Origin of the sequence: Leclercia sp. CFBP8987, assembly GCF_034044995.2 — a bacterium.
Lineage (GTDB): Bacteria > Pseudomonadota > Gammaproteobacteria > Enterobacterales > Enterobacteriaceae > Enterobacter > Enterobacter tamurae.
In genome coordinates, this window is the sequence record NZ_CM188255.1 from 172736 (window position 1) to 230406 (window position 57671).

General features: G+C 55.7%; 46 protein-coding genes, 6 tRNA genes, 3 rRNA genes, 1 other RNA gene and 1 riboswitch (1 of these 57 cut by a window edge). Of the genes, 35 read left to right on the forward strand and 21 right to left on the reverse strand.

Annotation, left to right across the window (positions count from 1 at the left end; all coding sequences use genetic code 11):
- The 6 genes from ghrB to SOM40_RS00855 form a co-directional block, all read right to left on the reverse strand.
- Positions 1-103, reverse strand: the start of a protein-coding gene (gene ghrB, locus SOM40_RS00830) for a glyoxylate/hydroxypyruvate reductase GhrB (RefSeq protein WP_262662339.1). 872 nt of this gene lie to the left of the window's left edge; 103 of the gene's 975 nt are visible here — the first part of the coding sequence; it begins with the start codon at positions 101-103; its stop codon lies off the left edge, out of view.
- Between the two features lie 27 nt (positions 104-130).
- Positions 131-1411, reverse strand: a complete 1281-nt coding sequence (locus SOM40_RS00835) for an MFS transporter (protein ID WP_106995502.1) — start codon at positions 1409-1411, stop codon at positions 131-133.
- A 108-nt stretch (positions 1412-1519) separates the two neighbouring features.
- On the reverse strand, positions 1520-2458 hold the full coding sequence (locus SOM40_RS00840) for a sugar kinase (RefSeq protein WP_225759831.1): 939 nt from the start codon (positions 2456-2458) through the stop codon (positions 1520-1522).
- A gap of 4 nt (positions 2459-2462) precedes the next feature.
- Positions 2463-3212 (reverse strand): sugar phosphate isomerase/epimerase family protein, encoded by a 750-nt coding sequence (locus SOM40_RS00845; RefSeq protein ID WP_320530860.1) that lies wholly within the window; start codon positions 3210-3212, stop codon positions 2463-2465.
- Positions 3213-3313: 101 nt separating this feature from the next.
- Positions 3314-4330 (reverse strand): LacI family DNA-binding transcriptional regulator, encoded by a 1017-nt coding sequence (locus SOM40_RS00850; RefSeq protein ID WP_166181217.1) that lies wholly within the window; start codon positions 4328-4330, stop codon positions 3314-3316.
- A gap of 169 nt (positions 4331-4499) precedes the next feature.
- Positions 4500-5162 carry an OmpA family lipoprotein gene (locus SOM40_RS00855; protein WP_106995506.1) on the reverse strand — a complete coding sequence of 221 codons (663 nt, stop codon included), beginning with the start codon at positions 5160-5162 and terminating at the stop codon, positions 4500-4502.
- Positions 5163-5378: 216 nt separating this feature from the next.
- Here SOM40_RS00855 and SOM40_RS00860 point away from each other — a divergent pair, with 216 nt between their 5' ends.
- The gene (locus SOM40_RS00860; protein ID WP_320530870.1) at positions 5379-7658 is read left to right on the forward strand and encodes a molybdopterin guanine dinucleotide-containing S/N-oxide reductase; all 2280 of its coding nucleotides are present in this window, start codon (positions 5379-5381) and stop codon (positions 7656-7658) included.
- Here SOM40_RS00860 and SOM40_RS00865 read toward each other — a convergent pair.
- Together SOM40_RS00865 and tag are read right to left on the reverse strand one after the other, a co-directional pair.
- Positions 7621-8067, reverse strand: coding sequence for an N-acetyltransferase (locus SOM40_RS00865; RefSeq protein ID WP_106995508.1), 447 nt, complete (start codon positions 8065-8067; stop codon positions 7621-7623). The two genes, SOM40_RS00860 and SOM40_RS00865, sit on opposite strands and share 38 nt — an antisense overlap.
- The gene (gene tag, locus SOM40_RS00870; RefSeq protein WP_106995509.1) at positions 8045-8626 is read right to left on the reverse strand and encodes a DNA-3-methyladenine glycosylase I; all 582 of its coding nucleotides are present in this window, start codon (positions 8624-8626) and stop codon (positions 8045-8047) included. The genes SOM40_RS00865 and tag overlap by 23 nt, the downstream gene beginning before the upstream one ends.
- Before the next feature lie 180 nt (positions 8627-8806).
- On the opposite strand from tag, the gene SOM40_RS00875 reads away from it, so the two are divergent.
- From SOM40_RS00875 to dppF, 10 genes are all read left to right on the forward strand, one after another.
- Positions 8807-9508 (forward strand): autotransporter domain-containing protein, encoded by a 702-nt coding sequence (locus SOM40_RS00875; protein ID WP_106995510.1) that lies wholly within the window; start codon positions 8807-8809, stop codon positions 9506-9508.
- A 205-nt stretch (positions 9509-9713) separates the two neighbouring features.
- Positions 9714-10916 carry an L-lactate MFS transporter gene (locus SOM40_RS00880; RefSeq protein WP_320530861.1) on the forward strand — a complete coding sequence of 401 codons (1203 nt, stop codon included), beginning with the start codon at positions 9714-9716 and terminating at the stop codon, positions 10914-10916.
- 265 nt (positions 10917-11181) lie between these two features.
- The gene (eptB, locus tag SOM40_RS00885; RefSeq protein ID WP_312998569.1) at positions 11182-12873 is read left to right on the forward strand and encodes a kdo(2)-lipid A phosphoethanolamine 7''-transferase; all 1692 of its coding nucleotides are present in this window, start codon (positions 11182-11184) and stop codon (positions 12871-12873) included.
- Between the two features lie 91 nt (positions 12874-12964).
- Positions 12965-13041, forward strand: a tRNA-Pro gene (locus tag SOM40_RS00890).
- A gap of 34 nt (positions 13042-13075) precedes the next feature.
- A non-coding RNA gene (locus SOM40_RS00895) (RtT sRNA) lies at positions 13076-13207 on the forward strand.
- A 646-nt stretch (positions 13208-13853) separates the two neighbouring features.
- Entirely contained in the window at positions 13854-15461 is a 1608-nt protein-coding gene (gene dppA / locus SOM40_RS00900; RefSeq protein ID WP_106995514.1) for a dipeptide ABC transporter periplasmic-binding protein DppA, read from the forward strand.
- A 177-nt stretch (positions 15462-15638) separates the two neighbouring features.
- Complete coding sequence (gene dppB, locus SOM40_RS00905; protein WP_166181221.1) at positions 15639-16658, forward strand: dipeptide ABC transporter permease DppB; 1020 nt, start codon at positions 15639-15641, stop codon at positions 16656-16658.
- 9 nt (positions 16659-16667) lie between these two features.
- On the forward strand, positions 16668-17570 hold the full coding sequence (gene dppC / locus SOM40_RS00910) for a dipeptide ABC transporter permease DppC (protein ID WP_106995516.1): 903 nt from the start codon (positions 16668-16670) through the stop codon (positions 17568-17570).
- Positions 17571-17580: 10 nt separating this feature from the next.
- Positions 17581-18564, forward strand: coding sequence for a dipeptide ABC transporter ATP-binding protein (gene dppD, locus SOM40_RS00915; RefSeq protein WP_106995517.1), 984 nt, complete (start codon positions 17581-17583; stop codon positions 18562-18564).
- Entirely contained in the window at positions 18561-19574 is a 1014-nt protein-coding gene (dppF, locus tag SOM40_RS00920) for a dipeptide ABC transporter ATP-binding subunit DppF (RefSeq protein WP_106995518.1), read from the forward strand. The genes dppD and dppF overlap by 4 nt, the downstream gene beginning before the upstream one ends.
- A 52-nt stretch (positions 19575-19626) precedes the next feature.
- On the opposite strand, the gene coaA is transcribed toward dppF, so the two are convergent.
- On the reverse strand, positions 19627-20577 hold the full coding sequence (gene coaA / locus SOM40_RS00925; protein WP_106995519.1) for a type I pantothenate kinase: 951 nt from the start codon (positions 20575-20577) through the stop codon (positions 19627-19629).
- A gap of 336 nt (positions 20578-20913) precedes the next feature.
- On the opposite strand from coaA, the gene SOM40_RS00930 reads away from it, so the two are divergent.
- From SOM40_RS00930 to rpoC, 13 genes are all read left to right on the forward strand, one after another.
- Positions 20914-20989: transfer RNA gene (locus SOM40_RS00930), tRNA-Thr, on the forward strand.
- Positions 20990-20997: 8 nt separating this feature from the next.
- A tRNA-Tyr gene (locus SOM40_RS00935) sits at positions 20998-21082 on the forward strand.
- Positions 21083-21199: 117 nt separating this feature from the next.
- Positions 21200-21274 (forward strand) — tRNA-Gly (locus tag SOM40_RS00940).
- Between the two features lie 6 nt (positions 21275-21280).
- Positions 21281-21356 (forward strand) — tRNA-Thr (locus SOM40_RS00945).
- Between the two features lie 118 nt (positions 21357-21474).
- Positions 21475-22659, forward strand: a complete 1185-nt coding sequence (gene tuf, locus SOM40_RS00950; RefSeq protein WP_166181223.1) for an elongation factor Tu — start codon at positions 21475-21477, stop codon at positions 22657-22659.
- A 231-nt stretch (positions 22660-22890) separates the two neighbouring features.
- Positions 22891-23274 carry a preprotein translocase subunit SecE gene (gene secE / locus SOM40_RS00955; RefSeq protein WP_003862342.1) on the forward strand — a complete coding sequence of 128 codons (384 nt, stop codon included), beginning with the start codon at positions 22891-22893 and terminating at the stop codon, positions 23272-23274.
- Between the two features lies 1 nt (position 23275).
- Positions 23276-23821, forward strand: a complete 546-nt coding sequence (nusG, locus tag SOM40_RS00960) for a transcription termination/antitermination protein NusG (protein WP_106996043.1) — start codon at positions 23276-23278, stop codon at positions 23819-23821.
- Positions 23822-23977: 156 nt separating this feature from the next.
- Positions 23978-24406: a 50S ribosomal protein L11 gene (gene rplK, locus SOM40_RS00965; protein WP_032615878.1), complete on the forward strand. Its 429-nt coding sequence runs from the start codon at positions 23978-23980 to the stop codon at positions 24404-24406.
- 3 nt (positions 24407-24409) lie between these two features.
- Positions 24410-25114, forward strand: coding sequence for a 50S ribosomal protein L1 (gene rplA / locus SOM40_RS00970; protein WP_006176745.1), 705 nt, complete (start codon positions 24410-24412; stop codon positions 25112-25114).
- 291 nt (positions 25115-25405) lie between these two features.
- On the forward strand, positions 25406-25903 hold the full coding sequence (rplJ, locus tag SOM40_RS00975; RefSeq protein ID WP_004109731.1) for a 50S ribosomal protein L10: 498 nt from the start codon (positions 25406-25408) through the stop codon (positions 25901-25903).
- Positions 25904-25969: 66 nt separating this feature from the next.
- Positions 25970-26335: a 50S ribosomal protein L7/L12 gene (gene rplL, locus SOM40_RS00980; protein ID WP_106996044.1), complete on the forward strand. Its 366-nt coding sequence runs from the start codon at positions 25970-25972 to the stop codon at positions 26333-26335.
- Positions 26336-26652: 317 nt separating this feature from the next.
- Positions 26653-30681: a DNA-directed RNA polymerase subunit beta gene (gene rpoB, locus SOM40_RS00985; RefSeq protein WP_106996045.1), complete on the forward strand. Its 4029-nt coding sequence runs from the start codon at positions 26653-26655 to the stop codon at positions 30679-30681.
- Positions 30682-30757: 76 nt separating this feature from the next.
- Entirely contained in the window at positions 30758-34981 is a 4224-nt protein-coding gene (gene rpoC, locus SOM40_RS00990; RefSeq protein ID WP_106996046.1) for a DNA-directed RNA polymerase subunit beta', read from the forward strand.
- A gap of 157 nt (positions 34982-35138) precedes the next feature.
- Here rpoC and SOM40_RS00995 read toward each other — a convergent pair whose 3' ends face one another.
- From SOM40_RS00995 to rsd, 9 genes are all read right to left on the reverse strand, one after another.
- Complete coding sequence (locus SOM40_RS00995; protein WP_032615888.1) at positions 35139-35456, reverse strand: PTS lactose/cellobiose transporter subunit IIA; 318 nt, start codon at positions 35454-35456, stop codon at positions 35139-35141.
- Positions 35457-35459: 3 nt separating this feature from the next.
- Positions 35460-35765, reverse strand: coding sequence for a PTS sugar transporter subunit IIB (locus SOM40_RS01000; RefSeq protein WP_039028885.1), 306 nt, complete (start codon positions 35763-35765; stop codon positions 35460-35462).
- Between the two features lie 291 nt (positions 35766-36056).
- Positions 36057-37190 (reverse strand): 2-iminoacetate synthase ThiH, encoded by a 1134-nt coding sequence (gene thiH / locus SOM40_RS01005; RefSeq protein WP_320530862.1) that lies wholly within the window; start codon positions 37188-37190, stop codon positions 36057-36059.
- The gene (gene thiG / locus SOM40_RS01010; protein WP_225759824.1) at positions 37187-37957 is read right to left on the reverse strand and encodes a thiazole synthase; all 771 of its coding nucleotides are present in this window, start codon (positions 37955-37957) and stop codon (positions 37187-37189) included. Before thiG ends, thiH begins: the two co-directional genes overlap by 4 nt.
- Position 37958: 1 nt before the next feature.
- Positions 37959-38159 carry a sulfur carrier protein ThiS gene (thiS, locus tag SOM40_RS01015; RefSeq protein WP_225759823.1) on the reverse strand — a complete coding sequence of 67 codons (201 nt, stop codon included), beginning with the start codon at positions 38157-38159 and terminating at the stop codon, positions 37959-37961.
- The gene (locus SOM40_RS01020; protein WP_320530863.1) at positions 38143-38898 is read right to left on the reverse strand and encodes a HesA/MoeB/ThiF family protein; all 756 of its coding nucleotides are present in this window, start codon (positions 38896-38898) and stop codon (positions 38143-38145) included. Before SOM40_RS01020 ends, thiS begins: the two co-directional genes overlap by 17 nt.
- Positions 38891-39526, reverse strand: a complete 636-nt coding sequence (thiE, locus tag SOM40_RS01025) for a thiamine phosphate synthase (RefSeq protein WP_225759821.1) — start codon at positions 39524-39526, stop codon at positions 38891-38893. The genes SOM40_RS01020 and thiE overlap by 8 nt, the downstream gene beginning before the upstream one ends.
- Positions 39526-41421, reverse strand: a complete 1896-nt coding sequence (gene thiC, locus SOM40_RS01030) for a phosphomethylpyrimidine synthase ThiC (protein WP_320530864.1) — start codon at positions 41419-41421, stop codon at positions 39526-39528. Before thiC ends, thiE begins: the two co-directional genes overlap by 1 nt.
- 76 nt (positions 41422-41497) lie before the next feature.
- Positions 41498-41606, reverse strand: a riboswitch (TPP riboswitch).
- Positions 41607-41659: 53 nt separating this feature from the next.
- Positions 41660-42157, reverse strand: a complete 498-nt coding sequence (rsd, locus tag SOM40_RS01035) for a sigma D regulator (RefSeq protein WP_225759819.1) — start codon at positions 42155-42157, stop codon at positions 41660-41662.
- A 95-nt stretch (positions 42158-42252) separates the two neighbouring features.
- Here rsd and nudC point away from each other — a divergent pair, with 95 nt between their 5' ends.
- The 6 genes from nudC to SOM40_RS01065 all read left to right on the forward strand — a co-directional run bounded on the left by nudC (position 42253) and on the right by SOM40_RS01065 (position 46609).
- Positions 42253-43026 carry an NAD(+) diphosphatase gene (gene nudC, locus SOM40_RS01040; RefSeq protein ID WP_262662369.1) on the forward strand — a complete coding sequence of 258 codons (774 nt, stop codon included), beginning with the start codon at positions 42253-42255 and terminating at the stop codon, positions 43024-43026.
- A 42-nt stretch (positions 43027-43068) separates the two neighbouring features.
- Positions 43069-44133: a uroporphyrinogen decarboxylase gene (hemE, locus tag SOM40_RS01045; protein WP_166181244.1), complete on the forward strand. Its 1065-nt coding sequence runs from the start codon at positions 43069-43071 to the stop codon at positions 44131-44133.
- A gap of 9 nt (positions 44134-44142) precedes the next feature.
- Positions 44143-44814 (forward strand): deoxyribonuclease V, encoded by a 672-nt coding sequence (gene nfi, locus SOM40_RS01050; protein WP_106996057.1) that lies wholly within the window; start codon positions 44143-44145, stop codon positions 44812-44814.
- A 41-nt stretch (positions 44815-44855) separates the two neighbouring features.
- A complete protein-coding gene (locus tag SOM40_RS01055) occupies positions 44856-45446 on the forward strand; it encodes a YjaG family protein (RefSeq protein ID WP_106996058.1) in 591 nt (196 codons plus the stop codon).
- 186 nt (positions 45447-45632) lie between these two features.
- Complete coding sequence (gene hupA, locus SOM40_RS01060; protein ID WP_032615913.1) at positions 45633-45905, forward strand: nucleoid-associated protein HU-alpha; 273 nt, start codon at positions 45633-45635, stop codon at positions 45903-45905.
- A gap of 11 nt (positions 45906-45916) precedes the next feature.
- Complete coding sequence (locus SOM40_RS01065) at positions 45917-46609, forward strand: DUF1481 domain-containing protein (RefSeq protein ID WP_106996059.1); 693 nt, start codon at positions 45917-45919, stop codon at positions 46607-46609.
- 58 nt (positions 46610-46667) lie between these two features.
- Here the strand turns inward: SOM40_RS01065 and purD are convergent, their stop codons facing one another.
- Both purD and purH read right to left on the reverse strand, forming a co-directional pair.
- Positions 46668-47960 carry a phosphoribosylamine--glycine ligase gene (gene purD / locus SOM40_RS01070; RefSeq protein ID WP_320530865.1) on the reverse strand — a complete coding sequence of 431 codons (1293 nt, stop codon included), beginning with the start codon at positions 47958-47960 and terminating at the stop codon, positions 46668-46670.
- Between the two features lie 15 nt (positions 47961-47975).
- Positions 47976-49565 (reverse strand): bifunctional phosphoribosylaminoimidazolecarboxamide formyltransferase/IMP cyclohydrolase, encoded by a 1590-nt coding sequence (gene purH, locus SOM40_RS01075; RefSeq protein WP_312189212.1) that lies wholly within the window; start codon positions 49563-49565, stop codon positions 47976-47978.
- Between the two features lie 560 nt (positions 49566-50125).
- Here purH and SOM40_RS01080 point away from each other — a divergent pair.
- From SOM40_RS01080 to rrf, 4 genes are all read left to right on the forward strand, one after another.
- Positions 50126-51667: ribosomal RNA gene (locus tag SOM40_RS01080) — 16S ribosomal RNA — on the forward strand.
- A gap of 86 nt (positions 51668-51753) precedes the next feature.
- Positions 51754-51829 (forward strand) — tRNA-Glu (locus tag SOM40_RS01085).
- Positions 51830-52039: 210 nt separating this feature from the next.
- Positions 52040-54946, forward strand: a 23S ribosomal RNA gene (locus tag SOM40_RS01090).
- Positions 54947-55041: 95 nt separating this feature from the next.
- Positions 55042-55157 (forward strand): 5S ribosomal RNA (gene rrf / locus SOM40_RS01095).
- Together the 16S, 23S and 5S rRNA genes with 1 tRNA gene alongside form the textbook arrangement of a ribosomal RNA operon.
- Positions 55158-55325: 168 nt before the next feature.
- On the opposite strand, the gene SOM40_RS01100 is transcribed toward rrf, so the two are convergent.
- Entirely contained in the window at positions 55326-56477 is a 1152-nt protein-coding gene (locus SOM40_RS01100) for an integrase core domain-containing protein (RefSeq protein ID WP_320529792.1), read from the reverse strand.
- Positions 56478-56692: 215 nt separating this feature from the next.
- On the opposite strand from SOM40_RS01100, the gene metA reads away from it, so the two are divergent.
- Positions 56693-57622, forward strand: a complete 930-nt coding sequence (gene metA / locus SOM40_RS01105; RefSeq protein ID WP_106993899.1) for a homoserine O-acetyltransferase MetA — start codon at positions 56693-56695, stop codon at positions 57620-57622.
- The last annotated feature ends 49 nt before the right edge of the window (positions 57623-57671 follow it).

Sequence of the window (57671 nt, forward strand, 5' to 3'; positions counted from 1 at the left end):
TCTCCGGGCTCAGGTTGTTGACCCGGGTAACGGTGAAATGATCTTCAAGGCGCTGCTGTAACGCATCAGGCAGGGCTTTATACAAAATGACGGACGGCTTCATGCTAATCTCCGTTGATGTTAAAAGGGTTCAGGCGTGGCGTGCGCCGACGGGAAGGTTCTGATTATTAGCAGGCTTAACAATTAAAGTAAGCCACACCGAGGCAAAAAGCGCCACCCCCATAAAGATGTACGAGGCCGACGGGCTGCCGGTTGCGCCATTGAGATATCCCACGAACCACGAACCAAAGAACGAGCCCAGCGCACCCATGCTGTTGATCAGCGCCATCGCGCCGCCCGCCACGTTACGCGGCAGCATTTCCGGGATGATGGCAAAGAACGGACCATACGGGGCGTACATTGCCGCACCGGCGATCACCAGCAGGGTATAGGAAACCCAGAAGTGGTTGGCGCCAACCGCCCACGAGCCGATAAAGGCGCAGGCAGCAATTAACAGCAGCGGCCAGACGAACAGCTTACGGTTTTGCAGTTTATCCGACGCCCAGGAGACCACGATCATCGCGATGGTTGCTGCCAGATACGGCACGGATGACAGCCAGCCCACTTCGACCATACCGAGGTTATCGCCCGCGCTACGAATGATGGACGGCAGCCACAGGACAAAACCGTAAACCCCGATGCTCCAGGTGAAGTACTGCATGCACAGCAGCACCACGTTGCGTGACCGGAAGGCTTCGCCGTAGTTACGCACCGCTTTCAGCCCCTGCTGCTCTTTATCCAGCTGCGCCTGCAGGGCCGCTTTTTCATCTTCCGACAGCCATTTGGCCTGCGCCGGTTTGTCTTTCACCAGCACCCACCAGCAGAAGGCCCAGATCACCGCCGGAACGCCCTCAATAATGAACATCTCGCGCCAGCCGAAGGACTGGATCAGGTACCCGGAGACCACCGACATCCACAGCACCGTGACCGGGTTACCGAGAATAAGGAAGGTATTGGCGCGCGAGCGTTCGGATTTGGTAAACCAGTTGCTGATGTAGATCAGCATCGCGGGCATTACCGCCGCTTCCACTACGCCGAGGATAAAGCGAATGGCCGCCAGCGCCGGGATGTTATTCACCATCCCGGTCAGGGAGGCACAGGCGCCCCACAGGATCAGGCAGATGAAGATCAGTTTGCGCACGCTGCGGCGTTCGGCGTAGATCGCGCCGGGGATCTGGAAGAAGAAATAGCCGAGGAAGAACAGGGCACCCAGCAGCGAGGAGACGCCTTTGGTGATCCCCAAATCTTCGGTGATGCCAGCGGCGGACGCGAAGCTGAAGTTCGCGCGATCGAGATACGCCAGGCTGTACGTGATGAACACGACAGGCATGATGTACCACCAGCGTTTTACTGCATTTGTTGCATTGTTCATGGGCTTGCCTCTGTGGTTGAGGAAATGACCGCCGCTGTCTGTAGGGTACAGGGTGGTCTGTTTGTTTATTCCCTCTCCCCTCTGGGGAGAGGGGCAGGGTGAGGGGATTTACTCCCCTAACTGTTGCCGGGTCGGTAATCCTTCGCTGTCGCCCTGAACCTGGATCGCCAGCGAGCCGATGATATTGCCGCGGGTGATGGCCTGCTGCAGGGTTTTCCCCTCCAGCAGGGCGCTGACCACGCCGACGGCAAAACCGTCTCCCGCCCCAACGGTATCGACGACGTTTTCGACCCTGACCGCCGCCACGGCACCTTGCTCACCGTCGGCGGTTTTAAACCAGGCGCCGTCGGCCCCGGTCTTCAGGATCACCGCCTTCACGCCGCGGTTCAGGTAAAAATCAGCGATCCCTTCCGGCGTTTTTTCTCCGGTCAGGATCTGGCCCTCTTTCACACCGGGTAATACCCAGTCGGCCTGGAAGGCGAGGTGGTTGAGCTTCTCCACCATCTCCGCTTCGCTTTTCCACAGCACCGGGCGCAGGTTCGGATCGAAGGAGATCGTCTTGCCTGCGGCTTTCATTGCGCCTGCGGCATGATCGAGCAGGGCGTATGAGCTGGCGGACAACGCCGCCGCCACGCCGCTCAGGTGCAGATGCCGTGCTGCGGTAAACCAGATTGGATTGAAATCCTCTACCGACAGGTGACTGGCCGCCGAGCCTTTACGGAAGTACTCCACAATGGGATCGGTTCCATCAGTGACTTTCGATTTGAGCTGAAAGCCTGTCGGATAACGGCCATCCAGGGTCACGCCTGCGGTCTCGATCCCCTCATTTTTCAGGGTATCGAGCACAAACTGGCCGAAGCTGTCATTGCCGACGCGGCTCACCCAGCCCACCTTCAGGCCAAGGCGCGCCAGGCCGGTGGCGACGTTCAGTTCTGCCCCAGCAACGCGCTTGATAAAGTGGTCGACGGCGCTGAGTTCGCCGGTCTTCGTGGCGACAAACATGGCCATGGCTTCGCCAATGGTGATGACATCCAGAGCGTGTGGCATGTCGTTACTCCTCGCGCAGCAAATTAACGTAGTGACGGGTGACCGCCGTCAGGTCTGGCCCTTCCAGCGGAAACTCGATTCCGCGTGGAGCGTCGGCAGGAAGCTGATCCAGCAGCGCCTGCCAGCGGGCGCTGTCGTTGTCCGGCGGCACGGCGCGATACTGTTGCTGATGGGGAACGGCGGCTTTGACGTGGATATAGCTCACCGCAGGCGCCAGATGCTTTGCGGCCTCCTCCGGGGATTCACCCACCCACAGCCAGTTGCCCATATCAAAGGTCAGGGTGACCGGAAGGTTCATCACCCGGCAGGCTGCCTTGAAACGCTGCATCGGCGCCAGCTGCCCGCAGCGCGTCTGGTCGTTTTCCACCACCAGCGTCATGCCGGTTTCATCGAGCATGGCGCGCAGCGCATTGAGCTGCTGCTTATCGCTGAAATGGCCGAGGGAGACCTTAAGCCACAGGGCATTAAGCGTCGCGGCTTCGGCAAGGTAGCGGGGCAGCATGGGATTGAGATTGCCGTCCGGGGTAAAGAGGGCATCGGGGGCGGAGTAGCAGGCCAGCAGGCCGAGCAGTTCAATGGACCCGGCCAGCGTGGGTAAAGACGCCAGTTCGGCGTCGCTGAATAACTCCCGGCGGATCTCGACCCCGTCGGCACCCGCACCGGCGATCACGTGCAGCATGGCGCGCTGGCCACCTGCTTCACGTACCTTGTCAGCGCCATACGCGGCGGTGACAACAATAATTTTTCTGCCCATTGGCGGACTCCATCACGTAGCTGATACTCTTTACGCTAGATGGAACCGGTTCCAAAGAAAAGTTCAGGATGCTGGATTTATGATCGCCATCACGAAGGGGGTTAACGTGACGTGGAACCGCGGACGATCAGCTCGCCGGAGAAGACCTGTTCGCGAACGGCCTCATCCGCGCCGTTAATCCGGCGGACCACTTGCTCGACGGCAGCGAAGCCAATCTGCCAGGTGGGTTGTTTGAGGGTGGTAATGCCGACGCCTGCCAGCTCGGCCCACTCAAGTTCGTCAAAACCCAGCAGGCCGATGTCACTGCCCCAGTGCAGGCCAATGCGCTTCAGCGCTCGGGCAATCTGCAGTGTCAGCGCGCCGTTTGCGGAGATCACCGCCTTGCGCATCCCGCGATGGCGGGTGTGAAACTGGCGCAGGGCGTTGTCCAGCTGCTCAGACTCGTGAAGTGGGATCTCGACGTTTTCAGCGACTACGCCAGCATAGCGGGCGAGAGTGGAGCGAAAGGCGCTCAGGCGTTCGCGGCGGGTATTGACCATCCCCAACGGTTCACTCAGGAACAGGATCGCTTCGAAGCCTTGTTCAATCAGATGTTCGGTGGCGGTGGTCGCAGCCTGAGTGTTATCCAGTCCCACCACATCGCAGGCGAAGTCCGGGATTTTGCGGTCAATCAGCACCATCGGCAGGGCCGACTGCTGCAGGCGGTTCAGCCCCTCCTCGCGCATGCCCACGGCGTTAACCACGATGCCTTCCACCTGATAGCTGCGCAGCAGATCGAGGTAGTGCAGCTCCTGGTCGACTTCGTTATTAGTGTTGCACACCAGCGGGGTAAACCCTTTTTCCCGGCACGCGGCTTCGATGCCGCTGAGGACATTAACGGAGTAGGGGTTGGTGATATCGGCGATGATCAGGCCGATGAGACGGGTTTTGCCGTGTTTCAGACCGCGGGCCATCAGGCTCGGGCGATAGTCGAGGTCGGCGATAGCCTGTTCAATGCGGGCCAGCAGTGCGTCGGACAGCAGGTGTTTTTCGCCGTTGAGATAACGGGAGATGCTGGTTTTACCGGTTTTTGCGGCTTTCGCCACGTCGCTGATGGTGGACCGTGTTGATTTGCTCATCGCTGATTTCCTTGCTATTGGTGCGTACACCTTAGCGCGAAAATGCCCGGTGGCGCTACGCTTACCGGGCCTGGGGTTTGTGCAGCCTGATGCCCTCACCCCGGCCCTCTCCCACGGGGAGAGGGTGCAAACACTAAAAACGGCAACCAGGTTGCCGTTTTGCTTTTACCTACTGGATCGGGCTAAGCGTGATCTCCACGCGGCGGTTCTGCGCTTTACCTTCCGCCGTGCTGTTGCTGGCGATTGGATTGGCCGGGCCCATGCCGCTGGTGCGAATGCGGTTTGCCGCGACGTTCTGGGTGATCAGGGCGCTGGCTACTGCGTCGGCACGCTGCTGGGAGAGACGCATGTTCAGATCCTGGCTACCGGTGCTGTCGGTATAGCCCAGCACGTTCACCGCGGTTTTTTCGTACTCTTTCAGCACCATCGCCACGCCGGTCAGGGTGTTGGCACCTTCAGGTTTCAGCGTCGCGCTGCTGCTGTCGAAGGTCACGTTGTTCGGCATGTTCAGAATGATGTTATCGCCGCTACGGGTGACGCTCACGCCGGTTCCCTTCATCTTGTCGCGCAGCTTCGCTTCCTGCACATCCATGTAATAACCGGCCCCGCCGCCCAGCGCGGCGCCTGCCGCGGCACCAATCAGAGCGCCTTTGCCGCGATCTTTCTTCGAGGAGGAGAGTGCGCCAACGCCTGCGCCGACCAGGGAGCCGATGCCCGCGCCGATGCCCGATTTACCCGCTTCGCGTTCGCCGGTGTAAGGGTTGGTGGTGCAGCCTGAAACAACCAGTGCGCCGCTGACTACGGCGGCAATCATAAGTGCGCTTTTTTTCATCTTCTTTCCTTAAGCTTTTTTATTCTTTGCCACGACGGGCGTGGCGGTTGATTATGACGTGCAGTTACGGAGAAAATTCCGGGGATAACTCTTAAATTTGTGACGAATCATAAACAGCCTCAATGAAGGCTGAGAAAACCTGCAACCGGCAATCCAGGAGCACACGCTGTGACCACTTCTACAAAAACCATTCTGACGGCAGCCCACTGGGGGCCCATGCTGGTCGAAACCGACGGCGACACGGTGATCTCGTCCCGTGGCGCGTTGCCGACGCAGCACCCTAACTCTCTGCAAACCGCAGTGCGCGACCAGGTGCACAGCAAAACCCGCGTGCGCTGGCCGATGGTCCGTAAAGGCTTTCTGGCGTCGCCGGATAACCCACAGGGGGTGCGCGGGCAGGATGAGTTTGTGCGCGTCAGCTGGGATCAGGCGCTGGATCTTATCGACGCGCAGCATAAACGTATTCGTGAGAACTATGGTCCGTCGTCCATTTTTGCCGGGTCGTACGGCTGGCGCTCGAACGGTGTGCTGCACAAGGCCGCGACCCTGCTTCAGCGCTATATGAGCCTGGCGGGCGGCTACACCGGTCATCTGGGGGATTACTCCACCGGTGCGGCGCAGGCCATCATGCCCTATGTGGTGGGCGGCAACGAGGTGTACCAGCAGCAGACCAGCTGGCCGCTGGTGCTGGAGCACAGCGATGTGGTGGTGCTGTGGAGCGCCAACCCGCTCAACACCCTGAAAATTGCCTGGAACGCCAGCGATGAGCAGGGGATCCCGTATTTCGACGCGCTGCGTAAAAGCGGCAAGCGCCTGATCTGTATTGATCCGATGCGCTCCGAAACCATGGATTTCTTTGGTGAAAGCGCCGAATGGATCGCCCCGCATATGGGGACCGATGTGGCAATGATGCTCGGCATCGCCCATACGCTGGTGGAGAACGGCTGGCAGGACGAGGCGTTTCTTGCCCGCTGTACCAGCGGCTATGAAAAATTTGCCGATTACCTGCTCGGCGCAACCGACGGGATCGCCAAAACCGCCGAGTGGGCTGCCGGCATCTGCGGCGTTCCGGCAGACAAAATCCGCGAACTGGCGGCCTTATTCCACAATAACACCACCATGTTGATGTCCGGCTGGGGCATGCAGCGCCAGCAGTTTGGCGAGCAGAAACACTGGATGCTGGTCACCCTCGCAGCGATGCTCGGTCAGATTGGCACCCCGGGCGGCGGCTTTGGTCTTTCATACCACTTTGCCAACGGCGGCAACCCAACGCGGCGCGCGGCGGTACTGGCCTCCATGCAGGGGTCGGTCAAGGGCGGTACGGACGCGGTGGATAAATTCCCGGTCGCCCGGATTGTCGAGGCGCTGGAAAACCCGGGCGGCTTCTATCAGCACAACGGGCTGGATCGCCACTTCCCGGATATTCGCTTCGTCTGGTGGGCGGGTGGCGCCAACTTTACCCATCATCAGGACACTAACCGACTGATCCGCGCCTGGCAAAAGCCGGAGCTGGTGGTCATCTCCGAGTGCTTCTGGACCGCGGCGGCGAAGCATGCCGATATCGTGCTGCCGGCGACCACCTCGTTTGAACGTAATGACATGACCATGACCGGGGATTACAGCAACCAGCATATGGTGCCGATGAAGCGGGTCGTGGCACCACGGGATGAAGCGCGGGATGACCTGGAGGTATTTGCCGAGCTGAGCGAACGCTGGGAGCAGGGCGGGCGCGAGCGGTTTACCGAAGGCAAAACCGATCTCGAGTGGCTGGAGACCTTCTACCAGATCGCCGGGCAGCGCGGCGCGGCACAGGGGGTGACGTTAGCGCCCTTTGCCGAGTTCTGGGAGGCCAATGCGATCGTTGAAATGCCGGAGTCCGAGGAGAACGCGACGTTCGTGCGCTTCGCCGATTTCCGTCGCGATCCCGCGAGCCATCCGCTGAAAACCGAGAGCGGTAAAATTGTGATCCACTCTGAGCGTATCGCCAGCTACAACTATGCCGACTGTCCGCCGCACCCGATGTGGCTGGAGCCGGACGAGTGGCATGGCAATGCCGAGCCGCAGCAGCTGCAGATCCTCTCTGCCCATCCGGCGCACCGTCTGCACAGCCAGCTGAACTACTCTTCCCTGCGTGAGCAATACGCGGTGGCCGGGCGCGAGCCGGTGACGCTGCACCCGGATGACGCGAAGGCGCGCGGCATTGCCGATGGCGACGTGGTCCGCGTCTGGAACCATCGCGGCCAGGTGCTGGCCGGGGCGGTGGTCAGCGACGGCATTAAGCCTGGGGTGATCTGCATTCATCAGGGAGCATGGCCGGATCTGGATGGTGATAATGGCGGAATTTGTAAGAACGGGGCGGTCAACGTGCTGACCAAAGATCTCCCCAGCTCGAAGCTGGGGAACGGCTGTGCGGGGAATACCGCGCTGGCATGGCTGGAAAAATATCAGGGGCCGACGCTTACGCTAACGGCGTTTGATCCGCCTGCCAGCTCATAAGCCAGGTCGGATGTTGGGTATCTTCCTGCCAGGCGCTGTCTTCAATCCGAAAGCCCTGAGCATGGTAGAAATTCACCGCCCGGCTGTTCTTCTGGTAAACCTCCAGACTTAACGACGGGTAGCGCTGCTGCACATGGTGGATCAGCGCATGCCCGATCCCCTGTCCGGCATACGCCGGGTCGACAAACAGCGCGCCGACATAGACTGACTGCATCACGCTGATGAAGCCCCGAAGCTGACCGTCCTCTTCCCACACCCAGGTCTCTGCCGACGGGAGGTAGACCTCTCGCACGACCGCCTCGCTCTCCTGCCAGTACTGCGCGTCGATAAACGGATGGGCGACGGTGGTGCTTTCAAGCCAGAGAGCCAGCAGAGGTTCGAGCTCCTCATTGAGCCATTTGCGGATCATGTTGACCTCCGGGATGACAGTGGCAGACGGTGACGTGATCGTTGACCAGCCCGCAGGCCTGCATAAAGGAGTAACAGATGGTGGTGCCGACGAACTTAAAGCCGCGCTTTTTCAGCGCCTTCGACAGTGCGTCTGAGGCGGGCGTGGAGGTGGGGATCTCTGCCAGCGTCGCCGCCCGGGTCACCTGCGGGGTGTTATCGACAAAAGACCAGACGAAATCGGTAAAGCGCTCGCCGTGCTCTTCCATCGCCAGATAAGCCCGGGCGTTGCCGATAATGGCTTCGATTTTGCCGCGATGGCGAATAATGCCCGCATCCAGCACTAACCTGTCGACATCCTCAGGGGTCATCCCGGCGACCAGAACCGGGTCGAACTGATGAAAGGCCTGGCGATAGTTCTCCCGCTTTTTAAGCACGGTGATCCAGGATAATCCGGCCTGCTGACCCTCAAGGCAGATCATCTCAAACAAATTCTTTCCGTCAGTTTCCGGCACGCCCCACTCTTTATCGTGATAGGCGATGTAGAGCGGATCCTGGCTAACCCAGCCACAACGTTGCATCGGTTCTCTCCCTTATTGCTCATGAAATCGCAAAAATTTCAATCGACCCGGCTTGACGTGTCACCTAAAGAGACAATAGTTAATACAGGCTGATACGCAACATTCTTCATGTCGCCGCGTAGCCTCACTATAAACAATCACAAATATCGCCGAATTCGGCTCTTCTCTGGAGTCGCTTTGATGATTATAAAAAAAATAAGTGGCCGCCATGCCCCGGGCCTGGTGAGTTTCTTAGCCTGTCTGCTGACAGGCAACACAGCAAATGCCTGGCAACAGGAATATATCGTTTCGGATACAAAAAGTAATACCACTGAGCGTTATACATGGGACGACGATCACCAACCGCGTTATGAGGACATTCTCAAAGAGCGGATCCTCTCTTCGCAGAATACGCCCGGTCTGGCGCTGAATTTGCCCGATTCGTCCCCGACGGATGCGACCAGTTCAATGAGCGTGGGGTGGAGTATTCCCGTTGCCCGCCGTTTCACCACCGGACCGGTTGCCGCCTGGCATTACGACGGCTCCACGCCCAATATGGTTAACGAGTTTGGCGACAGCGTGAATACCCAATCGCTGACCGACCCGCTATGGCATGCCAGCGTCAGCACCCTGGGCTGGCGCGTCGATACCCGACTGGGGGATGTGCGGCCCTGGGCGCAAATCAGCTATAACCAGCAGTTCGGTGATAATCAGTGGAAGATGCAGTCCGGCCTGGGGCGGCTGGCACCCTCGACGCAGTACGGCAACTGGATGGATGTCACCGTCGGGGCGGATATGCTGCTCAACCCGTACATGGCGGCCTATGCCTCAATGTCGCAGGCCGAAAACATGACCACCGGAGAAGATTATCTCTATACCCTCGGCGTCAGCGCGAGGTTCTGAATTCAGTGCATGAATGACCTGGTCGGCACCGGGAGTTCGCTTATCCGGGGCAGGTTCAGACGATAGTCCAGGTCATTCATTCCTGATTTTTGGCATTTCATTCCGTCCCGTCTGCATTTCATGCCGTTTTACCCCTGCTCATGTAGGGTTTTGGTTATCGTTGCCAGCAGTGAACTTCCCTTTTTTCTGCTGCAGGACAACTGCCATGAATACCTCAACGTATACCCGCACCCGCTGGCTAACCCTTATCGGCACCATCGTGACCCAGTTTGCTCTGGGTTCAGTCTATACCTGGAGCCTGTTTAACAGCGCCCTCTCCGATAAACTCAATGCTCCGGTTAGCCAGGTGGCCTTCTCCTTTGGCCTGCTGAGCCTGGGTCTGGCCCTCTCATCCTCTATCGCCGGTAAATTACAGGAACGCTTCGGCGTGAAACGCGTCACCATGGCCTCCGGGATTTTGCTGGGAGTCGGCTTCTTCCTGACCGCCCACTCCAGCAACCTGATGATGCTGTGGCTGAGTGCCGGGGTGCTGGTGGGGCTGGCAGATGGCGCAGGCTACCTGTTAACGCTGTCCAACTGCGTGAAGTGGTTCCCGGAGCGTAAAGGGTTGATCTCCGCCTTCGCCATTGGTTCTTATGGTCTCGGCAGCCTGGGCTTCAAATTCATCGACAGCCATCTGCTGGCCACCGTCGGCCTGGAAAAGACCTTCATGATCTGGGGCGCTATCGTGCTGGTGATGATCCTGTTCGGGGCGACGCTGATGAAAGATGCCCCACAGCAGGAAGTGAAATCCGTTAACGGCGTGGTGGAGAACGACTTCACTCTGGCCCAGTCCATGCGTAAACCGCAGTACTGGATGCTGGCGGTGATGTTCCTGACCGCCTGCATGAGTGGTCTGTATGTGATTGGTGTGGCGAAAGATATCGCCCAGGGGATGGTGAAGCTGGATGCCGCAACCGCAGCCAATGCGGTCACCATTATCTCCATCGCTAACCTCTCTGGCCGCCTGGTGCTGGGGATCCTCTCCGATAAAATCGCCCGTATCCGCGTGATCACGATCGGCCAGGTAGTATCGCTGGTGGGGATGGCGGCGCTGTTATTCGCCCCGCTCAATGAAGTGACCTTCTTCGCCGCCATCGCCTGCGTGGCATTTAACTTCGGTGGCACCATTACCGTATTCCCGTCGCTGGTGAGTGAATTCTTCGGTCTGAATAACCTGGCGAAAAACTACGGTGTTATTTATTTAGGCTTTGGTATCGGCAGTATTTGCGGTTCGCTTATTGCTTCGCTGTTCGGCGGCTTTTATGTCACCTTCTGCGTTATATTTGCCCTGCTGATCCTCTCCCTGGCGCTTTCCACCACTATTCGCCAGCCGCAGCGTGAAATATTTAACGAAGCGCATGCCTGATTAAAACTCACCCTAAGGGCCGGATATTCCGGCCTTTTTTGTTTCTGTAATAGGTAAAGAGCAGGTCGCAGGTATGTCATCGGACTTGTTTTTTTGTAAATATTTGCAGGGATCACATTCTCTGCTGCCACTTTTTCTTTTCCCTGTGGTCTACTTACCGCGCTTAAAGACGTTTCCGATAACGGTCCCCTGAGCAATGAATTATCCTGTTCACTTTTTGACCAAAAGTGAAACGGTTCTATTTACCTTTCTCCAGGTTGCATTAATGAAATATATCAAAGCGATGACGCAACAAAAGCTCAGTTTTTTGCTCGCGTTGTACATCGGTCTGTTTATGAATGGCGCGGTTTTTTTCCGTCGGTTTGATGGTTATGCGCAAGACTTTACCGCCTGGAAAGGAATCGCTGCGGTCGTCGAACTGGTTGCCACTGTGCTGGTTACCTTCTTTCTGCTGCGTTTGCTGTCGCTGTTTGGACGGCGGATCTGGCGCGTACTCGCCACGCTGGTGGTGTTGTGCTCGGCCGGTGCCAGCTATTACATGACCTTTATGAACGTGGTGATTGGCTACGGCATTATTGCCTCGGTGATGACCACGGATATCGACCTCTCGAAAGAGGTGGTCGGTTTGCACTTTATTCTCTGGCTGGTTTGCGTCAGCATTCTGCCTCTGCTGCTTATCTGGAACAACCGCTGCCGCTATACCTTATTGCGCCAGCTGCGTACGCCAGGGCAGCGCATCCGCAGCGCCGCGGTAGTGGTGCTGGCAGGATTAATGGTCTGGGGGCCAATTCGCCTGCTCGACCTGCAACAGAAAAACGTTGAACGTACCTCCGGCGTGGATATGCCGAGCTACGGCGGCGTGGTGGCGAACTCCTATCTGCCGTCCAACTGGATCTCCGCGCTGGGGTTATATGCCTGGGCGCAGGTGGATGAGTCCTCCGATAATAAATCGCTGATGAACCCGGCGAAGAAATTCACCTATCAGGCACCGACGGATATCGACGATACCTACGTGGTGTTCATTATTGGTGAAACCACGCGCTGGGATCATATGGGCATGCTGGGCTATGGGCGGGATACTACGCCGAAGCTGGCGCAGGAGAAAAACCTCGTCGCCTTCCGCGGCTATTCCTGTGATACCGCCACCAAGCTCTCGCTGCGCTGCATGTTTGTGCGTGAGGGTGGGGCGAGCGATAACCCACAGCGGACGCTGAAAGAGCAGAACGTCTTCTCGGTACTGCGTCAGCTTGGCTTTAGCTCCGACCTCTACGCGATGCAGAGCGAGATGTGGTTCTACAGCAACACCATGGCCAACAACATCGCCTACCGCGAGCAGATTGGCGCCGAGCCGCGTAACCGCGGTAAGAGCGTGGACGATATGCTGCTGATCGATGAGATGCAGCGCTCCCTGCAGGGCAACCAGAACGGTAAGCACATGATCATCCTGCATACCAAAGGGTCACACTTTAACTACACCCAGCGTTATCCGCGCAGCTTTGCCAAATGGACGCCGGAATGTAAGGGCGTGGATAAAGACTGTACCAAAGCGCAGCTGATCAACTCTTACGACAACTCGGTGACCTACGTGGATCACTTTATCGACAGCGTGATTGATCAGGTGCGTGATAAGAAGGCGATCGTCTTCTACGCCGCCGACCATGGTGAGTCGATTAACGAGAAAGAGCACCTGCACGGTACACCGCGCAAGATGGCACCACCGGAGCAGTTCCGCGTGCCGATGATGGTGTGGATGTCTGACAAATATCTGGAGAACCCGGATAAAGCCAAAATGTTCGCTCACCTGAAAGAGCAGGCGGATATGAAAGTGGCGCGTCGTCATGTGGAGTTGTACGACACTATTCTCGGTTGCCTCGGTTACACCTCGCCAGACGGCGGGATTAACGAGAATAACAACTGGTGTAAAGTGCCGGACGGTGCTGCAAAAGCCGCAAAGTAACAGGCCTGGCGACTTTATAGCCGATTGAAAGGCTTTTGCAAAATAAGGGATTGACGGAGATGGGGCGTAGCAGTAAGATGCGCTCCGCAAACGGCGAGTAGCGCAGCTTGGTAGCGCAACTGGTTTGGGACCAGTGGGTCGGAGGTTCGAATCCTCTCTCGCCGACCACATTCGAAAACCCCGCTCTAAGAGCGGGGTTTTTTGCATCTGAAGGTTATGAGGATGAGAACCTCCGGGGCAGGAGGTTCGACCCGAGCGAAGCGAGAGAACGTTGCTTCAGCAACGGCCCGCAGGGCGAGTCACGAAGTGACGAGTCATCCTCTCTCGCCGACCACATTCGAAACCCCTGCTCTTAGAGCAGGGGTTTTTTGCATTTATCGTCCGCCGAAATTAATTCCCCGCAAGACTTACTTCTCTTAACTCACCAAAATACGCCTTACCTCTGTTTAGCCCTGCCTGCTAACGTTTTTGTGACATATTCCATTGTATTTTTTTATCTTTGGATTGATCTTTTTTCGCGTTGCTTATGGATAACCTCAGCATTTTCCCCTGTGCGTTTTAACGTTCATGGCATTTAGTGCGCAGATAATCGCCATTCCGTAAGAAAATTTACCTCGGTTGAATAAATGTTAATCACTGGTTGTAGCAGATTGCGTAGAGAGTTGTGCTGCATCATGGCGGGTAGCATAAATTTCCCTGCTGAAAATACGCTCCGGTAGTTTTTTTAATCTTTGTTTGTCAATTCTCACACTTAGCGTAAATCCCCGTCACCTGTATTGACGTTTTCACATTCTGTTGACAGATTGTAGGGCACGAGGGGCACTTCAGGGAGGATCTGCGCTGCAACTCAGTCGCTCTTCTGAAAGGAATCTCCATCCCTTATAACGCCTCAGGGCAACACCGACCGGACCGGGTAAAAAATAAATTAAAGGTCAGGCGGAGTAACACAACAAAAAACATCACATTGGAGCAGAATAACAATGAGTATTTCCTTGAAGAAGTCAGGGATGCTGAAGCTTGGTCTGAGCCTGGTGGCTATGACCGTCGCAGCAGGCGTACAGGCAAAAACCCTGGTCTACTGTTCTGAAGGCTCGCCGGAAGGCTTTAACCCACAGCTCTTTACTTCTGGTACGACGTACGACGCCAGCTCTGTACCAATCTATAACCGTCTGGTTGAATTCAAAATCGGTACCACGGAAGTTATTCCGGGTCTGGCTGAGAAGTGGGAAGTCAGCGAAGACGGTAAAACCTATACCTTCCACCTGCGTCAGGGCGTGAAGTGGCAGGACAGCAAAGATTTCAAACCGACGCGTGAGCTGAATGCCGACGACGTGGTGTTCTCCTTCGACCGTCAGAAAAATGCCCAGAACCCGTATCACAAAGTTTCTGGTGGCAGCTATGAGTACTTCGAAGGGATGGGTCTGCCAGACCTGATCAGCGAAATCAAAAAAGTGGACGACAACACCGTTCAGTTCGTCCTGAGCCGTCCGGAAGCGCCATTCCTGGCTGACCTGGCTATGGACTTCGCCTCTATTCTGTCAAAAGAATATGCCGACAACATGCTGAAAGCCGGTACGCCGGAGAAAGTGGATCTGAACCCAATCGGTACCGGTCCATTCCAGATGCAGCAGTACCAGAAAGACTCCCGTATTCTGTACAAAGCGTTCGAAGGTTACTGGGGCACCAAGCCGCAGATCGACCGTCTGGTCTTCTCCATCACGCCTGATGCCTCCGTGCGTTACGCCAAGCTGCAGAAGAACGAGTGCCAGGTGATGCCGTACCCGAACCCGGCTGATATCGCGCGCATGAAGCAGGACAAGAACATCACCCTGCACGAGCAGGCGGGCCTGAACGTCGGCTATCTCTCCTTCAATACCGAAAAGAAACCGTTTGATGACGTGAAAGTGCGTCAGGCGCTGACTTACGCGGTGAACAAAGATGCGATCATCAAGGCCGTTTATCAGGGCGCTGGCGTTGCCGCGAAGAACCTGATCCCACCAACCATGTGGGGCTACAACGACGACGTTAAGGATTACACCTATGACGTTGAGAAAGCGAAAGCACTGCTGAAAGAAGCGGGCCAGGATAAAGGCTTTACCGTTGAGCTGTGGGCGATGCCGGTACAGCGTCCTTACAACCCGAACGCGCGCCGTATGGCCGAGATGGTTCAGGCTGACTGGGCAAAAATCGGCGTTCAGGCCAAGATCGTGACCTACGAGTGGGGCGAGTACCTGAAGCGTGCTAAAGCAGGTGAGCACCAGGCAGTGATGATGGGCTGGACCGGCGACAATGGGGATCCAGATAACTTCTTCGCGACCCTGTTCAGCTGTGATGCAGCCAAACAAGGTTCTAACTACTCTCGCTGGTGCTACAAGCCGTTTGAAGATCTGATTCAGCCGGCACGTGCCACCGACGACCACAACAAGCGTATCGAACTGTACAAACAGGCTCAGGTTGTGATGCATGACCAGGCGCCAGCGCTGATCGTGGCTCACTCCACCGTGTACGAGCCAGTGCGTAAAGAAGTTAAAGGCTATGTGGTTGATCCACTGGGCAAACACCACTTCGAAAACGTTTCTGTTGAATAATTAAAAGCAATGCCAGGCGGCGCTGCGCTTGCACTGGCCTACGGTATGTAGGCCGGGTAAGCGTAGCGCCACCCGGCAGCAGTGCTTTATTCCCTCTCTGAAAGGGGAGGGAATAAGATTTGTGAGCAATACAGACGTCGCGCCTCCAGGCGTACGTCATTAGAGAGAATCCGGGTTATGTTGCAGTTCATCCTCCGACGTCTGGGACTTGTTATCCCCACGTTTATCGGTATCACCCTTCTCACCTTTGCCTTCGTCCATATGATCCCCGGTGACCCGGTAATGATTATGGCGGGCGAGCGTGGAATTTCTCCTGAACGTCATGCACAACTGTTGGCTGAACTGGGGCTGGATAAGCCTATGTGGCAGCAGTATCTCCACTATATTTGGGGCGTGCTGCATGGTGATTTGGGTATTTCGCTGAAAAGCCGTCTGCCGGTGTGGGAAGAGTTCGTTCCGCGCTTTCAGGCTACGCTTGAGCTTGGCGTCTGCGCCATGATTTTTGCCGTCGCCGTGGGTATTCCGGTGGGCGTGCTGGCTGCGGTGAAACGTGGCTCTATCTTTGACCACACGGCCGTTGGCCTGGCGCTGACCGGCTACTCCATGCCTATCTTCTGGTGGGGCATGATGCTGATTATGCTGGTGTCGGTGCAGTGGAACCTGACCCCCGTCTCGGGACGCGTCAGCGACATGGTCTTCCTCGACGATTCCAACCCGCTGACCGGCTTTATGCTGATCGACACGGCCATCTGGGGCGAAGAGGGCAACTTTATCGATGCGCTGGCGCACATGATCCTCCCGGCCATGGTGCTCGGGACGATCCCACTGGCGGTTATCGTGCGTATGACCCGTTCGTCAATGCTGGAAGTGCTGGGCGAGGATTACATCCGTACCGCCCGTGCCAAAGGTCTGACCCGCATGCGGGTGATCATCGTCCATGCCCTGCGTAACGCCATGCTCCCGGTCGTGACCGTTATCGGGCTGCAGGTGGGGACGTTGCTGGCAGGGGCAATCCTGACCGAAACCATCTTCTCCTGGCCGGGTCTGGGACGCTGGCTAATTGACGCGCTGCAACGCCGTGATTATCCGGTGGTGCAGGGCGGTGTACTGCTGGTGGCGACGATGATTATCCTCGTCAACCTGCTGGTCGATTTGCTGTACGGCGTGGTGAACCCGCGTATTCGTCATAAGAAGTAAGGGGCCATCATGTCACACGTTTCTGAAAATAAAGTGGTCGCTGCACCGGTGCCAATGACGCCGCTGCAGGAGTTCTGGCACTACTTCAAACGCAACAAAGGCGCAGTCGTCGGGCTGGCGTATGTTGTCATCATGATCTTGATCGCGGTGTTCGCGAACTTTCTTGCGCCGTACAACCCGGCGGAGCAGTTCCGTGATGCGCTGCTTGCGCCACCTGCATGGCAGGACGGCGGTACCCTGTCGCATCTGCTGGGTACAGACGATGTAGGCCGCGATGTGCTGTCTCGTCTGATGTACGGCGCGCGTCTGTCGCTGCTGGTCGGCTGTCTGGTGGTGGTGCTGTCGCTGATCATGGGCGTGGTGCTCGGTCTGGTGGCGGGCTACTTCGGCGGTCTGGTTGATAACATCATTATGCGTGTTGTCGACATCATGCTGGCGCTGCCAAGCCTGCTGCTGGCTTTGGTGCTGGTGGCGGTCTTTGGGCCATCCATCGGCAACGCCGCCCTGGCCCTGACGTTTGTTGCGCTGCCGCACTATGTGCGCTTAACCCGTGCGGCCGTACTGGTCGAGGTTAACCGCGACTATGTGACCGCTTCCCGCGTAGCGGGTGCGGGGGCAATGCGTCAGATGTTCGTCAACATTCTTCCAAACTGCCTTGCGCCGCTGATTGTTCAGGCGTCGCTCGGTTTCTCTAACGCCATTCTCGATATGGCTGCTCTTGGCTTCCTTGGCATGGGTGCGCAACCGCCAACACCGGAGTGGGGCACCATGCTCTCCGACGTGTTGCAGTTCGCGCAGAGCGCCTGGTGGGTCGTGACCTTCCCGGGTCTGGCGATCCTGCTGACGGTGCTGGCATTTAACCTGATGGGTGATGGTCTGCGTGATGCACTTGATCCCAAACTGAAGCAGTAAGAGGCACGAGATGGCGTTATTAAATGTAGATAAATTATCGGTGCACTTCGGTGAAGTGGGCTCCGAGTTTCGCGCCGTAGATCGGGTTAGCTACAGCGTAAATCAGGGTGAAGTGGTTGGCATTGTCGGTGAGTCAGGTTCCGGTAAATCGGTAAGCTCGCTGGCGATCATGGGGCTGATTGATTACCCCGGCCGCGTAATGGCGGAAAGCCTGGAGTTCAACGGCCAGGATCTGAAGCGTATCTCTGAAAAAGAGCGTCGCAACCTGGTTGGCGCCGAAGTGGCGATGATCTTCCAGGACCCGATGACCAGCCTTAACCCGTGCTACACCGTCGGTTTCCAGATCATGGAAGCGATTAAGGTGCATCAGGGTGGGAATAAGCAAACCCGTCGTCAGCGGGCGATCGACCTGCTGAACCAGGTGGGTATTCCCGATCCGGCCTCGCGTCTGGATGTGTATCCGCACCAGCTGTCCGGTGGGATGAGCCAGCGCGTGATGATCGCCATGGCCATTGCCTGTCGTCCGAAGCTGCTGATTGCCGACGAACCGACGACCGCGCTGGACGTGACCATTCAGGCGCAGATCATCGAGCTGCTGCTGGAGCTGCAGCAGAAAGAGAACATGGCGCTGATCCTGATCACCCATGACCTGGCGTTAGTGGCCGAAGCAGCGCACAAAATTATCGTGATGTACGCCGGGCAGGTGGTTGAAACCGGCAACTCGCACGATATCTTCCGCGCGCCGCGTCATCCGTATACCCAGGCCCTGCTGCGTGCCCTGCCGGAGTTTGCTCAGGACAAGGCGCGTCTGGCGTCACTGCCGGGCGTGGTACCGGGTAAATACGATCGCCCGACCGGCTGTCTGCTGAACCCGCGCTGCCCGTATGCCACGGACAAATGCCGTATCGATGAGCCGGATCTCTATACCCTCAGCGATGGCCGCCAGTCTAAATGCCACTACCCACTCGATGACGCCGGGAGGCCCACACTATGAGTACGCAAGAGGCCACCCTGCAACAGCCGCTGTTGCAGGCTATCGACCTGAAAAAACACTACCCGGTGAAGAAGGGGCTGTTTGCTCCGGAACGTCTGGTGAAAGCGCTGGATGGCGTCTCCTTTACCCTGGAGCGCGGCAAAACGCTGGCGGTGGTGGGGGAGTCCGGCTGTGGGAAATCCACCCTCGGCCGTCTGCTGACCATGATTGAAACCCCGACCGGGGGCGAGCTGTACTATCAGGGGCAGGATCTGCTCAAGCACGATCCCGACGCGCAGAAGCTGCGTCGGCAGAAAATCCAGATTGTGTTCCAGAACCCGTACGGTTCCCTGAACCCGCGTAAGAAAGTGGGACAGATTCTGGAGGAGCCGCTGCAGATCAACTCCACGTTGAGCAAAGAGCAGCGTCGCGAGAAGGCGCTGGCGATGATGGCGAAAGTGGGGCTCAAGACCGAGCACTACGATCGTTATCCGCATATGTTCTCCGGCGGCCAGCGTCAGCGTATCGCTATTGCCCGTGGTCTGATGCTCGACCCGGATGTGGTGATCGCCGATGAACCGGTCTCCGCACTCGACGTTTCCGTCCGTGCACAGGTACTTAACCTGATGATGGATCTGCAGCAGGATTTAGGCCTGTCTTACGTCTTCATCTCCCATGACCTGTCGGTGGTGGAGCACATTGCGGATGAAGTGATGGTGATGTATCTGGGACGCTGTGTGGAGAAGGGGACGAAAGACCAGATCTTTAATAACCCGCGCCACCCTTATACCCAGGCGTTGCTCTCTGCGACACCGCGTCTGAATCCGGATGAACGTCGGGAGCGTATTAAGCTCACCGGCGAGCTGCCGAGCCCGCTCAACCCGCCGCCGGGCTGTGCCTTCAACGCCCGCTGCCGTCGTCGCTTTGGGCCCTGCACCCAGCTGCAACCGCAGTTAAAAGACTACGGCGGTCAACTGGTGGCCTGCTTCGCGGTCGATCAGGATGAAAACGGCGAGAAGCCCCAAGCGTAAGCCATAAAAAAACCGGCGATAATCGCCGGTTTTTTATTGGAATGATGAAACACTATTTTCGTAAACGCACATGGTCGACAGCGTGTTTCTCACTCTTGGTGAGGATCAGGCTGGCGCGTTCGCGGGTCGGCAGTATGTTCTCTTTCAGGTTCACGTAGTTGATCTCATTCCACAGCGAGGTGGCCACATTAATAGCCTCTTCTTTCGAGAGCTGGGCGTAGTTATGGAAGTAAGAGTCCGGATCGGTGAATGCCCCTTCGCGGAACTTCAGGAAGCGGTTGATATACCAGTTCTGCAGTAGATCTTCCGGCGCATCCACATAGATAGAGAAATCAACAAAATCAGATACAAATACATGATGCGGATCGTGAGGATAATCCATTCCGCTCTGCAGAACGTTTAACCCTTCCAGAATCAGAATATCCGGCTGCACCACCGTTTTATCCCCATCAGGGATACGGTCGTAAATCAGGTGTGAATAGACCGGGGCCGTCACGTTCGGCACGCCGGATTTCAGATCCGACACGAATTTCACCAGACGGTGCATATCATAAGAGAGAGGGAAGCCCTTCTTCTTCATTAGACCGCGTTCTTTTAACACTTCGTTCGGATGCAGAAAGCCGTCGGTGGTGATCAGCTCCACGCTGCGATGTTCCGGCCAGCGACTCAGGAGCGCCTGCAGAACACGCGCGGTGGTGCTTTTACCCACGGCGACGCTACCGGCAATACTGATGATATAAGGAATGCGCTGCCCGTTAGTACCGAGGAACTGCTCCAGTACGGCCTGCCGGCGAAGGTTGGAACTGATATAGAAATTCAGCAAACGCGATAGAGGCAAATATATTTCGGCCACTTCTTCAAGCGACAGGTCTTCGTTTATCCCTTTTAACCGTGCGATTTCGCCTTCCGTTAAGGTCATAGGAACGGAGTCACGCAGAGCAGCCCACTGGCTGCGGCTAAACTGGAGATAAGGCGTCATTAACGTTTGCTCTTTTTTGCTCATAAGCATGCTTGAGTGAGGCGTCTATCCCACATCAGAGGCTAGCCATGCGGGGGAAGGCACATCACATAATAGTTAATTTTGGACAATGCGCAGGAGGTTAACACCAGATGAGCCGAATAATAAGAAAAAATATGGTCCAGTGTTGCGTTAAGCGGGAATCGTCACAGACCGGGTTTGCCCCCTTTTCAGGGCGGTAAATGCTGAATATTTGCCCGCATTTGCCTGGAATTACAGCGTTACTCGCTCTCCTCGCACAAAATGTGAGCGAAAGAACGATTTATGCAAATTTTTAGTTGCATGAACCCGCGGGTCTCCCTAAAATGCGCGCTACTTGATGCCGACTTAGCTCAGTAGGTAGAGCAACTGACTTGTAATCAGTAGGTCACCAGTTCGATTCCGGTAGTCGGCACCATCAAGTCCGGTGGGGTTCCCGAGCGGCCAAAGGGAGCAGACTGTAAATCTGCCGTCACAGACTTCGAAGGTTCGAATCCTTCCCCCACCACCACTTTCTGGCAGCGTTAACGCCGCCGGAGCTGGTTGAAAAAATTAGCCAGCTCGAACTTAAAAAGAGAGAAATCTCTTTTTTTGTTACAGAAAGAACTGGGTAGCCGAGTTTCAGGATGCGGGCATCGTATAATGGCTATTACCTCAGCCTTCCAAGCTGATGATGCGGGTTCGATTCCCGCTGCCCGCTCCAATACGTGCTGATATGGCTCAGTTGGTAGAGCGCACCCTTGGTAAGGGTGAGGTCCCCAGTTCGACTCTGGGTATCAGCACCACTTCACTTCTCCCTCCCGTTTCTCTCTGTTTCAATTTAAATGAATTCAACAGTTCAGGCATTTCGCCTGGTTGATGTGGTGATATCACCGATTTATCCGTGTCTTAGAGGGACAATCGATGTCTAAAGAAAAGTTTGAACGTACAAAACCGCACGTTAACGTCGGTACTATCGGCCACGTTGACCATGGTAAAACAACGCTGACCGCTGCAATCACTACCGTTCTGGCAAAAACCTACGGTGGTTCTGCTCGCGCATTCGATCAGATCGATAACGCACCAGAAGAAAAAGCTCGTGGTATCACCATCAACACTTCCCACGTTGAATATGACACCCCGACTCGCCACTACGCACACGTAGACTGCCCGGGCCACGCCGACTATGTTAAAAACATGATCACCGGTGCTGCGCAGATGGACGGCGCGATCCTGGTTGTTGCTGCGACTGACGGCCCTATGCCTCAGACCCGTGAGCACATCCTGCTGGGTCGTCAGGTAGGCGTTCCTTTCATCATCGTGTTCCTGAACAAATGCGACATGGTTGATGACGAAGAGCTGCTGGAACTGGTTGAGATGGAAGTTCGTGAACTTCTGTCCCAGTACGACTTCCCGGGCGACGACACCCCAATCGTTCGTGGTTCTGCACTGAAAGCGCTGGAAGGCGAAGCACAGTGGGAAGAGAAAATCATCGAACTGGCTGGCTACCTGGATTCTTACATCCCAGAGCCAGAGCGTGCGATTGACAAGCCGTTCCTGCTGCCTATCGAAGACGTATTCTCTATCTCCGGCCGTGGTACTGTTGTTACCGGTCGTGTAGAGCGCGGCATCATCAAAGTAGGTGAAGAAGTTGAAATCGTTGGTATCAAAGATACTGCGAAATCAACCTGTACCGGCGTTGAAATGTTCCGCAAACTGCTGGACGAAGGTCGTGCAGGCGAGAACTGCGGCGTTCTGCTGCGTGGTATCAAGCGTGAAGAGATCCAGCGTGGCCAGGTTCTGGCTAAGCCGGGCTCAATCAAGCCGCACACCAAGTTCGAATCTGAAGTGTACATCCTGTCCAAAGACGAAGGCGGCCGTCATACTCCGTTCTTCAAAGGCTACCGTCCACAGTTCTACTTCCGTACTACTGACGTGACCGGTACCATCGAACTGCCAGAAGGCGTTGAGATGGTAATGCCAGGCGACAACATCAAGATGGTTGTTACCCTGATCCACCCAATCGCGATGGATGACGGTCTGCGTTTCGCAATCCGTGAAGGTGGCCGTACCGTTGGTGCGGGCGTTGTTGCTAAAGTTCTCGGCTAATTGCTGATAACATTTGACGCAATGCGCATGAAAAGGGCATCATTTGATGCCCTTTTTGCACGCTTTCGAACCAGAACCTGGCTCATCAGTGATTTTATTTGTCATAATCATTGCTGAGACAGGCTCTGAAGAGGGCGTTTTTAGTCCGAAACGCAACAGAGCATTTCGGTTTGGTTCGCCTCGCTATCGCGGGGTGAAAATGTTTGTAGAATACTTCTGACAGGTTGGTTTATGAGTGCGAATACCGAAGCTCAAGGGAGCGGGCGCGGCCTGGAAGCGATGAAATGGGTAGTAGTAGCCGTATTGTTGATCGTAGCAATCGTGGGCAACTACCTGTATCGCGACATGATGCTGCCGCTACGCGCGCTTGCAGTGGTAATTCTGATTGCTGCAGCGGGTGGTGTCGCGCTGTTGACGACCAAAGGTAAAGCGACCGTTGCTTTTGCCCGCGAAGCGAGAACCGAAGTCCGTAAGGTCATTTGGCCGACTCGCCAGGAAACATTGCACACCACGCTGATTGTAGCTGCGGTTACCGCTGTAATGTCACTGATCCTGTGGGGACTGGATGGTATTCTGGTTCGCCTGGTATCCTTTATCACTGGCCTGAGGTTCTGAGATGTCTGAAGCCCCTAAAAAGCGCTGGTACGTCGTTCAGGCGTTTTCCGGTTTTGAAGGCCGCGTAGCTACGTCGCTGCGTGAGCATATCAAATTACACAATATGGAAGAGTTGTTTGGCGATGTTATGGTTCCGACCGAAGAAGTGGTCGAGATCCGTGGTGGCCAGCGTCGCAAAAGCGAACGCAAATTCTTCCCGGGTTACGTGCTTGTTCAGATGGTGATGAACGATGCAAGCTGGCACTTAGTGCGCAGCGTACCGCGCGTAATGGGCTTTATCGGCGGCACGTCTGACCGTCCGGCGCCAATCAGCGATAAAGAAGTTGATGCGATTATGAACCGCCTGCAGCAGGTTGGGGATAAGCCGCGTCCGAAAACGCTGTTTGAACCGGGTGAAATGGTTCGTGTTAATGACGGTCCGTTTGCTGACTTTAACGGCGTGGTTGAAGAAGTGGACTACGAGAAGTCCCGCCTGAAAGTTTCCGTTTCTATCTTCGGTCGTGCGACCCCGGTAGAACTGGACTTTGCCCAGGTAGAAAAAGCCTAAGCAGCGATCAAAAAAGCGACGATTTAATCGTTGCACAGGGCGCGAGATTGGAATACAATTTCGCGCCTTTTGTTTTTATGGGCCCCGGCCTGTAAAACGATTTTTATTCACGGGGAGCCTCCTTGAGGCGCTATTACCCAATCAGAGGATTTTAGAATGGCTAAGAAAGTACAAGCCTACGTCAAGCTGCAGGTTGCAGCTGGTATGGCGAACCCAAGTCCACCAGTTGGTCCAGCTCTGGGTCAGCAAGGTGTGAACATCATGGAATTCTGTAAAGCGTTCAACGCCAAAACCGAATCCCTGGAAAAAGGTCTGCCAATCCCAGTGGTAATCACTGTTTACGCTGACCGTTCTTTCACTTTCGTTACCAAGACCCCGCCGGCAGCAGTACTGCTGAAAAAAGCGGCTGGTATCAAGTCTGGTTCCGGTAAGCCGAACAAAGATAAAGTTGGTAAAATTTCCCGCGCTCAGCTGCAGGAAATCGCGCAGACCAAAGCTGCCGACATGACTGGTTCCGACGTTGAAGCGATGACTCGCTCCATCGAAGGTACTGCACGTTCCATGGGCCTGGTAGTGGAGGACTAAGAAATGGCTAAACTGACCAAGCGCATGTCCGTGATCCGTGACAAAGTTGATGCGACCAAACAGTACGACATCAACGAAGCTATCGCTCTGCTGAAAGAACTGGCTACCGCTAAGTTCGTTGAAAGCGTTGACGTTGCTGTTAACCTGGGCATCGATGCTCGTAAATCCGATCAGAACGTTCGTGGCGCAACTGTACTGCCACACGGTACTGGCCGTTCCGTACGCGTAGCTGTATTTGCTCAGGGTGCAAACGCTGAAGCTGCTAAAGCTGCCGGCGCTGAACTGGTAGGTATGGAAGATCTGGCTGATCAGATCAAGAAAGGCGAAATGAATTTTGACGTTGTTATTGCTTCCCCGGATGCAATGCGCGTTGTTGGCCAGCTCGGCCAGGTTCTGGGTCCACGCGGCCTGATGCCAAACCCGAAAGTTGGTACTGTAACTCCTAACGTTGCTGAAGCAGTTAAGAACGCTAAAGCAGGTCAGGTTCGTTATCGTAACGACAAAAACGGCATCATCCACACCACCATCGGTAAAGTGGACTTTGACGCTGACAAACTGAAAGAAAACCTGGAATCTCTGCTGGTTGCGCTGAAAAAAGCAAAACCAACTCAGGCGAAAGGCGTGTACATCAAGAAAGTTAGCATCTCCACCACCATGGGTGCAGGTGTTGCAGTTGACCAGGCTGGCCTGAGCGCTGCTGCAAACTAATGCCTTTACGTGGGCGGTGGATTTGTCTACAATCTTACCCCCACGTTTGCTAACAATAGTTAGCGGCTAAAAGATTTGTTCGTTGGAGCCTGGCCTAATCCAGGCCTCCGTCGAAGACCGCAGGTGTTTCGCAAGAGACTTAATCCCCTGCGTAGACGGTGACAGAACGCTAAGATTATTTTTGGATACTCTGGCTTGTTTCTGCTCACCGTATTAAGACGCTCTTTCCGTTGGACTGAGTGAAGTGAGTTCCGGAACATGAGTTCCGGCAAACATCCAGGAGCAAAGCTAATGGCTTTAAATCTTCAAGACAAACAAGCGATTGTTGCTGAAGTCAGCGAAGTAGCCAAAGGCGCGCTGTCTGCAGTAGTTGCGGATTCCCGTGGCGTTACTGTAGATAAAATGACTGAACTGCGTAAAGCAGGTCGTGAAGCTGGCGTTTACATGCGTGTTGTTCGTAACACCCTGCTGCGCCGCGTAGTTGAAGGTACTCCGTTCGAGTGCCTGAAAGACACGTTTGTTGGTCCAACCTTGATTGCATATTCTATGGAACACCCGGGCGCTGCTGCTCGTCTGTTCAAAGATTTCGCGAAAGCGAATGCAAAATTTGAGGTTAAAGCTGCAGCCTTTGAAGGTGAGTTGATCCCGGCATCGCAAATCGATCGCCTGGCAACCCTGCCGACCTACGAAGAAGCAATTGCACGCCTGATGGCAACCATGAAAGAAGCTTCGGCTGGCAAACTGGTTCGCACTCTGGCTGCTGTTCGCGATGCGAAAGAAGCTGCTTAATAGCAGTCATCTTTATCAAGTATTCGCTTACGTATAAACTTATTCTGATTTTCAGGAACAATTTAAATGTCTATCACTAAAGATCAAATCATTGAAGCAGTTGCAGCTATGTCCGTAATGGACGTTGTAGAACTGATCTCTGCAATGGAAGAAAAATTCGGTGTTTCCGCTGCTGCTGCTGTAGCTGTAGCTGCTGGCCCGGCTGAAGTAGCTGAAGAAAAAACTGAATTCGACGTAATTCTGAAAGCTGCTGGCGCTAACAAAGTTGCCGTAATCAAAGCAGTACGTTCTGCAACTGGCCTGGGTCTGAAAGAAGCTAAAGACCTGGTAGAATCTGCTCCAGCTGCGCTGAAAGAAGGCGTGAGCAAAGACGACGCAGAAGCACTGAAAAAATCTCTGGAAGAAGCTGGCGCTGAAGTTGAAGTTAAATAAGCCAACCCTTCCGGTTGCAGCCTGAGAAATTAGGCTGATGGCTGGTGACTTTTAGTCACCAGCCTTTTTGCGCTGTAAGGCGCCAGTAGCGTTTCACACTGTTTGACTGCTGGCTGTCCTGACAATGCTTGTTTCTATCGACGACTTAATATACTGCGGCAGGGTGCTCGCTCTGGGTAAATCGCAATGAAATGGTTTAAGCGTGATAGCAACAGGCATTGCGGAAAGTGTTCGATTTTCCGATCAACAAAATGGTGTTGCACAAACTGTCCGTCAATGGACAGATGCGTCGACTTGTCAGCGAGCTGAGGAACCCTATGGTTTACTCCTATACCGAGAAAAAACGTATTCGTAAGGATTTTGGTAAACGTCCACAAGTTCTGGACATTCCATATCTCCTTTCTATCCAGCTTGACTCGTTCCAGAAGTTTATCGAGCAAGATCCTGAAGGGCAGTACGGTCTGGAAGCCGCCTTCCGTTCCGTGTTCCCGATTAAGAGCTACAGCGGTAATTCCGAGCTGCAATACGTCAGCTACCGCCTTGGCGAACCGGTATTTGACGTTCAGGAATGTCAAATCCGTGGCGTGACCTACTCGGCACCGCTGCGCGTTAAGCTGCGTCTGGTGATCTACGAGCGCGAAGCGCCGGAAGGCACCGTTAAAGACATTAAAGAACAAGAAGTCTACATGGGCGAAATTCCGCTCATGACCGACAACGGTACTTTCGTAATCAACGGTACTGAGCGTGTTATCGTTTCCCAGCTGCACCGTAGCCCGGGCGTCTTCTTCGACAGCGATAAAGGTAAAACGCACTCATCCGGTAAAGTACTGTATAACGCACGTATCATTCCTTACCGTGGTTCCTGGCTGGACTTCGAGTTCGATCCGAAAGACAACCTGTTTGTCCGTATCGACCGTCGTCGTAAACTGCCTGCGACCATCATTCTGCGTGCTCTGCAATACACCACTGAGCAGATTCTTGATCTGTTCTTTGAGAAAGTTGTCTTTGAAATTCGCGACAACAAGCTGCAAATGGAGCTGGTGCCTGAGCGTCTGCGTGGTGATACCGCGTCGTTCGACATCGAAGCCGACGGCAAAGTGTATGTGGAAAAAGGCCGCCGTATTACCGCGCGCCACATCCGTCAGCTGGAAAAAGATGATATCAAACACATCGAAGTCCCGGTTGAATACATTGCTGGAAAAGTAGCTGCAAAAGATTACGTTGATGCATCCACTGGCGAGCTGATCTGCCCGGCTAACATGGAGCTGAGCCTGGATCTGCTGGCTAAGCTGAGCCAGTCTGGCCACAAGCGTATCGAAACGCTGTTCACCAACGATCTGGACCACGGTCCATATATGTCGGAAACGATTCGCGTCGACCCGACCACCGATCGTCTGAGCGCGCTGGTAGAAATCTACCGCATGATGCGTCCTGGTGAGCCACCAACTCGCGAAGCGGCTGAAAGCCTGTTCGAGAACTTGTTCTTCTCCGAAGACCGCTACGATCTGTCCGCGGTTGGTCGTATGAAGTTCAACCGTTCTCTGCTGCGTGATGCGATCGAAGGTTCCGGTATCCTGAGCAAAGAAGACATCATCGAAGTGATGAAGAAGCTCATCGATATCCGTAACGGTAAAGGCGAAGTGGACGATATCGACCACCTCGGCAACCGTCGTATCCGTTCCGTAGGCGAAATGGCGGAAAACCAGTTCCGCGTTGGCCTCGTGCGTGTAGAGCGTGCGGTGAAAGAGCGTCTGTCTCTGGGCGATCTGGATACCCTGATGCCTCAGGATATGATCAACGCCAAGCCGATCTCCGCAGCAGTGAAAGAGTTCTTTGGTTCCAGCCAGCTGTCTCAGTTTATGGACCAGAACAACCCGCTGTCTGAGATCACGCACAAGCGTCGTATCTCTGCCCTCGGCCCAGGCGGTCTGACCCGTGAACGTGCAGGCTTTGAAGTTCGAGACGTACACCCGACTCACTACGGTCGCGTATGTCCTATCGAAACGCCTGAAGGTCCAAACATCGGTCTGATCAACTCCCTGTCCGTGTACGCACAGACTAACGAATACGGTTTCCTTGAGACCCCGTATCGTAAAGTGACTGACGGTGTTGTAACCGACGAAATTCACTACCTGTCTGCTATCGAAGAAGGTAACTACGTCATCGCTCAGGCGAACTCCAACCTGGATGACGAAGGCCACTTTGAAGAAGACCTGGTAACCTGCCGTAGCAAAGGTGAATCGAGCTTGTTCAGTCGTGACCAGGTTGACTACATGGACGTTTCCACTCAACAGGTGGTTTCCGTCGGTGCGTCCCTGATCCCGTTCCTGGAACACGATGACGCCAACCGTGCATTGATGGGTGCGAACATGCAACGTCAGGCGGTTCCAACTCTGCGCGCTGATAAGCCGCTGGTTGGTACCGGTATGGAACGTGCTGTTGCCGTTGACTCCGGTGTTACTGCAGTTGCTAAACGTGGCGGTACTGTTCAGTACGTCGATGCTTCCCGTATCGTTATCAAAGTTAACGAAGACGAGATGCATGCAGGCGAAGCGGGTATCGACATCTACAACCTGACCAAGTACACCCGTTCTAACCAGAACACCTGTATCAACCAGATGCCATGTGTTTCTCTGGGTGAGCCAATTGAGCGCGGCGACGTGCTGGCTGACGGTCCGTCCACCGACCTCGGTGAACTGGCGCTCGGTCAGAACATGCGCGTAGCGTTCATGCCGTGGAATGGTTATAACTTCGAAGACTCCATCCTCGTCTCCGAGCGTGTGGTTCAGGAAGATCGTTTCACTACTATTCACATCCAGGAACTGGCATGTGTGTCCCGTGACACCAAGCTGGGGCCAGAAGAGATCACCGCTGACATCCCGAACGTGGGTGAAGCTGCGCTCTCCAAACTGGATGAATCCGGTATCGTTTACATCGGTGCAGAAGTGACCGGCGGCGACATTCTGGTTGGTAAGGTTACGCCGAAAGGTGAAACCCAGCTGACGCCAGAAGAGAAACTGCTGCGCGCGATCTTCGGTGAGAAAGCGTCTGACGTTAAAGACTCTTCTCTGCGTGTGCCGAACGGTGTTTCCGGTACGGTTATCGACGTTCAGGTCTTTACTCGCGATGGCGTAGAAAAAGACAAACGTGCGCTGGAAATCGAAGAGATGCAACTGAAGCAGGCTAAGAAAGACCTGTCTGAAGAGCTGCAGATCCTTGAAGCTGGCCTGTTTAGTCGTATCTACGCGGTGCTGGTTGCCGGTGGTGTTGAAGCTGAGAAGCTCGACAAGCTGCCACGCGACCGCTGGCTGGAACTGGGCCTGGCCGACGAAGAGAAACAAAATCAGCTGGAACAGCTGGCTGAGCAGTATGACGAACTGAAACACGAGTTCGAGAAAAAACTCGAAGCGAAACGCCGTAAAATCACTCAGGGCGACGATCTGGCACCAGGCGTGCTGAAGATTGTTAAGGTCTATCTGGCCGTTAAACGTCAGATCCAGCCTGGTGATAAGATGGCAGGTCGTCACGGTAACAAGGGTGTTATCTCTAAGATCAACCCGATCGAAGATATGCCGCACGATGCTAACGGTACGCCGGTAGATATCGTACTGAACCCGCTGGGCGTACCGTCTCGTATGAACATTGGTCAGATCCTCGAAACTCACCTGGGTATGGCTGCGAAAGGTATCGGCGATAAGATCAACGCCATGCTGAAGCAGCAGGAAGAAGTCGCGAAATTGCGCGAATTCATCCAGCGTGCGTACGATCTGGGTACTGATGTTCGTCAGAAAGTCGACCTGAACACCTTCAGCGATGAAGAAGTGCTGCGTCTGGCTGAGAACCTGAAAAAAGGTATGCCAATCGCAACGCCAGTCTTCGATGGTGCGAAAGAGTCTGAAATCAAGGAACTGTTACAGCTGGGTGGCCTGCCAAGTTCTGGTCAGATCACACTGTTCGACGGTCGTACCGGTGAGCAGTTCGAGCGCCAGGTAACCGTGGGTTACATGTACATGCTGAAACTGAACCACCTGGTTGATGACAAGATGCACGCGCGTTCTACCGGTTCTTACAGCCTGGTTACTCAGCAGCCGCTGGGTGGTAAGGCGCAGTTCGGTGGTCAGCGCTTCGGGGAGATGGAAGTGTGGGCGCTGGAAGCATATGGCGCAGCATACACCCTGCAGGAAATGCTCACCGTTAAGTCTGATGACGTGAACGGTCGTACCAAGATGTATAAAAACATCGTGGACGGCAACCATCAGATGGAACCGGGCATGCCAGAGTCCTTCAACGTACTGTTGAAAGAGATTCGTTCGCTGGGTATCAACATCGAACTGGAAGACGAGTAACTCTCGCTCAAACAGGTCACTGGTGCCGGAGTAGTTTCCGGCACCAGATTGTGCTAACTCCGACGGGAGCAAATCCGTGAAAGACTTATTAAAGTTTCTGAAAGCGCAAACTAAAACCGAAGAGTTTGATGCGATCAAAATTGCTCTGGCCTCGCCAGACATGATCCGTTCATGGTCTTTTGGTGAAGTTAAAAAGCCAGAAACCATCAACTACCGTACGTTCAAACCTGAGCGTGACGGCCTTTTCTGTGCGCGTATTTTCGGGCCAGTAAAAGATTACGAGTGCCTGTGCGGTAAGTACAAGCGCCTGAAACACCGTGGTGTGATCTGTGAGAAGTGCGGCGTTGAAGTGACCCAGACTAAAGTGCGTCGTGAGCGCATGGGCCACATCGAGCTGGCGTCTCCGACTGCCCACATCTGGTTCCTGAAATCTCTGCCGTCCCGTATCGGTCTGCTGCTGGATATGCCGCTGCGCGATATCGAACGTGTTCTGTACTTCGAATCTTATGTCGTTATCGAAGGCGGCATGACCAATCTGGAACGTAACCAGATCCTGACCGAAGAACAGTATCTCGACGCGCTGGAAGAGTTCGGTGACGAATTCGACGCGAAGATGGGTGCGGAAGCGATCCAGGCCCTGCTGAAGAGCATGGATCTGGAGCAAGAGTGTGAAACTCTGCGTGAAGAGCTGAACGAAACCAACTCCGAAACCAAGCGTAAAAAGCTGACCAAGCGTATCAAACTGCTGGAAGCGTTCGTTCAGTCTGGTAACAAACCAGAGTGGATGATCCTGACCGTTCTGCCGGTTCTGCCGCCAGATCTGCGTCCGCTGGTACCGCTGGATGGTGGTCGTTTCGCGACATCTGACCTGAACGATCTGTATCGTCGCGTCATTAACCGTAACAACCGTCTGAAGCGTCTGCTGGATCTGGCTGCGCCAGATATCATCGTACGCAACGAAAAACGTATGCTGCAGGAAGCGGTAGATGCCCTGCTGGATAACGGTCGTCGCGGTCGTGCGATCACCGGTTCTAACAAGCGTCCTCTGAAATCTTTGGCCGACATGATCAAAGGTAAACAGGGTCGTTTCCGTCAGAACCTGCTCGGTAAGCGTGTTGACTACTCCGGTCGTTCTGTAATCACCGTAGGTCCATACCTGCGTCTGCATCAGTGCGGTCTGCCGAAGAAAATGGCACTGGAGCTGTTCAAACCGTTCATTTACGGCAAGCTGGAACTGCGTGGCCTGGCCACCACCATCAAAGCCGCGAAGAAAATGGTTGAGCGTGAAGAAGCTGTCGTTTGGGATATCCTGGACGAAGTTATCCGCGAACACCCGGTACTGCTGAACCGTGCACCAACCCTGCACCGTCTGGGTATCCAGGCCTTTGAGCCAGTACTGATCGAAGGTAAAGCTATCCAGCTGCACCCGCTGGTCTGTGCGGCATACAACGCCGACTTCGATGGTGACCAGATGGCAGTACACGTACCGCTGACGCTGGAAGCCCAGCTCGAAGCGCGTGCGCTGATGATGTCTACCAACAACATCCTGTCCCCAGCGAACGGTGAACCAATTATCGTTCCTTCTCAGGACGTTGTACTGGGTCTGTACTACATGACCCGTGACTGTGTTAACGCCAAAGGCGAAGGCATGGTGCTGACTGGCCCTAAAGAAGCTGAGCGTATTTATCGCGCTGGCCTGGCCTCTCTGCATGCGCGTGTAAAAGTGCGTATCACCGAGTATGAAAAAGCTGAAAACGGCGAACTCGTTGCGAAAACCAGCCTGATCGACACGACCGTTGGCCGTGCGATTCTGTGGATGATCGTACCGAAAGGTCTGCCTTTCTCCATCGTCAACCAGGCGCTGGGCAAGAAAGCGATCTCCAAGATGCTGAACACCTGTTACCGCATCCTGGGCCTGAAGCCGACCGTTATCTTCGCTGACCAGACAATGTACACCGGCTTTGCTTATGCAGCGCGTTCAGGTGCCTCTGTTGGTATCGATGACATGGTCATCCCAGAGAAGAAATACGAGATTATCTCTGAAGCGGAAGCCGAAGTTGCTGAGATCCAGGAGCAGTTCCAGTCTGGTCTGGTTACCGCGGGCGAACGCTATAACAAAGTTATCGATATCTGGGCAGCGGCGAACGATCGTGTATCCAAAGCGATGATGGACAACCTGCAGACCGAAACCGTTATTAACCGTGACGGCGTCGAAGAGCAGCAGGTTTCCTTCAACAGCATCTACATGATGGCCGACTCCGGTGCGCGTGGTTCTGCAGCACAGATTCGTCAGCTGGCAGGTATGCGTGGTCTGATGGCGAAGCCAGATGGCTCCATCATCGAAACGCCAATCACCGCGAACTTCCGTGAAGGTCTGAACGTACTCCAGTACTTCATCTCTACTCACGGTGCGCGTAAAGGTCTGGCGGATACCGCACTGAAAACTGCGAACTCCGGTTATCTGACGCGTCGTCTGGTAGACGTTGCGCAGGATCTGGTTGTGACCGAAGACGATTGTGGCACCCTCGAAGGTATCACCATGACCCCGGTTATCGAGGGTGGTGATGTTAAAGAGCCACTGCGCGATCGCGTTCTGGGCCGTGTGACTGCAGAAGACATTCTGAAGCCGGGTACCGCAGACATTCTGGTTCCACGCAACACGCTGCTGCACGAGCACTGGTGTGATCTGCTGGAAGCGAACTCTGTTGACTCCGTGAAGGTACGTTCTGTCGTATCTTGTGACACCGACTTTGGTGTATGTGCGCACTGCTATGGTCGTGACCTGGCGCGTGGCCACATCATCAACAAAGGTGAAGCGATCGGTGTTATCGCGGCACAGTCCATCGGTGAGCCGGGTACACAGCTGACGATGCGTACGTTCCACATCGGTGGTGCGGCATCTCGTGCGGCTGCTGAATCCAGCATCCAGGTGAAGAACAAAGGTAGCATCAAGCTCAGCAACGCGAAGTCGGTTGTAAACTCTGCCGGTAAACTGGTAGTGACTTCCCGTAACACCGAGCTGAAGCTGATCGACGAATTCGGTCGTACCAAAGAGAGCTATAAAGTGCCTTACGGTGCTGTTATGGCGAAAGGCGATGGCGAACAGGTTGCTGGCGGCGAAACCGTAGCGAACTGGGATCCACACACCATGCCGGTAATCACCGAAGTGGCTGGTTTCATTCGCTTTACCGATATGATCGACGGCCAGACGATTACTCGTCAGACCGACGACCTGACCGGTCTCTCTTCCCTGGTGGTTCTGGATTCTGCAGAACGTACCGCGGGTGGTAAAGATCTGCGTCCAGCACTGAAAATCGTTGATGCTAACGGTAACGACGTTCTGATCCCGGGCACTGACATGCCGGCTCAGTACTTCCTGCCAGGTAAAGCGATTGTTCAGCTGGAAGATGGTATTCAGATCGGTGCGGGTGATGCTCTGGCGCGTATTCCTCAGGAATCCAGCGGTACCAAAGATATCACCGGTGGTCTGCCACGCGTTGCGGACCTGTTCGAAGCACGTCGTCCGAAAGAGCCGGCAATCCTGGCTGAAATCAGCGGTATCATTTCCTTCGGTAAAGAGACCAAAGGGAAGCGCCGTCTGGTGATCACGCCGCTGGATGGCAGCGATCCGTACGAAGAGATGATTCCAAAATGGCGTCAGCTCAACGTGTTTGAAGGTGAACGTGTAGAACGTGGTGACGTGGTTTCCGACGGTCCGGAAGCACCGCACGACATTCTGCGTCTTCGTGGCGTCCACGCGGTAACGCGTTACATCACCAACGAAGTACAGGACGTTTACCGTCTGCAAGGCGTTAAGATCAACGATAAGCACATCGAAGTTATCGTTCGTCAGATGCTGCGTAAAGCCACCATCGTGAATGCCGGTAGCTCCGACTTCCTCGAAGGTGAGCAGGTTGAATACTCTCGCGTCAAGATTGCTAACCGCGATCTGGAGTCGAATGGCAAGCTCAGTGCGACCTTCGCACGTGACCTGCTGGGTATCACCAAAGCGTCTCTGGCAACCGAGTCCTTCATCTCCGCGGCATCGTTCCAGGAGACCACTCGTGTGCTTACCGAAGCAGCCGTTGCGGGCAAACGCGACGAACTGCGCGGTCTGAAAGAGAACGTTATCGTGGGTCGTCTGATCCCGGCCGGTACCGGTTATGCGTACCACCAGGATCGTATGCGCCGTCGCGCAGCGGGCGAAATCCCTGCTGCACCACAGGTGACTGCTGAAGATGCATCTGCCAGCCTGGCAGAGCTGCTGAACGCAGGCCTGGGCGGTTCTGACAACGAGTAATCGTTACGTCAGCCCATAAAAAAACCCGCTTCGGCGGGTTTTTTTTTGCGCTTATCCGGCTGGGGTTCGGTGCTGCTATTGCCGGGTGGCGCTGCGCTTACCCGGCCTACGGTTCGGGGTCGTCGTAGGCCCGGTAAGCGTAGCGCCACCGGGCGTGTTAGTTCACCAGCGGCAACCGACGATACAGCTCGATCATGTCGCCCGCCAGATCCTGAATCACCATCGCGTTCATCAGGTGGTCCTGAGAGTGAACGGTAATCAGGTTAACCGGCAGCTTGCCGGTTCCTTCATCCATACCAATCAGCTTCGTCTGGATGGTGTGCGCATGCTTAACAAATTCGCGCGATTCTTCCATCGCCTTTTCCGCATCGGCAAAATCGCCTTTGCGCGCCATCTGCAATGCGGTTAGTGCTGAGCTACGGGCTGCACCGGCATTCACCAGCAGCTCCATAATGATGGTTTCTAAATCTTCCATGGGTCACTCCAGCAGTTTGAGGGCTTTTTCGAGAACGGCATCGCCTTTCATCATGCCGTAATCCATCATGTCGATAACGGCGACTTTTTTACCCAGCGGTTCTGCCTGTGCCTGGAGATTATTGAGTTCGTATTTGACCTGCGGGCCAAGCAACACAATGTCGGCTGCGGCGATTTCATCTTTAAACTCAGCAACCGGTACGGCTTTGATGGTTACTTCGACCCCTTTTTTCTGCGCGGCGTCTTTCATGCGTTGGACCAGCATGCTGGTGGACATTCCCGCTGCACAGCATAAAACGATGTTCTTCATAGTCAGCCTCAATGTACATGTGTTTATTGATAATTATCCCGCGCAGCTCGCTTCGACAACCGCGTTACCGCGATTGTGTGTGAGTCATCACAAAGAAACCCGCATTTTCTGAAACCGGTTACAACTGTTACAGAGCAGGGAAGGCAGGGCGAAACGAGGAAGAAGCTTTCCGCCCTGGTCAGCATCCCCTGCTGACGTAGTAAGCGTAAAAAATAGATACCCAGGCTGGCAATGGCCCGTTGATGAAGTTACGTGAAGCCTCGTAATAACTTCTTCGGCTTACACTCTTTTTCAGCCTGACTGCGAGGCGCGTCCCAGCCAGCTATCCCAGTCTTTCCATACCGGCTGCAATCCCTGCTGGCTGAGCGCCCCGGCCACCTCTTCCGGGCGACGGTTATCGTGCGGCGCAAACTGCTCCAGCTCGGGATGGTCGTCGGCATAACCGCCGGGCTGAGTTTTAGAAAAGGCGCTGACGTTGTTGATCGCCAGGGGAATGACGCGATCGCGAAACGCCGGCGACTCCCGGGTCGACAGGGACAGCTCCACCTCCGGCGCCAACAGACGAAACGCGCAGATGGTCTGCACCAACTGGCGTTCATCCATGATCGACGCGGGCTGGATCCCACCGGCACACGGGCGCAGTCGGGGGAAGGAGATGGAATACCGGCTCTGCCAGTAGTGTTGCTGCAACCACAGGAGATGTTCCGCCACCATAAAGTTGTCGACCCGCCAGCTGTCGGAGAGCCCGGTTAATGCCCCGAGGCCGATCTTGTCGATCCCGGCGCGACCCAGCCGATCCGGGGTCTCCAGCCGCCAGAAGAAGTCCTGCTTTTTTCCTTTCAGGTGGTGCTGAGCATACACCGCCTCGTGGTAGGTCTCCTGATAGACCAGCACGCCATCCAGCCCCAGCGTTTTCAGCTCGCCATATTCGGCCTGTGACAGGGGTTGCACCTCCATCTGCAACGAGGCGAACTGGCGGCGAATGGCCGGGAGATGGCGGCGAAAATAGTCCATTCCGACCTTAGTCTGGTGTTCGCCGGTGACCAGCAGCAGATGCTCAAAGCCCATCTCGCGGATCGCGGCACACTCCCGGGCAATCTCATTTTCATCCAGCGTTTTGCGCTTGATGTGATTACTCATTGAGAAGCCGCAGTAGGTGCAGTCGTTGGCGCACAGGTTGGAGAGATAGAGCGGGACATAAAAGCTCACCGTATTGCCAAAACGCTGACGGGTCAGGCGCTGGGCACGCTGGGCCATCGGCTCCAGATACGCGCTGGCGGCGGGGGAGAGCAGGGCCATCATGTCCTCGCGCGACGGCTGCCGGGCATTCAGGGCGCGCTCAACGTCCGCCGGGGTTTTGCTGTTGATGCGCAGGCGAATATCGTCCCAGTTGAGCTGGCGCCAGCGATCGGTAAAGGTATTCATGAGAAGGCCTCCAGAAACCCGGTTAACGGGCTGGTGGCCTGAGCTTCAAGGCTGCGGGAGCCGGGGCCTGACTGGCGGGCCAATACGCCAGCCTCCACCGCCAGACGAAACGCCCGGGCCATCATCACCGGATCGTCCGCAACCGCAATGGCGGTGTTAACCAGCACCGCATCGGCCCCCATCTCAAGCGCCTGCGCGGCATGGCTGGGCACGCCGATCCCGGCATCCACCACTACCGGCACGGTCGCCTGTTGAATGATGATCTCCAGCATCGCACGGGTCTCCAGCCCCTGGTTGGAACCAATCGGCGCCCCGAGTGGCATCACCGCCGCGCAGCCCGCCTCTTCGAGCCGTTTGCACAGCACCGGATCGGCCCCGCAGTACGGCAGCACCGTGAACCCCTCTTTGACCAGCATCTCCGCCGCTTTCAGCGTCTCGATGGGATCGGGCAGCAACCAGCGGGCATCGGGATGGATCTCCAGCTTGAGCCAGCGTGTCCCCAGCGCCTCGCGCGCCAGCCGGGCGGCGAACACGGCTTCCTCCGCGGTTTTGGCCCCGGAAGTATTGGGCAGCAGAGTGACGCCCGCCGCCAGCAGCGGGGCCAGAATGGCGTCATTGTGATTGCGCAGGTCGACGCGCTTCATCGCCAGGGTCACCAGCTGGCTGCCGCTCTCACGAATGGCGTCCACCATCAGCTGCGGCGAGGCGAACTTGCCGGTGCCGGTAAATAAATGAGAATCAAAACTTTTATCCGCAATGCGTAACATTTCAGCCTCCGGCAATCACCTGAAAGAGCAGGATCTGATCGCCTTCGCGAACCTGCTGTTTATCCCACTGCTCGCGCGGCAGGATCTGTTGATTCAGGGCCAGTGCGACCCCGGGTTTTAACTGGCGCAGCTGGTGGAGCAGGGTGGCGACGGTTAAGCCGTCCACGCACTGCATCGGTTCATCGTTAAACAGGATCCGCATGCTGGCCTCCACATACCTGGCAGCCACTGGCGCGCTGCAGGGCCAGCTGCCGCCAGTTTCCTGCCCGGGCATCAAACAGGCGCAGCGCATTGCGCGGGGACTCGATGCCGCTGAGCAGCTTGATCGCCTCCAGCGCCTGTAAGGTTCCCATCACGCCCACCACCGGCCCGACGATACCCGCGGTGCGGCAGTTGCGTTGCGGCTCGTCGTCTTCCGGCCACAGGCAGCGGTAGCAGCCCTGCGTCCAGGGCGGCGTCAGCACCATCATCTGCCCGCCAAAGCCGACGGCGCTGGCGGTGATGAGCGGGGTGTTGAGCATTACGCAGGCGGCGTTGATCGCCTGGCGGGTGGCCATGTTATCGGTGCAGTCCAGCACCACGTCGGCGCGGGCGATCTCCTCCTGCAGGGCCTGGCCTTCCAGGCGAGTCTGCAGGGCAATCAGCCGGATATCCGGATTGAGCTGCTGCAAACGGCGCTGCGTCACCTGCGCTTTCGGCTGGGCGATATCGTCGGTGGTAAACATAATCTGGCGCTGCAAATTACTCAGATGCACCTCGTCATCGTCGGCCAGCACCAGCGTGCCGATCCCGGCCCCGGCCAGGTACAGCGCCGCCGGGGCACCTAACCCGCCAAGGCCGATCAGTAACACCCGGCTGGCGAGCAGCTTCTGCTGCCCGTCAATGGCGATATCCTCCAGCAGGATCTGACGGCTGTAGCGCATAAAGTCACGGTCATTCATCGTCCACCCCCGCCAGTTGCAGTAGCTGCGCCGTTGCCGCCTGCCACTCCTCGGCCTGAGTGATGGCGCTGACTACCGCAATGCTGCCCACCCCGGTCGCCAACACCGCCGGGGCGCGTTCAAGGCTGATACCGCCGATGGCGACGGTAGGGTAATCCGCAAGGCGTTCGATATGCCGGGCCAGCTGTTCCAGCCCCTGAGGGGCGGAAGGCATCTGCTTGGTCTGAGTGGGGAAAACGTGCCCCAGGGCGATGTAGGAGGGACGCGCTGCCAGCGCCACGTCGATCTCCATGTCGTCATGGGTCGAGACGCCGAGGCGTAATCCGGCGGCGCGAATGGCCTCAAGATCGGTGGTTTCCAGATCCTCCTGACCCAGATGCACACCGTAAGCCTGATGCTTGATCGCCAGCCGCCAGTAGTCGTTGATGAACAGGCGGGCGTCGTAGCGACGCCCCAGGGCAATGGCCGCCACGATATCGGCCTCCACCTCATCATCCTGCTTATCCTTGATACGCAGCTGGATAGTTTTTACGCCCGCGGCCAGCAGACGTTCGATCCAGGCCACGCTGTTGACCACCGGATAGAGTCCGAGACGAAAGGGCACCGAAGGAAAGTTGGGCTGATACATTACGCCTCCTCTTTCTTGAGATAGATCTCGCCGCCCCGGGCGCGGAAGGTTTCCGACATGTCAGCCATCCCCACTTCGATGGTCTGCGCCGCGGCGTAATCCCGCACCTCCTGGCTGATTTTCATCGAGCAGAATTTCGGTCCACACATGGAGCAGAAGTGCGCCACTTTGCCGGACTCCTGGGGCAGGGTTTCGTCGTGATAGGCGCGGGCGGTGAACGGGTCGAGGGCGAGGTTGAACTGATCTTCCCAGCGGAATTCGAAGCGCGCTTTCGACATGGCGTTATCGCGGATCTGTGCCCCCGGATGGCCCTTCGCCAGGTCGGCGGCATGGGCAGCAATCTTGTAGGTAATCAGTCCCTGTTTGACGTCCTCTTTGTTCGGCAGGCCAAGGTGCTCTTTCGGCGTGACGTAGCAAAGCATGGCGCAGCCAAACCAGCCGATCATCGCCGCACCAATCCCGGAGGTGAAGTGGTCATAGCCCGGTGCGATATCGGTGGTCAACGGTCCGAGGGTGTAGAACGGCGCTTCGTGGCAGTGCTCCAGCTCCTCGGTCATGTTGCGGCGGATCATCTGCATTGGCACGTGGCCCGGACCTTCAATCATCACCTGGACGTCATACTCCCAGGCGATTTTGGTCAGCTCGCCCAGGGTATGGAGTTCGGCAAACTGCGCTTCGTCGTTGGCGTCGCGAATGGAGCCCGGACGCAAGCCGTCGCCCAGCGACAGGGAGACGTCGTACGCGGCGCAGATTTCGCAGATCTCGCGGAAGTGCTCATACAGGAAGTTCTCCTGATGATGGGAGAGGCACCATTTCGCCATGATCGAACCGCCGCGGGAGACGATGCCGGTCAGGCGTTTAGCGGTCATCGGCACGTAGCGCAGCAGCACGCCTGCATGAATGGTGAAGTAGTCCACGCCCTGCTCGGCCTGCTCCAGCAGGGTATCGCGGAACGCTTCCCAGGTGAGATCTTCCGCAATGCCGTTTACCTTCTCCAGCGCCTGGTAGATAGGTACCGTCCCGATCGGCACCGGGCTGTTACGCAGGATCCACTCGCGGGTTTCGTGAATATAGCGCCCGGTAGAGAGGTCCATCACCGTGTCCGCACCCCAGCGGGTGGACCAGACCAGTTTCTCTACCTCTTCTTCGATGGAGGAGGTGACTGCCGAATTACCGATGTTGGCGTTCACCTTCACCAGGAAGTTACGCCCGATGATCATCGGCTCTGATTCCGGGTGGTTGATGTTGGCCGGGATAATGGCGCGACCCGCGGCCACTTCGTCACGGACAAATTCCGGGGTGATGTTCTCCGGCAGGCGGGCACCAAAGCCTTCGCCCGGATGCTGATGGCGCAGCACTTCACCACGAATGCGCTCGCGGCCCATGTTTTCGCGGATGGCGATAAACTCCATCTCCGGCGTCACGATCCCCTGGCGGGCGTAGTGCAACTGGGTCACGCACTTGCCCGCTCTGGCACGCTTCGGCGTCAGCAGGCCGGTGAAGCGCAGCTCGTCCAGACCGTCGTCGGCCAGCCGCTCCCGGGTATAGGCCGAGCTTTGCTCGTTCAGGGCTTCGCAGTCGTTGCGGGCGTCAATCCACGGCTGGCGCACCCTGGCCAGCCCCTGCTGGACGTTAATGGCAATCGCCGGATCGCCATAAGGCCCGGAGGTGTCGTAGACCGGTACCGCTTCGTTCTCTTCAAACTGCGGGTTCTCTTTGCTGCCGCCGATCAGCGTCGGGCTGAGCTGGATCTCGCGCATTGGCACGCGGATATCATCCTGCGAACCCGTCAGATAGATGCGTTTCGAGTTAGGGAAAGCGGTGCCTTCCAGGGTGTCGATAAAGTGTTGGGCGTGTGCGCGCTGTTCGCGGCGGGTCATTTTTGTGGCAGACATAGCTCGTTCCAGTAAGTTCAGGAAGTGGCTTGTCAGACGACGGATGAAGCAAGAGAGGATCGCCCTTGGGCGATACAATAAATTGACTCTTGTTCCCTTCGCAGGTCTTAACCTGATCAGGTTCCGCGGATCCCGAATTAACGGTCTCAGCCCGGCTTTCGCACTGGGCACTCCGACAAGAATATGCTCCCCTACAGCGGGAGCAGTGAATGTAAACTACGCGTTAACGAGAAATAACTCAAGCCGGTCGGGCGACGTTATCTTCGTTACTCACTTTCAGATTGTGATCCAGCGCAAGGGCGATCAGGTTGTCTTCCAGGGTGAAGCGTTGCTCCAGCGCCTCGCCGATATCGGAGAGCGCCTGCTGGAATTCGAGATAGTTATCCTGATCGATGGCGTTTTCGAGCGTGGAGTCGTAGTAATCCATGATTTGCTGAGTATTGGCTTCCAGCAGGGGGTAGAGTCTGGTGGCGGCTAACTGCGGGCTATCACCTTCCAGGTCACGGATAATGCGCTCATAAATATTGAAATGCCCGTTAGAAAGGTAATCGACCAGACTCTGACAAAAATCGTCCAGCGCTTTTTCGTTGAGGCGCATATAAGATTCTTTGCCAGGCTTAATGCCAACGAGATTGTAATAGGCAACAAGCAGATGTTTACGCACGTGCAGCCAGCGATCGACCAGTTTGTTACTTCCGCCAACGCGCTCTGTCAGGTTTTCTAGCTGGTTTAGCATGTTTGACTCCGCAAGGTTAAGATTAAAAGCTGCCCACCCAAAATGTAATAGTAATGTTACCAACATGCCTGTGAAGCAAAGGTAGTGCAATAGATATGGATCGTATAATTGAAAAATCGGATCGCGGCTGGTGGTTAGTCAGCCATGAACAAAAATTATGGTTGCCCGGTGGTGAATTACCCTATGGCGAAGCAAATAATTTCGATCTTGCGGGGCAACACGCACTAAATATTGGTGAGTGGAAAGGCGATTCTGTGTGGTTGATCCAACAAAATCGCCGTCACGATATGGGATCGGTGCGCCAGGTGCTCGATCTCGAGGTTGGCCTGTTCCAGCTGGCGGGTCGTGCTGTGCAGTTGGCCGAGTTTTATCGCTCGCATAAATTCTGTGGCTACTGCGGCCACACCATGCACCCGAGCAAAACCGAGTGGGCGATGCTCTGCAGCCACTGCCGGGAACGCTATTACCCGCAAATTGCCCCGTGCATCATCGTCGCCATCCGCCGGGATGATTCCATTTTGCTGGCGCAACACACTCGTCATCGCAACGGGGTACATACCGTACTGGCCGGGTTTGTCGAAGTGGGCGAAACCCTCGAGCAGGCCGTGGCGCGGGAAGTGATGGAGGAGAGCGGCATCAAGGTGAAGAACCTGCGCTATGTCACTTCCCAGCCGTGGCCGTTCCCGCAATCGCTGATGACCGCCTTTATGGCCGAGTACGACAGCGGCGAGATCGTCATCGACCCGAAAGAGTTGCTGTCCGCCGACTGGTATCGCTACGACGATTTGCCGCTGCTGCCACCGCCCGGTACCGTGGCGCGCCGGCTGATAGAAGATACGGTGGCAATGTGTCGGGCTGACGATGTGTGAGACATGTTACACTGGAGATAAGACGCTTAAGGAACTGCAAAAATGACCGAACTGAAGAACGATCGTTATCTGCGTGCGCTGCTGCGCCAACCCGTTGATGTCACTCCGGTATGGATGATGCGCCAGGCGGGCCGCTATTTGCCGGAGTACAAAGCCACGCGCGCGCAGGCGGGCGATTTTATGTCGCTGTGCAAAAATGCGGAGCTGGCCTGCGAAGTGACGCTTCAGCCGCTGCGCCGCTATCCGCTGGACGCGGCGATCCTCTTCTCTGACATCCTGACCATCCCGGACGCCATGGGGCTGGGCCTGTACTTTGAGACCGGCGAAGGCCCGCGCTTTAGCTCGCCGATTAAGAGCAAAGCGGATATCGACAATCTGCCGATCCCGGACCCGGAGCAGGAGCTCGGTTATGTGATGAATGCGGTGCGTACCATTCGTCGCGAGCTGAAAGGCGAGGTGCCGCTAATCGGCTTCTCCGGCAGCCCGTGGACGCTGGCGACCTACATGATCGAAGGCGGCAGCAGCAAAGCCTTTACCGTCATCAAGAAGATGATGTATGCCGATCCGCTGGCGCTGCATGCCCTGCTGGATAAGCTGGCGAAAAGCGTCACCCTGTACCTGAACGCGCAGATCAAAGCGGGCGCCCAGTCGGTGATGATCTTCGATACCTGGGGTGGCGTGCTGACGGGTCGCGATTATCAGCAATTCTCGCTCTACTACATGCATAAAATCGTCGATGGCCTGCTGCGTGAAAACGAAGGCCGTCGCGTGCCGGTAACCCTGTTCACCAAAGGCGGTGGTCAGTGGCTGGAAGCCCTGGCAGCAACCGGTTGTGATGCGCTGGGCCTCGACTGGACCACCGATATTGCCGATGCTCGCCGCCGCGTAGGAGACAAAGTCGCCCTGCAGGGCAACATGGATCCGTCTATGCTGTATGCTCCGGCCGCCCGTATTGAAGAAGAAGTCGCGACCATTCTGGCGGGCTTCGGTCAGGGCGAGGGCCATGTGTTTAACCTGGGGCACGGTATTCATCAGGATGTACCGCCAGAACATGCAGGCGTGTTTGTGGAGGCGGTGCACCGACTTTCTGCCCAGTATCACCTCTAAGGAGTCGTTATGGATCTTGCATCACTTCGCGCTCAACAACTTAAACTGGCTGCGTCGGTCTCCCGTGAAGACCGGCTGGATAAAGACCCACCCGCGCTGATTGCCGGGGCGGATGTCGGGTTTGAGCAGGGTGGAGAGGTGACGCGGGCGGCGATAGTGCTCCTGACCTGGCCCGGGCTGGAGCTGGTGGAGTACCAGGTGGCGCGCATTGCCACCACCATGCCCTATATCCCCGGCTTCCTCTCTTTTCGTGAATATCCCGCGCTGCTGGCGGCGTGGGATCAGCTTTCCCGAAGACCCGATCTGCTGTTCGTAGATGGCCACGGGATCTCCCATCCGCGCCGTCTCGGCGTCGCCAGCCATTTCGGCATGCTGGTAGATGTCCCGACCATCGGGGTGGCGAAAAAGCGCCTCTGCGGCAAGTTTGAACCCCTGTCGGCCGAACCCGGCGCGCTGGCACCCTTGATGGACAAAGGCGAGCAGCTGGCCTGGGTCTGGCGCAGCAAGGCGCGCTGTAATCCGCTGTTCATCGCCACCGGTCATCGCGTCAGTACTGACACCGCCCTGGCGTGGGTTCAGCGCTGCATGAAAGGCTATCGATTACCCGAGCCGACCCGCTGGGCCGATGCGGTGGCTTCCGGGCGTCCGGCTTTTGTTCGTTGGCAGGAAATTCAGCGCTGATTCAGGTAAACTGCCGCTAATTTTCGATTCGAGACATCATCATGTTACAAAACCCGATTCACCTGCGCCTCGAGAAGCTGGAAAGCTGGCAGCATGTCACCTTTATGGCCTGTCTGTGCGAACGCATGTACCCGAACTACGCCATGTTCTGCAAGCAGACCGAATTTGGTGACGGCCAGCTGTATCGCCGTATTCTCGATCTGGTGTGGGAGACGCTGACGGTCAAAGATGCGAAGGTGAACTTCGATTCTCAGCTCGATAAGCTGGAAGAGGCGATCCCGGCGGCTGATGACTATGATGTCTATGGCGTCTATCCGGCGATTGATGCCTGCGTGGCATTAAGTGAACTGATTCACTCGCGCCTGAGTGGCGAAACGCTCGAGCATGCCATCGAAGTCAGTAAGGCTTCAATTACGTCAGTGGCGATGCTGGAGATGACCCAGGAAGGTCGGGAAATGACCGATGAAGAGCTCCGTTTAAACCCGGCGGTTGAGCAGGAATGGGACATTCAGTGGGAAATATTCCGTTTGCTGGCAGAGTGCGAAGAACGCGATATCGAGCTGATCAAAGGTCTGCGTGCAGACTTGCGTGAGGCTGGCGAGAGTAACATTGGTATAAATCTTCACCAGTGAAACAATAAAACGTGATTTTACGCCTGTTTTGTCATACCTGTACTCTTCCCTTCTGCCCCCCGTCTGGTCTACATTTGGGGGGCGAAAAAAAGTGGCTATCGGTGCGTGTATGCAGGAGAGTGCTTTTTTGGCATTTTCGTCGCACTCGATGCTTAGCAAGCGATAAACACATTGAAAGGATAACTTATGAACAAGACTCAACTGATTGATGTAATTGCGGACAAGGCTGATCTGTCTAAAGTGCAGGCTAAAGCTGCTCTGGAATCCACCCTGGCTGCTATTACTGAGTCTCTGAAAGAAGGCGATGCTGTACAACTGGTAGGTTTCGGTACCTTCAAAGTGAACCACCGCGCTGAGCGTACTGGCCGCAACCCGCAGACCGGTAACGAGATCAAAATCGCTGCAGCTAACGTGCCAGCATTTGTATCTGGCAAAGCACTGAAAGACGCAGTTAAGTAAGCCGCGTAGCAGTGAACAGTTTTATCGAGGGGGCGGTTTCGCCCCTTTTGTCTGTCTGGCGCCAGGCAATGGCGCTGGCAGGCATACTTTTGCTGTCGGCCTGCAGCCATGACGCCTCTCTGCCGCCTTTTACTGCCAGCGGTTACGCTGACAATCAGGGTGCGGTACGTATCTGGCGTAAAGACACCGACGATGAAGTCCATCTGCTCTCCGCCTTTAGTCCCTGGCACAGCGGCAGTACCACGACCAGCGAGTACAGCTGGCAGGGTGATACGCTTACCCTTATCGACGTGAATATCTACAGTAAGGTGCCCGAGCATGTGCGGGTGCGTTTTGACGACCATGGTGAGCTGAGCTTTATGCAGCGCGAAATCGGCGGTCATAAGCAGCAACTCTCAACCGACCAAATTGACCTCTACCGCTACCGTGCTGACCAGGTTCGTCAGACCAGTGACGCGCTGCGACAGGGGCGGGTAGTGCTGCATCAGGGGCGCTGGCATGCCGATGGCACAGTGACCACCTGCGAAGGCCAGACCCTGAAACCGGATCTTGATAGCTGGGCGACGGAACATATCGGACGCCGTCAGAGCCACTCCTCCATGGAAGTGAGCGTCGCGTGGCTGGAAGCGCCGGAAGGATCACAGCTGCTGCTGGTGGCGAACGAAGATTTCTGTACCTGGCAGCCGACAGAGAAAAGCTTTTGATGGGGCCGCGATCGGTTCCCTCTCCCCTGTGGGGAGAGGGCCAGGGTGAGGGGAAAACCTACTCCCCTTGCTCCCGCGCAATCGCTCGATAACCAATATCGCTACGGCTGAAGCTACCGTTCCAGCGAATGTCCGCCATCAGGGCATAGGCACGCTGCTGTGCTTCTGCGACGGTATGACCCAGCGCGGTGGCGCACAGGACGCGGCCCCCGTTGGTCAGCACGCGATCGTCATCAGACAGCGTCGTGCCAGCATGGAACACCTTCGCGCCTTCTACCTGTTCCAGCGGCAGACCGTGGATTTCATCCCCGGTGCTGTAGTTGCCCGGATAACCGCCCGCTGCAATTACCACGCCCAGCGATGCGCGTTCGTCCCACTCGGAGGTTTTCTTGTCCAGCTTGCCTTCGCAGGCCGCCAGGCACAGATCCACCAGATCGGATTTCATGCGCAGCATGATCGGCTGAGTTTCCGGATCGCCAAAGCGGCAGTTGAACTCGATCACCTTCGGGTTGCCCTGCTTGTCGATCATCAGGCCCGCATAGAGGAAGCCGGTGTAGGTATTGCCTTCCGCCGCCATGCCTTTCACGGTTGGCCAGACGATGCGGTCCATGGTGCGCTGGTGAACTTCATCGGTCACCACCGGCGCAGGGGAGTAAGCCCCCATCCCACCGGTATTCGGACCGGTATCCGCATCGCCAACGCGCTTATGGTCCTGGCTGGTGGCCATCGGCAGCACGTGCTCGCCGTCGACCATCACGATAAAGCTCGCCTCTTCCCCGTCGAGGAACTCTTCGATCACGATACGGTGGCCCGCATCGCCAAAAGCGTTACCCGCCAGCATATCCTGAACCGCGGCTTCGGCTTCTTCGAGGGTCATCGCCACGATCACGCCTTTACCGGCAGCCAGACCGTCGGCTTTAATCACAATCGGGGCGCCTTTTTCACGTAAGTAAGCCAGGGCTGGCTCGACTTCAGTGAAGTTCTGGTATTCCGCGGTCGGGATGTTGTGACGCGCGAGGAAATCTTTGGTGAAGGCTTTAGAGCCTTCCAGCTGGGCGGCACCTTCGGTCGGACCGAAGATGGTCAGGCCCGCAGCGCGGAAGGCATCCACCACGCCAATCACCAGCGGCGCTTCCGGGCCGACGATGGTCAGATCGATCTTCTCGTTCTGGGCAAAGCTCAGCAGCGCCGGGATATCGGTCACGCTGATGGCGACGTTCTGCAGGGCGGGCTCCAGTGCGGTACCGGCGTTACCCGGGGCCACGAAGACGGTTTTCACCTGCGCAGACTGCGCCGCTTTCCACGCCAGGGCGTGCTCGCGCCCGCCGTTACCAATCACTAATACTTTCATTCTCTGCTCCGGGAATTAATGGCGGAAATGACGCATGTCGGTGAAGATCATCGCGATGCCGTGTTCGTCAGCCGCGGCAATGACTTCGTCATCGCGGATAGAACCGCCAGGCTGGATCACGCAGGTGATGCCTACCGCTGCCGCCGCATCGATACCGTCACGGAACGGGAAGAAGGCGTCAGAGGCCATGGCAGAACCTTTCACTTCCAGCCCTTCATCACCTGCCTTGATACCGGCAATTTTCGCGGAGTAGACGCGGCTCATCTGGCCTGCGCCTATCCCGATGGTCATGTTCTCTTTCGCATAGACGATGGCGTTGGATTTCACGAACTTCGCCACTTTCCAGCAGAACAGCGCATCACGCAGTTCCTGTTCGGTCGGCTGACGCTTGCTGACCACGCGCAGGTCGGCTTCTGTCACCATACCCAGGTCGCGATCCTGAACCAGCAGACCGCCGTTCACACGTTTGAAGTCCAGGCCCGGAACGCGCTCCGCCCACTGGCCACAGGTCAGCACGCGCACGTTCTGTTTCGCCGCGGTGATTTTCAGGGCTTCTTCAGTAGCAGAAGGGGCGATAATCACTTCAACGAACTGACGGGAGATGATTGCCTGAGCGGTTTCAGCATCCAGCTCGCGGTTGAAGGCGATAATGCCGCCGAACGCAGAGGTCGGGTCGGTTTTGTATGCGCGATCGTAAGCATCCAGAATCGAGGTGCTGACCGCCACGCCGCATGGGTTAGCGTGCTTGACGATCACGCAGGCTGGCTCGCTGAACTCTTTCACGCACTCCAGCGCCGCGTCGGTGTCCGCGATGTTGTTATAGGAAAGCGCTTTGCCCTGAACCTGCTGCGCTGTCGCAACGGAGGCTTCTTTTACTTCTTCTTCTATATAGAAGGCTGCCTGCTGGTGGCTGTTCTCACCGTAACGCATATCCTGCTTCTTAATGAAGTTCAGGTTTAAGGTACGAGAGAAGCGGCCGGACGGTTCGTTGCTTGCGCCGTGATAGGCAGGTACCAGGCTACCGAAGTAGTTGGCAATCATGCTGTCGTAGGCGGCGGTATGTTCGAAGGCTTTAATCGCGAGGTCAAAACGGGTTTCGAGATTCAGGGAGCCTTCGTTGGCATCCATCTCGTTAATGATGGCGTCGTAGTCGCTGCTCTTCACGACGATGGCGACATCTTTATGGTTCTTGGCGGCGGAGCGCACCATGGTTGGGCCGCCGATATCGATATTCTCTACGGCGTCTTCCAGCGAGCAGCCTTCACGGGCAACGGTCTGGGCGAATGGATAGAGGTTAACGACAACCATATCGATTGGCGCGATCCCGTGCTGATCCATAATGCCGTCATCCTGACCGCGACGACCCAGGATGCCACCGTGAACTTTCGGGTGCAGGGTTTTGACACGTCCATCCATCATTTCCGGGAAACCGGTGTAATCGGACACTTCGGTTACCGGCAGGCCTTTCTCTGCTAACAGGCGGGCAGTACCGCCAGTGGACAGCAGCTCCACACCACGTGCAGAAAGTGCCTGAGCGAATTCGACGATACCGGCTTTATCAGAAACACTGAGCAGAGCGCGGCGGACTGGACGACGTTGTTGCATGGTAAATCCCCTGGATTTGACGATTACAGAGAGCGTTAGGTGAGTTTTCTACATAAAAACTCAACTAACACACCTGGCGGGGCCACTTTATTTAGCGCGAGCATTTTAACGAAAACGTTTGCGCAACGCTCGCACATTTTCACTTTTTCGTCGCATTGTGGATAAGTCTGTGAGTAATCAGGTATAAGGCGGGGTTTTGCTGGGGAATGCAGCAGTCAGTCATTTTTCTGTCATTTAAGGGTTGCGGCTCCGGGAGAACTCCCTATAATGCGCCTCCATCGACACGGCAGATGTGAATCACTTCACACAAACAGCCGGGTCGGTTGAAGAGAAAAGCGAAAATAAACGCTTGACTCTGAAAGAGGAAAGCGTAATATACGCCACCTCGCAACGGTGAGCGAAAGCCGCGTTGCACTGCTCTTTAACAATTTATCAGACAATCTGTGTGGGCACTCAAAGTGACATGGATTCTTAACGTCGCAAGACGAAAAATGAATACCAAAGTCTCTGAGTGAACATACGTAATTCATTACGAAGTTTAATTCACGAGCATCAAACTTAAATTGAAGAGTTTGATCATGGCTCAGATTGAACGCTGGCGGCAGGCCTAACACATGCAAGTCGAACGGTAGCACAGAAGAGCTTGCTCTTCGGGTGACGAGTGGCGGACGGGTGAGTAATGTCTGGGAAACTGCCTGATGGAGGGGGATAACTACTGGAAACGGTAGCTAATACCGCATAACGTCGCAAGACCAAAGAGGGGGACCTTCGGGCCTCTTGCCATCAGATGTGCCCAGATGGGATTAGCTAGTAGGTGGGGTAATGGCTCACCTAGGCGACGATCCCTAGCTGGTCTGAGAGGATGACCAGCCACACTGGAACTGAGACACGGTCCAGACTCCTACGGGAGGCAGCAGTGGGGAATATTGCACAATGGGCGCAAGCCTGATGCAGCCATGCCGCGTGTATGAAGAAGGCCTTCGGGTTGTAAAGTACTTTCAGCGAGGAGGAAGGCGGTGAGGTTAATAACCTCATCGATTGACGTTACTCGCAGAAGAAGCACCGGCTAACTCCGTGCCAGCAGCCGCGGTAATACGGAGGGTGCAAGCGTTAATCGGAATTACTGGGCGTAAAGCGCACGCAGGCGGTCTGTCAAGTCGGATGTGAAATCCCCGGGCTCAACCTGGGAACTGCATTCGAAACTGGCAGGCTAGAGTCTTGTAGAGGGGGGTAGAATTCCAGGTGTAGCGGTGAAATGCGTAGAGATCTGGAGGAATACCGGTGGCGAAGGCGGCCCCCTGGACAAAGACTGACGCTCAGGTGCGAAAGCGTGGGGAGCAAACAGGATTAGATACCCTGGTAGTCCACGCCGTAAACGATGTCGACTTGGAGGTTGTTCCCTTGAGGAGTGGCTTCCGGAGCTAACGCGTTAAGTCGACCGCCTGGGGAGTACGGCCGCAAGGTTAAAACTCAAATGAATTGACGGGGGCCCGCACAAGCGGTGGAGCATGTGGTTTAATTCGATGCAACGCGAAGAACCTTACCTACTCTTGACATCCAGAGAACTTAGCAGAGATGCTTTGGTGCCTTCGGGAACTCTGAGACAGGTGCTGCATGGCTGTCGTCAGCTCGTGTTGTGAAATGTTGGGTTAAGTCCCGCAACGAGCGCAACCCTTATCCTTTGTTGCCAGCGGTTAGGCCGGGAACTCAAAGGAGACTGCCAGTGATAAACTGGAGGAAGGTGGGGATGACGTCAAGTCATCATGGCCCTTACGAGTAGGGCTACACACGTGCTACAATGGCGCATACAAAGAGAAGCGACCTCGCGAGAGCAAGCGGACCTCATAAAGTGCGTCGTAGTCCGGATTGGAGTCTGCAACTCGACTCCATGAAGTCGGAATCGCTAGTAATCGTAGATCAGAATGCTACGGTGAATACGTTCCCGGGCCTTGTACACACCGCCCGTCACACCATGGGAGTGGGTTGCAAAAGAAGTAGGTAGCTTAACCTTCGGGAGGGCGCTTACCACTTTGTGATTCATGACTGGGGTGAAGTCGTAACAAGGTAACCGTAGGGGAACCTGCGGTTGGATCACCTCCTTACCTTAAAGAACCTGCCTTTGCAGTGTCCACACAGATTGTCTGATGAAAAGTAAAAAGCAAGGCGTCTTGCCGAAGCAGACTTTAGTGTCCCCTTCGTCTAGAGGCCCAGGACACCGCCCTTTCACGGCGGTAACAGGGGTTCGAATCCCCTAGGGGACGCCACTTGCTGGTTTGTGAGTGAAAGTCACCTGCCTTTATATCTCAAAACTAACTCTCTGAGTTACGTTTGAGATATTTGCTCTTTAAAAATCTGGATCAAGCTGAAAATTGAAACGACACACTGTGTCTGCTCTCCGTAATAAGAGCAGATGGTAGGTGTGTTCGAGTCTCTCAAATTTTCGCAATCAGAAGTGAAACAGCTTCGGGTTGTGAGGTTAAGCGACTAAGCGTACACGGTGGATGCCTAGGCAGTCAGAGGCGATGAAGGACGTGCTAATCTGCGATAAGCGTCGGTAAGGTGATATGAACCGTTATAGCCGACGATTTCCGAATGGGGAAACCCAGTGTGATTCGTCACACTATCGTTAAGTGAATACATAGCTTAACGAAGCGAACCAGGGGAACTGAAACATCTAAGTACCCTGAGGAAAAGAAATCAACCGAGATTCCCCCAGTAGCGGCGAGCGAACGGGGAGCAGCCCAGAGTCTGAATCAGCATGTGTGTCAGTGGAAGCGTCTGGAAAGTCGCAGGGTACAGGGTGATACTCCCGTACACGAAGATACACTTGCTGTGAACTCGAAGAGTAGGGCGGGACACGTGGTATCCTGTCTGAATATGGGGGGACCATCCTCCAAGGCTAAATACTCCTGACTGACCGATAGTGAACCAGTACCGTGAGGGAAAGGCGAAAAGAACCCCGGCGAGGGGAGTGAAAAAGAACCTGAAACCGTGTACGTACAAGCAGTGGGAGCCTGATTCGTCAGGTGACTGCGTACCTTTTGTATAATGGGTCAGCGACTTATATTCTGTAGCAAGGTTAACCGTATAGGGGAGCCGAAGGGAAACCGAGTCTTAACTGGGCGTTAAGTTGCAGGGTATAGACCCGAAACCCGGTGATCTAGCCATGGGCAGGTTGAAGGTTGGGTAACACTAACTGGAGGACCGAACCGACTAATGTTGAAAAATTAGCGGATGACTTGTGGCTGGGGGTGAAAGGCCAATCAAACCGGGAGATAGCTGGTTCTCCCCGAAAGCTATTTAGGTAGCGCCTCGTGAATTCATCTCCGGGGGTAGAGCACTGTTTCGGCTAGGGGGCCATCCCGGCTTACCAACCCGATGCAAACTGCGAATACCGGAGAATGTTATCACGGGAGACACACGGCGGGTGCTAACGTCCGTCGTGAAGAGGGAAACAACCCAGACCGCCAGCTAAGGTCCCAAAGTCATGGTTAAGTGGGAAACGATGTGGGAAGGCACAGACAGCCAGGATGTTGGCTTAGAAGCAGCCATCATTTAAAGAAAGCGTAATAGCTCACTGGTCGAGTCGGCCTGCGCGGAAGATGTAACGGGGCTAAACCATGCACCGAAGCTGCGGCAGCGACACTATGTGTTGTTGGGTAGGGGAGCGTTCTGTAAGCCGTTGAAGGTGGACTGTGAGGTCTGCTGGAGGTATCAGAAGTGCGAATGCTGACATAAGTAACGATAAAGCGGGTGAAAAACCCGCTCGCCGGAAGACCAAGGGTTCCTGTCCAACGTTAATCGGGGCAGGGTGAGTCGACCCCTAAGGCGAGGCCGAAAGGCGTAGTCGATGGGAAACAGGTTAATATTCCTGTACTCGGTGTTACTGCGAAGGGGGGACGGAGAAGGCTATGTTGGCCGGGCGACGGTTGTCCCGGTTTAAGCATGTAGGCGGAGGTTCCAGGTAAATCCGGAACCTTACTAACGCTGAGGTGTGATGACGAGGCACTACGGTGCTGAAGCAACAAATGCCCTGCTTCCAGGAAAAGCCTCTAAGCATCAGGTAACATCAAATCGTACCCCAAACCGACACAGGTGGTCAGGTAGAGAATACCAAGGCGCTTGAGAGAACTCGGGTGAAGGAACTAGGCAAAATGGTGCCGTAACTTCGGGAGAAGGCACGCTGATGGTAGGTGAAGCGACTTGCTCGTGGAGCTGAAATCAGTCGAAGATACCAGCTGGCTGCAACTGTTTATTAAAAACACAGCACTGTGCAAACACGAAAGTGGACGTATACGGTGTGACGCCTGCCCGGTGCCGGAAGGTTAATTGATGGGGTTAGCGGCAACGCGAAGCTCTTGATCGAAGCCCCGGTAAACGGCGGCCGTAACTATAACGGTCCTAAGGTAGCGAAATTCCTTGTCGGGTAAGTTCCGACCTGCACGAATGGCGTAATGATGGCCAGGCTGTCTCCACCCGAGACTCAGTGAAATTGAAATCGCTGTGAAGATGCAGTGTACCCGCGGCAAGACGGAAAGACCCCGTGAACCTTTACTATAGCTTGACACTGAACACTGGTCCTTGATGTGTAGGATAGGTGGGAGGCTTTGAAGCGTGGACGCCAGTCTGCGTGGAGCCAACCTTGAAATACCACCCTTTAATGGCTGGTGTTCTAACGTGGACCCGTAATCCGGGTTGCGGACAGTGTCTGGTGGGTAGTTTGACTGGGGCGGTCTCCTCCTAAAGAGTAACGGAGGAGCACGAAGGTTAGCTAATCCTGGTCGGACATCAGGAGGTTAGTGCAATGGCATAAGCTAGCTTGACTGCGAGAGTGACGGCTCGAGCAGGTGCGAAAGCAGGTCATAGTGATCCGGTGGTTCTGTATGGAAGGGCCATCGCTCAACGGATAAAAGGTACTCCGGGGATAACAGGCTGATACCGCCCAAGAGTTCATATCGACGGCGGTGTTTGGCACCTCGATGTCGGCTCATCACATCCTGGGGCTGAAGTAGGTCCCAAGGGTACGGCTGTTCGCCGTTTAAAGTGGTACGCGAGCTGGGTTTAGAACGTCGTGAGACAGTTCGGTCCCTATCTGCCGTGGGCGCTGGAGAATTGAGGGGGGCTGCTCCTAGTACGAGAGGACCGGAGTGGACGCATCACTGGTGTTCGGGTTGTCATGCCAATGGCACTGCCCGGTAGCTAAATGCGGAAAAGATAAGTGCTGAAAGCATCTAAGCACGAAACTTGCCCCGAGATGAGTTCTCCCTGACCCTTTAAGGGTCCTGAAGGAACGTTGAAGACGACGACGTTGATAGGTCGGGTGTGTAAGCGCAGCGATGCGTTGAGCTAACCGATACTAATGAACCGTGAGGCTTAACCTTACAACGCCGAAGCTGTTTCGGCGGATTTGAAAGACGATTTTCAGCTGATACAGATTACTCAGGCCGCACACGCTGCGTCCTGACAACAGAATTTGCCTGGCGGCTGTAGCGCGGTGGTCCCACCTGACCCCATGCCGAACTCAGAAGTGAAACGCCGTAGCGCCGATGGTAGTGTGGGGTCTCCCCATGCGAGAGTAGGGAACTGCCAGGCATCAATTAAAGAAACCCCGTACCGGAAGGTGCGGGGTTTTTTTGCCGTCTGCGCCTTACCGGGCCTACGGGGCCTGTAGGCCCGGTAAGCGTAGCGCCACCGGGCAACACCTGTGTATGACCGGATACACAGGTGGCACATCAGACCGGGAACACAGGTAACACTTTTCTAGTCTATCCGGATCACACTCTGGGTTTTCCGGTCATAGTACGCAAGCGTTATTCCATTGAAGATGATGGCCTCAAGGCCATCATCCTGCTCTTCCAGCATGACGAACTCCCCGATCAACGCTTCACTCAGGAACACCATTTTTCCCATATAAAGTGCCCCTTTCGACATCACCTTATGCAGCCGGGCTCCTGCCGGATAGGTGAACTCCGGAACCCTGCCATCCCAGCGCCGTCCGGAGGGTGTCCAGACGGTTCCGGGTGTTGCCCCGTTCAGCGCTTCATGGGGCCTTTCATGATTAAATTCCTTCCGGTAATGGCTGAACCAGACCTGCTGCTCCTCCATCGTCATGAAGGTATTGCCATGTTTCAGCGCGCTTTTCAGGGAACGGTGCATGCGTTCGTGCCGCCCGTTTTCCTCCGGATGACCCAGCCGGATACGTTCCGGCCTGACGCCCAGCTTTATCAGCCAGACCGCAAGACGGCTTAACCCGGCGATACCTGTCCCCGCGAAGGGCTGACCGTTGTCGGTTCTGAGCACCTCCGGGAGCCCGTACTCCAGGAACGCATCAGTCAGGCACTGTCTGACGAAGGGCTCGCTCTCCCGGTCCGTTCCCCGGCAGCTCAGCAGATACCGGCTGTGGTTATCGGTCAGGGTGAAGGGGTGGCAGTATTCCCTGCTCAGCAGCCTGAACCTGCCCTTAAAGTCCGCGCTCCAGACCTGATTGTTCTCACTGATGGTGGTCAGGGGCTGGCGGTTGCCCGGCGTCCGGCGTTTTCGCTTTTTATCCGGAACCAGGCCCTCCCGTTTAAGGATATCGCCGATGGTACTGGCGGCAGGCACGGTAAAACCGACATGATGATTGAGGCACCACATCCGCAGTTTTTTGGGCCCCCAGTCAGGGTGCTTTTGCCGCAGGGCCGTCAGGTAAGCCGCGATACCATCCGGAACGGACCGGGAGTGCGAGTGCGGGGCACGGGAGTGGTCAGAGAGGGATGAGAGGTCATCCGGGTCGAAGCGTTGAAGCCATTTATAGCCGGTCTTGCGGCTGATGCCGAAGAGCCGACAGAGGGCGGAAAAGGAGTCCGTGCCTGCGTGGCAGGCACGGATAAAATCAAGGCGTTGCATGGGTCGGGTCTCAGTCCAGGGCATAGCGAGTCTCCTCTTCTATGCCAGTTATAACTGTTACCCATGTATCCGGTCTAAAGTGTTACCCATGTTTCCGGTTCATACCCCTGCCGCACCCAATCCCTTCCTTGAAACTTTCTCACCTTTCACATGCAGACTCGACATTTGCCTGATTCCTGGTTATTGTCAGCTATCTGGATGTCTAAACGTTTATACGTATGCTTTGAGGATTTAAGGTTATGCCGATTCGGGTGCAGGACGAGCTACCAGCCGTCAATTTCTTGCGTGATGAAAATGTCTTTGTGATGAAGGCATCGCGCGCTACAGGTCAGGAAATTCGTCCTCTGAAGGTGCTTATCCTCAACCTGATGCCAAAGAAGATTGAGACTGAAAACCAGTTCCTCCGTTTGCTCTCTAACTCCCCGCTGCAGGTCGATATTCAGCTGCTGCGTATTGATGCGCGTGAGTCCCGCAACACACCTTCAGAGCATCTCAATAACTTCTACTGCAACTTCGATGATATCCGCGACGAGAATTTCGATGGCCTGATTGTCACCGGCGCACCACTGGGCCTGGTAGAGTTCAACGACGTGGCCTACTGGCCACAAATCAAGCAGGTGCTGGAGTGGGCTAAAGATCATGTCACTTCCACGCTGTTTGTCTGCTGGGCAGTGCAGGCTGCACTCAATATTCTTTATGGCATACCTAAGCAGACCCGGAGCGAAAAACTGTCGGGCGTCTATGAGCACCATATTCTGCACCCCCATGCGTTGCTGACACGTGGCTTCGATGATTCCTTCCTGGCCCCTCATTCACGCTATGCCGATTTCCCGGCTGCACTGATCCGCGACTACACCGATCTGGAGATCCTCGCCGAGAGCGAAGAGGGTGATGCCTACCTGTTCGCCAGCAAAGACAAGCGTATTGCTTTTGTCACCGGCCATCCGGAATACGATCCCGATACCCTGGCGAGCGAATATTTCCGTGATGTCGAAGCGGGTTTGAACCCGGACGTGCCGTACAACTATTTCCCGCAAAACGATCCACAGAACAAACCGCGGGCAACCTGGCGCAGCCATGGCAATCTGCTGTTTACTAACTGGCTCAACTATTACGTCTACCAGATCACGCCATACGATCTGCGCCACATGAATCCGACGCTGGAGTAATCCTCTGAGGATCCTCATCCTGTAGCGTTTCAGCTCTCCAGTTAAGGCA

Coding starts and splice junctions, on each gene's coding strand:
- thiG (WP_225759824.1), bottom strand. CDS start 37,957: ATGTTACGCATTGCGGATAAAAGTTTTGATTCTCATTTATTTACCGGC.
- dppC (WP_106995516.1), top strand. CDS start 16,668: ATGTCACACGTTTCTGAAAATAAAGTGGTCGCTGCACCGGTGCCAATG.
- tag (WP_106995509.1), bottom strand. CDS start 8,626: ATGCAACGTTGTGGCTGGGTTAGCCAGGATCCGCTCTACATCGCCTAT.
- thiC (WP_320530864.1), bottom strand. CDS start 41,421: ATGTCTGCCACAAAAATGACCCGCCGCGAACAGCGCGCACACGCCCAA.
- metA (WP_106993899.1), top strand. CDS start 56,693: ATGCCGATTCGGGTGCAGGACGAGCTACCAGCCGTCAATTTCTTGCGT.
- SOM40_RS00840 (WP_225759831.1), bottom strand. CDS start 2,458: ATGCCACACGCTCTGGATGTCATCACCATTGGCGAAGCCATGGCCATG.
- coaA (WP_106995519.1), bottom strand. CDS start 20,577: ATGAGCAAAAAAGAGCAAACGTTAATGACGCCTTATCTCCAGTTTAGC.
- hupA (WP_032615913.1), top strand. CDS start 45,633: ATGAACAAGACTCAACTGATTGATGTAATTGCGGACAAGGCTGATCTG.
- SOM40_RS00855 (WP_106995506.1), bottom strand. CDS start 5,162: ATGAAAAAAAGCGCACTTATGATTGCCGCCGTAGTCAGCGGCGCACTG.
- purH (WP_312189212.1), bottom strand. CDS start 49,565: ATGCAACAACGTCGTCCAGTCCGCCGCGCTCTGCTCAGTGTTTCTGAT.
- SOM40_RS00860 (WP_320530870.1), top strand. CDS start 5,379: ATGCTGGTCGAAACCGACGGCGACACGGTGATCTCGTCCCGTGGCGCG.
- SOM40_RS01100 (WP_320529792.1), bottom strand. CDS start 56,477: ATGCCCTGGACTGAGACCCGACCCATGCAACGCCTTGATTTTATCCGT.
- rpoB (WP_106996045.1), top strand. CDS start 26,653: ATGGTTTACTCCTATACCGAGAAAAAACGTATTCGTAAGGATTTTGGT.
- purD (WP_320530865.1), bottom strand. CDS start 47,960: ATGAAAGTATTAGTGATTGGTAACGGCGGGCGCGAGCACGCCCTGGCG.
- thiS (WP_225759823.1), bottom strand. CDS start 38,159: ATGCGGATCCTGTTTAACGATGAACCGATGCAGTGCGTGGACGGCTTA.
- secE (WP_003862342.1), top strand. CDS start 22,891: ATGAGTGCGAATACCGAAGCTCAAGGGAGCGGGCGCGGCCTGGAAGCG.
- rsd (WP_225759819.1), bottom strand. CDS start 42,157: ATGCTAAACCAGCTAGAAAACCTGACAGAGCGCGTTGGCGGAAGTAAC.
- SOM40_RS00845 (WP_320530860.1), bottom strand. CDS start 3,212: ATGGGCAGAAAAATTATTGTTGTCACCGCCGCGTATGGCGCTGACAAG.
- rplL (WP_106996044.1), top strand. CDS start 25,970: ATGTCTATCACTAAAGATCAAATCATTGAAGCAGTTGCAGCTATGTCC.
- nusG (WP_106996043.1), top strand. CDS start 23,276: ATGTCTGAAGCCCCTAAAAAGCGCTGGTACGTCGTTCAGGCGTTTTCC.
- dppD (WP_106995517.1), top strand. CDS start 17,581: ATGGCGTTATTAAATGTAGATAAATTATCGGTGCACTTCGGTGAAGTG.
- rplJ (WP_004109731.1), top strand. CDS start 25,406: ATGGCTTTAAATCTTCAAGACAAACAAGCGATTGTTGCTGAAGTCAGC.
- SOM40_RS01000 (WP_039028885.1), bottom strand. CDS start 35,765: ATGAAGAACATCGTTTTATGCTGTGCAGCGGGAATGTCCACCAGCATG.
- rplA (WP_006176745.1), top strand. CDS start 24,410: ATGGCTAAACTGACCAAGCGCATGTCCGTGATCCGTGACAAAGTTGAT.
- SOM40_RS00995 (WP_032615888.1), bottom strand. CDS start 35,456: ATGGAAGATTTAGAAACCATCATTATGGAGCTGCTGGTGAATGCCGGT.
- dppF (WP_106995518.1), top strand. CDS start 18,561: ATGAGTACGCAAGAGGCCACCCTGCAACAGCCGCTGTTGCAGGCTATC.
- eptB (WP_312998569.1), top strand. CDS start 11,182: ATGAAATATATCAAAGCGATGACGCAACAAAAGCTCAGTTTTTTGCTC.
- SOM40_RS00850 (WP_166181217.1), bottom strand. CDS start 4,330: ATGAGCAAATCAACACGGTCCACCATCAGCGACGTGGCGAAAGCCGCA.
- SOM40_RS00875 (WP_106995510.1), top strand. CDS start 8,807: ATGATTATAAAAAAAATAAGTGGCCGCCATGCCCCGGGCCTGGTGAGT.
- thiE (WP_225759821.1), bottom strand. CDS start 39,526: ATGTATCAGCCCAACTTTCCTTCGGTGCCCTTTCGTCTCGGACTCTAT.
- hemE (WP_166181244.1), top strand. CDS start 43,069: ATGACCGAACTGAAGAACGATCGTTATCTGCGTGCGCTGCTGCGCCAA.
- rplK (WP_032615878.1), top strand. CDS start 23,978: ATGGCTAAGAAAGTACAAGCCTACGTCAAGCTGCAGGTTGCAGCTGGT.
- nudC (WP_262662369.1), top strand. CDS start 42,253: ATGGATCGTATAATTGAAAAATCGGATCGCGGCTGGTGGTTAGTCAGC.
- dppA (WP_106995514.1), top strand. CDS start 13,854: ATGAGTATTTCCTTGAAGAAGTCAGGGATGCTGAAGCTTGGTCTGAGC.
- thiH (WP_320530862.1), bottom strand. CDS start 37,190: ATGAATACCTTTACCGATCGCTGGCGCCAGCTCAACTGGGACGATATT.
- SOM40_RS01020 (WP_320530863.1), bottom strand. CDS start 38,898: ATGAATGACCGTGACTTTATGCGCTACAGCCGTCAGATCCTGCTGGAG.
- SOM40_RS00865 (WP_106995508.1), bottom strand. CDS start 8,067: ATGATCCGCAAATGGCTCAATGAGGAGCTCGAACCTCTGCTGGCTCTC.
- SOM40_RS00835 (WP_106995502.1), bottom strand. CDS start 1,411: ATGAACAATGCAACAAATGCAGTAAAACGCTGGTGGTACATCATGCCT.
- SOM40_RS01055 (WP_106996058.1), top strand. CDS start 44,856: ATGTTACAAAACCCGATTCACCTGCGCCTCGAGAAGCTGGAAAGCTGG.
- tuf (WP_166181223.1), top strand. CDS start 21,475: ATGTCTAAAGAAAAGTTTGAACGTACAAAACCGCACGTTAACGTCGGT.
- nfi (WP_106996057.1), top strand. CDS start 44,143: ATGGATCTTGCATCACTTCGCGCTCAACAACTTAAACTGGCTGCGTCG.
- SOM40_RS00880 (WP_320530861.1), top strand. CDS start 9,714: ATGAATACCTCAACGTATACCCGCACCCGCTGGCTAACCCTTATCGGC.
- dppB (WP_166181221.1), top strand. CDS start 15,639: ATGTTGCAGTTCATCCTCCGACGTCTGGGACTTGTTATCCCCACGTTT.